This window comes from Luteimonas sp. RIT-PG2_3, from assembly GCF_054902115.1.
Window position 1 is genome coordinate 115,136 of the sequence record NZ_JBUBPF010000007.1, and the last position, 57,671, is coordinate 172,806.

Here is a 57,671-nt window from a genome sequence, read left to right on the forward strand (position 1 = left end):
ACGCTGCTGGTGCGCTTCATTCCCGGCACCGACGGCAAGCGCCCGATGCCGCCAGGTCGCGGCTCCAGCCATGTGTACATGCTGCGCGCCGGCGACGAGATTGCGTACAGCGGCCCGTTCGGCGACTTCGCGCTGGCGGCCGATGCCAGCGAACACGTGTTCATCGGTGGTGGCGCCGGCATGGGGCCGCTGCGCGCGATGATCCACGCCCAGTTGGCATCCGGCGACCGCACACCGGTGCGCTACTGGTACGGCGCGCGCAGTCTGGAGGACACGCCCTATCTCGACGAGCTGCAGGCGCTGGCACGACAGCACGCGCACTTCAGCTGGACGCTGGTGCTGTCGGAGCAGGCGCATTCCGCGCATCTGCACGGCTGGGTCCACGACGCCTTCAAGGCCGCGATGCTGGACCGGCCCGGGGAAAGGAGTGGCACCCGCTTCTATGTCTGCGGGCCACCGGCCATGCTCGCCGCGACCCGTCGCAGCCTCCGCGAAGCCGGCATCCCCGACACCCAGGTGGCGTTCGACGACTTCAAGATCTGAGGTGAGCAGTCCCTGAGGTGTACAGGCCTGACGTGGGCAGACCTGAAGCAGATCCCGGCGGTCATGCCCGCTCCGTCACAGGCGCGGGCATGCCCCCTCCTAGGTACCGCTGGCCTGCTCGCAGAACTTCTTGCGGTACTCCAGCGCCTTGGGCATCAGCGACTGCAGGTTCTGGATACGGGTACCGGGATTGGGATGCGTCGACGAGAACTCTGGCGGCGCCTGGCCGCCGCTGGCAGCGCTCATGCGTTCCCACAGCGGCACCGATTCCTCGGGATTGAAACAGGCGGCGGCGGCCAGCATCAGCCCGACCACGTCGGCCTCGGTCTCGTGCTTGCGCGCATATGGCAGCAGGTAGCCATAGCCCATCGCAGCCATGACCATCTGTTGCTGCTGCGGGTCCATGCCGCTCATCGCACCCGCCATCTGGCCGACCTGGGTCAACTTCTGCTGGGCCATGCGCTGGGCGCCGTGGCGCAGCAGCGCATGCGCGATCTCATGTCCCATGACCACCGCCATCGCGTCCTGGTTCTGCGCCACCGGCACCAGGCCGGTATAGACGGCCATCTTGCCGCCGGGCAGGCAGAACGCATTGGCCTGGTCGGACTGGATGACGTTGACGTCCCAGTCGAAGCTGCGCGAGAACCCCGAGGCCTGCAGGCCATGCTCGCGCGCGAGCTCGGCCTCGACCACATCGACCTTGGCGATCAGCCGCTCGGCGATCGCGCGCACCTGCCGGGCGATGTCGGAGTTGGGATCGATCGGCCGCTCCTGCGACAGGATCTCCTCGTAGGCCTGCAGGCCCAGCGCCTTCTCGTCCTCGACGGTCAGGCTGCGATCGATCAGTACCTTCTCGCCGGTCACCGGGTCGACGGTCTGGTTGGCGAAGTAGTAATACGCCCCGTATCCGGCGAACAGCAGCAGGATCACGAAACGCATGTTGAAGCCGCCGCGACGCTGCCCCTGCTGCCGCCGCCCGCCGAATGGATCCTGACGCATGCTGTGTCCCCTCCGTTGCCCCGCACCCCGGCGATCATCGCCGGCCACTCGTTCCGTGCGCGTCAAAGCACCCGCACGACCCTGAAACCGATCCTGGCGTTGGTGGTATCGACCGGAGCCAGCGCACGCCACGCCGACCGGGTCTGCGCGGGAGAACTGGCCCAGGAACCGCCGCGGATCACCTGGTTGCGGCAACCCGGGTTGAGCCATGCGGAGCCGTCCTTGGGCGCGCGCCGGTAATTATCATGCCAGCAATCGGCGACCCACTCGCTGACATTGCCGGCCAGGTCGTGCACACCCCAGGGATTGGGATCGAAGCGACCCACCGGTGACGGCCCCCAGTAGCCGTCGCCATGGCCGGCAAAGGCATTGGTCCAGTTGCGCCCGCCCGGGGAGCGATCCAGCGCGCCGGTGAAATTGCCCGCCCCCAACGGCGGCACGTCGCCCGGCCACGGGTAACGGGTGGTGGTACCGGCGCGCAACGCGTATTCAAATTCCGCCTCGCTGGGCAGGCGATAGACCGCGCCGGTCTGCGCGCTGAGCCAGTCGGCGTAGGCGGCGGCATCCTTGGCGCTGACATGCAGCACCGGCATGTCCTCGCCGGCACGCGCGCCGCGATAGTCGGACTGCCAGTCGACCTTGCTGCGGCGGATGAAGTTGCCGCTGCGCTCGTCGTAGGCCATCGAATAGCCGCGCCGCACCGCGCGCGTCTGGTGGCCAGTGGCCTCGATAAAACGCCGGAACTCGCCGACGCTGATCTCGTGGATCGCCATCGCCAGGCCACGGTCGAAACGGATCGGATGCTGCGGTTGTTCGTTCTGGTCGGCACCGGCCTCGCCCGCCGCCGACCCCATCCGGAAACCGCCATGCGGCAGTACGACCATCTGCGGCCCGCGACCGCCGAGCTTCATCGCCTCGGTGAACACCTGGCCAGGGCCGAACAGGCCGTAATGCACGGCAAGATTGATGCGCTCGCGCAGGTCGGCGGCCGCGAGGTCGCCGGGACGGGCGATCCGCAGCAGTTCGGCGAGGTGCTTGCGCGCCGTGTTGATGCCGTTGTACTCGCCCAGTACCGCGACGCCCTGGTCGCGCAGCCGCGAGATCCGCGTGGTCCGCTGGCGTTCGATACGGTCGCGCGCGTCCGGCACGGTGCTGCTGTCGGGACGCAAGGCCGCCGCATGGTCGAGCCAGCGCTTGGCATCGACGAACTCCTGGCGATCGGCGGCGATCTCGGCGCGACGGATCATCGCGCTCTCGACCGCGGCCACGCCCTGCGCGGCGCGTGCCTGCCGCGGTTGCAGCACCAGCGCATCCTTGAAGCGCGCCAGCGCGCCGCCACCGTTCTCGCCCAGCCGGCCGGCCAGCAGTTCGCGCTCGCCCTCGCGGTTGAGGTCCCACAGTCGCTCGGCGTGATCGACCCGCTGCAGCAGGTCCTCGACCTCGGCGGCCTCGGGCCGTAGCGTGCGCGCCACCGCAGCATGGCGACGCGCCAGCCGCAGCGACGCGACATCGTCCTCGGCATCTTCCAGCGCGGCATTGCCGGCCGCGATGACCTGGCGCAGTGCCCGCTGCAGTCCGGCCTCGGCGGCTTTGGCCTGCGCGGGATGGCCGCGCAGCGCGAGGTACAGCGGGATCGCCGCATCGGCATCGTCGTCGAGGCGTCCGTCCTGCAGCGCCGCATCGGCGCGTTCAAGCGCGTCGGGCGCGGCATCGGCGGCGATGAGCACCTGTGGCGCGTTCCAGGTCAGGCTGCCGGCGAGGCTGTCGTCGCCGCTGATGGTGACGTTGCCATCTCCGGGCGAGGCCTCGCTGCCCTGCGCAGCGGCATCGCCGGCATCCGGCGCGCGCGAACACGCCACGCCCAACAGAAGCACGCCCAGTAAAAGCAGGCTCGACCACGGCAGGCCTCTCGACAGCAGTTGCATCGACGGCGGGCGCATCGACGGCAACCTCATCGAAAGCAGGCCGGCAGTCTCCCGCCACGCACGACCGGGCAGACGCGGCCGCACCGCGGCAGGCCCGTCGGCCTGCCCCGCGGGCGATACCTGGTCCAAGCGTCGGCACGCAGCCGGAGTTCGATCCTGCATCCGGCAAGGGTAAGCCATCGCGGACGTCGCCGCGTCACCTCGCCTGAAACCCCGGTCAGCGTCGGGTTTCCCTCATCAGGGTCAAGCTCGAGCCGTCCGCAGGGAAACTCGACGACGCCCCCGCTTCTGCGCAGGCCGATCACGCCGGGATTGCCAGTGCCCAGCCCCGCCAGTAGGCTGCGACCCCATGCCCGATACCGCCGATTTCGACTGGATCACCGATCCGGATCAGCTTGCCGCCCGCCTTGCCGGCGTCCATACCCGCGTGGGACTGGATACCGAGTTCATCCGCGAACGCACCTACTGGCCGCAACTGGCGCTGGTGCAGATCGCCATCGAACGCCCCGGCCAGGCCCCCGACATTCTGCTGGTGGATACGCTGGCGCCCGGCATCTGTGCCGCGCTGCGCCCGTTGCTGGCGGATCCCTCGATCATCAAGGTCATGCACAGCGCCAGCGAAGACCTGGTCGCCTTCAAGCACGCCTGCGGCGTGGTCCCGGAACCGCTGTTCGACACCCAGATCGCCGCCGCGCTGACGGGTGTCGGCGCCGGCATGGGCTACCAGCGCCTGGTCGCCGACACGCTGGGGCGGGTGGTGGACAAGGGCGAGACGCGCTCGGACTGGACGCGGCGGCCATTGTCGGACTCGCAACTGCAATATGCCGCCTACGACGTGCTGCACCTGTTCGCGCTGCACGATGCACTGTCGGAGAAGCTGGCCACGCTGTCGCGCGAGGCCTGGTTGCTGGAGGACAGCGCGCGCCTGGTCGCCAACAACAAGGGCGACGAGCGCGAGCGCTGGCCGCACATGTCGATGCGCACCGCGCAGTTCCTCGATCGCGAGGGCCATGTGCGCCTGCTGCGCCTGCTGCGCTGGCGCGACACCTACGCGCGCGACCACGACCGTCCGCGCAGCTGGATCCTGGACAACGAGCTGGCCACGCTGCTGGCCCGCGATCCGCCGGCCGACGTCGACGAGCTGCAGCGCCGTCTGGACGCCCACCCCAAATCGCCGCGCAAGCTGACCGCACTGCTGTGGCAGGCGCTGACCACGGCCCTGCCGGACGAAGCCGAGATGCCCGAGCCGCGCAGCGAGGAGGTCGACAAACAGGCATTGAAGCGCCTGCAGCAGGCCGTCGCGCAGCGCAGTGCCGCCCTCGGCCTGCCCGACGGCGTGCTGGCATCGCGACGCTGGCTGGAAGCGATGCTCGAAGGCAGCCAATGGCCCGGCGCGATGGCCGGCTGGCGGCGTCGCGAACTCGAGGCCCAACTGTCGCCACTGCTGCCTGCGGCTGCTGCGTCGAACTGAGTCGCGTCAAATCTGCTGTTGGTACGGGTCTGCTGTTGGGCCTGACCCTGGAACGGGTCTGCTGAAGCAGGCCTGCCACTCTCGCATCCCGCCGGGCCGCGCCTGACGGCCACAGCGATCCGGTTGCGTTTGCAACCTTCCACTTCTCACCCGATCGCAGGGATGGCGGGCGCGATCGCGCGCAGCCGGGCATCGGGCATGCGGCGCCTTCGGTATATCATCAGCCGCCTTCGCCCCGCGCCAGCCGCAGCGCGCGGAGACTCCCCCACATGGCGACTCCACACATGTCAGACCAGCAGCAACCCACCGGCGCCGAAATCGTCGTGCGCGCACTCAAGGACCATGGCGTCCGCCACGTGTTCGGTTATCCCGGCGGTGCCGTGCTGCCGATCTACGATGCGATCTTCCAGCAGGACGCGGTCGAGCACATCCTGGTCAGGCACGAGCAGGGCGCGGCCCACGCGGCCGAAGGCTATGCCCGCTCCACCGGTGGTGTCGGCGTGCTGCTGGTGACCTCCGGCCCCGGCGCGACCAATGCGATCACCGGCCTTGCCGACGCGATGATGGATTCGATCCCGCTGGTCTGCATCACCGGACAGGTGCCGACGCACCTGATCGGCACCGACGCGTTCCAGGAATGCGACACCGTGGGCATCACCCGCGCCTGCACCAAGCACAATTACCTGGTGCGCAACGTCGACGAACTGGCGCGCGTGCTGCACGACGCCTTCCACGTCGCCACCAGCGGACGTCCCGGCCCGGTTGTCGTCGACATCCCCAAGGACGTGCAGTTCCGCCGCGGCACCTACACCGGTCCCGATGCCAGCCTTGTGCATCCGACCTACCAGCCGCGCACCGAAGGCGATCCGCAGCGCATTGCCCAGGCCGTCGAACTGATCCTGGCCGCCAAGCGCCCGGTGTTCTATACCGGCGGCGGCATCATCAACGCCGGTCCGCGCGCCTCGCAGCTGCTGCGCGAACTGGCCGCCGTCACCGGCTTCCCGGTGACCTCGACGCTGATGGGACTGGGCGCGTTCCCGGCCAGCGACCGCCAGTGGCTGGGCATGCTCGGCATGCACGGCACCTACGAGGCCAATCTGGCGATGAACCAGTGTGACGTCATGATCAACCTCGGCGCGCGCTTCGACGACCGTTGCACCGGCCGGCTGGATGCGTTCTCGCCCGGCTCGCGCAAGATCCACGTCGACATCGACCCGTCGTCGATCAACAAGGTGGTGCGCGTCGACGTGCCGATCATCGGTGATTGCGCGCAGGTCATCGAGGCGCTGCTCGCCGCGGTCGCGCCACGCGCAGCCGAGATCGACGCTACCGCACGCCTCGAATGGTGGGCGCAGATCGACACCTGGCGCGCACGCCGCTCGCTGTCTTACGTGCGGTCGGAGACCACGATCAAGCCGCAGTACGCGATCGAGCGCCTGCATGCGCTGACCCGCGACCGCAATGTCTACATCACCACCGAAGTCGGCCAGCACCAGATGTGGGCAGCGCAGCATTTCCATTTCGATGCACCCAACCACTGGATGACCTCCGGCGGACTCGGCACCATGGGCTACGGCATTCCCGCCGCGGTCGGCGTGCAGGTTGCCCATCCCGAGGCCCTGGTCATCGACATCGCCGGCGAGGCCAGCGCGCAGATGACGATGCAGGAACTGTCGACTGCCGTGCAGTACCGGTTACCGATCAAGATCTTCATCGTCAACAACGAGTACATGGGCATGGTCCGCCAGTGGCAGCAGTTGCTGCACGGCAGCCGTTACGCGCATTCGTATTCCGAGGCCCTGCCCGACTTCGTCAAGCTGGCCGAGGCCTACGGCGCCAAGGGCATCCGGGTGTCGTCGCCGGACGCGCTGGACGACGCCATCCGCGAGATGATCGACCACGATGGCCCGGTCATCGTCGACTGCCGTGTCGACAAGCTCGAGAACTGCCTGCCGATGATCCCGTCAGGCGCCGCCCACGACGAGATGATCCTGCCCGACGCGACCGACAACGCCGAAGTCAGCGAAGCCGGCCGCATGATGGTCTAGGCCTGCATCGACGTGAGCTCCGGCCTCGACACCCGCCTCGGCACCCGCACCGACACCGCGCCACACCGCCTCCAATCCATGCGCCGCCCACGCGGCGGCGCCGCAGAGACATCCGCATGAGCCAGCAGCCTGCTTCCGCCTATTTCCTCGTCGACGATGCCCAGCGCCAGGTGCGGGCAACGCTGTCGATCCTCGTCGACAACGAAGCCGGCGCGCTTGCGCGTGTGGTCGGCCTGTTCTCCGGCCGCGGCTACAACATCGAGTCGCTGACGGTCGGCGAGACCGACCACCAGAAGCACACCTCGCGGATCACCGTGGTGACCTCGGGCACGCCGCAGATCATCGAGCAGATCAAGTCCCAGCTCGGCCGCCTGATCCCGGTGCACCGCGTCGTCGACCTGTCGGTCGACAAGCCCGGCGTCGAGCGCGAACTGGCCCTGGTCAAGGTGGCCGGCAGCGGCGAGAAGCGCGCCGAAGCGCTGCGCCTGTCCAACGTGTTCCGCGCGCATGTCATCGACATCACGCATACCAGCTACACCTTCGAAGTCACCGGCTCGCCGCCCAAGATCGACGCCTTCGTCGAACTGATGATCCCGCTCGGCCTGGTGGAGATGAGCCGTACCGGCGTCGTCGCGATCAGCCGCGGCGAAGACGCGACCTGACAGGCGCTTCAAGCCGGGCCGCGCCACCGCGATGCCGTCGCGGGGCGCTGGCAACGCTGGCCGCAGCCTCTGCTGCCGTCACCAGCTGAAGCCGGCACCGGCCGACAGGCCCTTCTCGCCACCGCCGAATGCCGCACCCAGCGAGACGCTGGCACGGTTGCCGATGACGCGCTGGTAACCCACTGCCAGCGCCTGCTCGCCGCCCTGTGTGCCCACACCAACGCCGACCCGGTTTTTGCCGGCCAGGCCTGCGGTGTTCATCGCCATGCCGGCATAGGCACCACTCATCGCGGCCATGCGGTCGATGCGGCGATCCATGCCGTTGAAGCGGTCGTCCACCTCGCCCTTGTAGGCGGCAAAACTGTCCGACAGGCCGGTCAGTTCGGTGAAGCGCTGGTCGGTGTAGGCATTCGCGGCCGACAGCGTCCGCACGTCTCCAGCATCGGCATGCGCCTGCGCGCTGGCCAGCGTCTGCGCATCGCCGGCCTCGGCACGGTGATTGGCGGATGCCAGGGTCGCCGACGCCGTGCTGGCGGTGTAGCTGTTGGCAGAGGCCAGAGTGGCTGCTGCTGCGTTGTCGGTATAGCCGTGTGCGGATGCCAACGTCGTGGCTGCCGCGTTATCGGTGTAGCCATTGGCAGAAACCAGCGCAGCGGCCGTCGCCGTGTCGGTATAGCCGTGTGCGGATGCCAGCGTCGTGGCTGCCGCGCTATCGGTGTAGCTGTTGGCGGACGCCAGCGCAGCAGCCGATGCGTTGTCGGCATGCACGTTCGCGGCGGTCAGTGTCGCCGCGTCGCCGGCATCCGCATGGGCATTGGCCGCCGCCACGCTGCTGGCGGCAGCTGCGTCCAACTGCCCGACGTTGGCCGCGTCGGTGGCATTGCTGCCAGCAGCGACATTGATGATGCGACGCTGCGAGCCCGTCGACCCGACCGAGATCACGTTCGCGACGCCGCCATCGCTGCTGCCGGCACCCAGCGCGACAGAGCTCCCGCCCGTGGCGCTGGCGCCATTGCCGAGCGCGGTATTGCCGCTGGTCCCCGCACTGCCCGCTGCTCCGGCAAATCCGCAGCATTGGTCCTGTCCGTTGCCGCCGCGACCTGCGACGGCGTCGTTTCCCAGTGCGATGTTGTTGTCGCCGCCCGCACCGCCGGCACCTCCCGTGCCGCCGGCGGTCCCCTGGCCTGCAGTACCGCCTGCGCCGGAACTGCTGCCGATGCCGATGGCGAGATTTCCCGTACCGCCAGCGCCACCGACCCCCCCGGTGCCTCCGGCGGTGCCGTTACTGCCGTTGCCTCCACGCCCGGCCTGGCTGTTCTCGCCGATCGCGGTATTGGCGGTCCCGCCAGCACCACCTGGACTGCTGCTCCAGCCCAATATGGAGGGACCGGGAGAACCGTCAGTACTGGCCCCACTGCCATTGCCGCACGCGATGTCGCGAGTGCCTGCATTCTGGCTGCATGGATCGGTGCCGGTGCCGCCCGTGGCCTGGGCGAACACCGTCGGCGCCGGCAGCATCAGGGCGAGTGCGAGCAGCGGCGTGCAGGCCACCGCGCGCAACACGTGCGCAGACGCCGGACCGGCAGATACCCGGCGATGGGGCACCGCACACGGGGACGTCGCACGCACGAAGAAGGGGCGGACAGCAGGCATGGCGTTCTCCAGTTCAACAAGGTGCCTCTGCGGAGGAAGCGGCAAGCGCCCTCCGGGCAGCGCAAGCATGGGCATGCCCTGCTCGCCCGGGTATCCACGGAATCAGGTAGTCCGCTGCATCGTTGCTGCCTGGGCGCGGCTCAGGCGTGCAGCGGGAACTCCAGTTGCAGCACCGTTCCGCCCGTCCGAGCATCGCGCTGGTCCAGCTGCAGTTGTCCTCCCAGGCGATGCGCGCGGACACGCATGCTGGCCAGCCCTGCGCCGCCAGAAGAGCCATCGGTGACCTGTACCAATCCCTGGCCATCGTCTTCGACCCGCAGGTGCAGCCGATCCTGATCCCTCGCCAGCCGGATGCTCACCCGTCCCGCCCGGCTGTGCTTGAACACATTGGTCAACGCTTCCTGCAGCAGCCGCAACAGGTCGAGGCTGCGAACCGGCCCCAGCTCGACGCCTTCGATGCCGTCGACCTGCCAGTGCGCATCGATGCCGACCGCCTCCAGCCGTTGGCTGGTGCGATGGCGCAGGGGCGCCAGCAGTTGGGCCAGATCGGCTTGCTCGCGTGCAGTGCTGTCGATGACCAGGCGCAGGTCATCGCGCATCTCCTTCAGCACGTCGACCACGCCTGCACTGGGCATGTCGACCGGCGCCTGCTGCAGTTGCGCGATTGCGCCAACCAGGGTGCCGCCGAACCCATCGTGCAGGTCACGCACCAGTTGCAGGCGTTCGCCGGCGCGGCTGTGCGCGAGCTGCAATGCATGTTGCTGGTTCAGCGTGTCGGCCAAGGCCCGTGTGGCGGACTGCACTTCGCGCTGCAGCTCGGCATTGAAGCCTTCGACCCGACGCATCGCGGCGACGAACCGGTATGCCAGCACGAAGCCGACGCCGATCAGCGTCAGCACTGAGGTCAGGCTCAGCAGATAGGTATCGCCGCGCACCCAGCCGAAGAACAGCGCGAAGTCGTAGAACGACGCCAGCACAGGCACCAGCACACAGCTCGCCATCACCACGTCGTCGATCCGGCGTACGCGCCAGGCGCGCTGCAGGAACCAGCCGATGCTGAGGTAGAAGAACGCCGCACCGATCACAATCCACGACGTACGATGCGGCCCCATCCAGGCAGGCAGCAGCAGTGCCAGTGCCATCCCGAGCAGGCACAGCGCCCACATCGCGCGCTCCAGCCGCGGGAAGCTCCGCTCGCCGTAGCGCAGCAGGAACATCGCGTAACTCGCGCCTGCGGCCATGTAGATCGCGGCATTGAAGGCCTGCCAGGCATCGGTGCCGGGGAAGGGCCAGGTGCTGCCGGCAATGAAGTTGGCACCGTACAGCGCACTGCACAACTCGGTCAGCGCAAACCAGCCGTAGACGGTGTCCTGTCGGCGCAGCAGCCAGATCAGCAGGAACACGCCGCCCAGCACCACGCTCATCGCCAGATTGATCAGCTTGATGTCGTAGCGACGGAAATGGTCGCTGCGGTACTGCGCGTGCAGCACGCCGGGATCGCCGACGCTGACCGTGCCGAAGCCCGGCTGGTAGGCCGCAAGACCCGATACCCGTACCAGCAGCGTGTTCTCGCCAGCGCGCAACAGCGGCGCCGACAGCAGGTAGTACTGCGGCTTGTTCCAGGTGCGCGACAAAGGTTCGACCAGACCGGGATCGCGACCGATCAGGCTGCCATTGAGATACACCGCGCCGGTCATGCACATGTAGTGGACCAATAGTGCGGTTGGCTGACTTGCGTCGCCCTGCTGCCAGCGCAACCGATACCAGACCACACCATCATGTCCGGGCCAGCGCGCGTTCCAGTGGTCCATCAACGTGACCGGCGTCCAGCCGGTGTCCGGCGGCGTGGTCGCGTTCCAGTCCGAGCGCACGGCCTCGGCACGGTCGATCGTCAACGGCACAGGCGCTAGCGATGACGGAACGGTGGTCGCGGAGGCCACGGAGGTCACGACGGTCGCCAACGCCAGCCAGGCCGCCAGGCAGATCCGCCACGCCCAACCCTGCAGGCGACGTCTGATCGACGCAGGATCACGCAGGACCGCGACACCGCCCCACGCCTGCTCATCCCCCCAGGTCACGCGCCTGCTGACGCGCCTGCCCGCACGCCTGCTCAATTCAACAGTCCCATCGAGCGCGCCTCGAACACCGCCTCGGTGCGCGAACCGACCGCCAGCTTGCGATAGATGTTGCGGGTGTGGCTCTCGATGGTCAGCCGCGAGAGGGCCGTCGCCTCGGCGATCTCGCGATTGCTGAGTCCGCGCGCCACCAGTTGCAGCACCTCGCACTCGCGTGGCGTCAACCGGGTATCGGCCTCCTCGGCGACGGTCGGCGTCGCCGCGTGCGGCAGCAGGCCCAGGATGCGCCGGGCGATCACCGGATCGATCGCCGCACCGCCGCGTTGGAGAATGCGCAGGAACATCGCCAGTTCGACGTCCTCGCTGCTCTTGAGCAGGTAGCCGATCGCGCCGGCGCGGATCGCGGCCAGGATCGCCTCCTCTTCCGCCCAGGCCGATACGATCACCGCCTGCGTTGCCGGGCTGTGCCGTTTCATCCACGCGATCAGGTCGACGCCGTTGCCGTCGGGCAACTGCATGTCGACCAGGGCCAGCACGAACGTCGACGACGCGAGACGCGCGTGCGCCGATGCCAGGTCCGCGACCACCTCGATCACGGCGTCCTCGCCGGCGACGTCCGTCATCAGTCGCGTCAAGCGCTGCTGCGCGGACGCATCGTCTTCGACGATCAGGACCGGGACGAGCGCCAGCGATTGCGGTTCCATGGCTCCCCTGCGTGCGGAATGGGCGTGAGCACGGAGTTTAACCGGGCGACCTGGTGGCGACGGGACGCAGGCTGTGACGGATGCCGTGCATTGGCGGATCCGCGGGAGCGATCCGTATGGTTCTGCCGGCGACGGGACAGAGCCATGCCTGCGGGCCTAATGAAGACGGGCGCCGGGTCGAGACCCGACCTGCGCCGGCCGACCGATCGGGCGACGGATGCCGCTACAATCGTGCTTGGCCGGAGCGCTTGTTTCCGGCGTGTTTCTGATGGACGTCAATGACCTGGGAATGCCCGCCGGGCGGTGATCCGACCCGCGCAAGCGCATCGCCGCGAGGGCGGTGTCAGGCCCCGGCAGCGACTGTCCTGTTGTCCCGAATCTTGCACGCATGGATCCAATGACCACAGCACCCGGAAAGCAGGCCGAACACACGCCGTTGATGAAGCAGTTCTTCGCCGCCAAGGCGGATCATCCCGACGTGCTGCTGTTCTTCCGGATGGGCGATTTCTACGAGTTGTTTTACGACGATGCGCGCAAGGCCGCGCGCCTGCTCGACATCACGCTGACCCAGCGCGGTGCGTCGGCGGGCCAGCCGATCCCGATGGCCGGCGTGCCGCACCATGCCGCGGAAGGTTACCTGGCGCGTCTGGTCGCGCTGGGCGAGTCGGTGGCGATCTGCGAGCAGATCGGCGATCCGGCCCTGGCCAAGGGCCTGGTCGAACGCAAGGTGGTGCGCATCGTCACACCCGGCACGGTCACCGACGAGGCGCTGCTCAACGAGCGCCGCGACACCCTGCTGATGGCGCTGTCGCGCGGCAAGCATGGCTACGGGCTGGCCTGGGCGGATCTCGCCGGCGGCCGTTTCCTGGTCAACGAGGTTGCAGGCGAAGACGCGCTCGAAGCCGAGATCGCACGGCTCGACCCCGCCGAGTTGCTGGTCCCCGACGAGGATGGCTGGCCGGCGTTCCTCGCCGGCCGCACGGGCAGCCGCCGGCGTCCGCCGTGGCTGTTCGACAGCGACAGTGGCCGTCGCCAGCTGCTGCGCTTCTTCAACCTGCATGACCTGACCGGTTTCGGCATCGACGACCGCGCGCTGGCGATCGCCGCGGCCGGCGCCCTGCTGGGCTATGTCGAAGAGACCCAGAAGCAGCGCCTGCCGCACCTGACCTCGATCTCCATCGAGCACAGCGACGGCGCGATCGCGATGAACGCCGCGACCCGCCGCCATCTCGAACTCGACACCCGCGTCGATGGCGATACCCGGCATACCCTGCTCGGCGTGCTCGACACCACGGTGTCGCCGATGGGCGGACGCCTGCTGCGACGTTGGCTGCATCGCCCGCTGCGCGAACGCGATGTGCTGGTGCAACGGCATGCGGCGGTGGAGACCCTGATCGAACACCGCGTCGAGGACAGCATCCGCGAGCGCTTCCGTGCGCTCGGCGACCTCGAGCGCATCCTGTCGCGCATCGCGCTGCGTTCGGCGCGTCCGCGCGACCTGTCGACACTGCGCGACGGCCTGGCGATGCTGCCCGAACTGCGGGCGCTGCTGGCGCCGCTGGATTCGCCGCGGCTGCAGGCGCTGTCGTCGGCGCTCGGCGAGCACGCGGCCGAGGCCCACCTGCTGGCGACCTGCCTGGTCGAACAACCGCCGCTGCTGGCGCGCGATGGCGGCGTGTTCGCCGAAGGCCATGATGCCGAGCTCGACGAGCTGCGCATGCTCAGCAGCAATGCCGACCAGTTCCTGGTCGACCTGGAAACCCGCGAGCGTGCGTCCAGCGGCATCGCGACGCTGAAGGTCGGTTACAACCGCGTGCATGGTTACTACATCGAGATCAGCAAGGCCCAGTCTGAAAAGGCGCCGACGCACTACACCCGCCGCCAGACCCTGACCAATGCCGAGCGCTACATCACCGAGGAGCTCAAGCAGTTCGAGGACAAGGTGCTGTCGGCGCGCGAGCGCTCGCTGTCGCGCGAACGCCTGCTGTACGAACAACTGCTCGACGCGCTGAACACCCGGCTCGAACCACTGAAGCGTTGCGCCGGTGCGCTCAGCGAGCTCGACGTGCTGGCCGCCTTCGCCGAACGCGCGCAGGCACTGGACTGGGTCCGCCCCACGCTGTCACTGGAACCTGGCATCCGCATCGAGCGCGGTCGCCATCCGGTGGTCGAAGCGGTGCGCAGCGAACCCTTCGAACCCAATGACCTGGTGCTTGGCGACCACGACGACGACGGCGCCCGCCGCATGCTGGTCATTACCGGCCCCAACATGGGCGGCAAATCGACCTACATGCGCCAGAACGCGCTGATCGTGCTGCTGGCGCATATCGGCAGCTTCGTGCCGGCATCGCTGGCGCGGATCGGACCGATCGACCGCATCCTGACCCGTATCGGCGCCGGCGACGATCTCGCCAAGGGCCAGTCGACGTTCATGGTCGAGATGTCGGAAACCAGCTACATCCTGCACAACGCCACCAGCGACTCGCTGGTGCTGATGGACGAGATCGGTCGCGGGACCTCGACCTACGACGGGCTCGCGCTCGCCGATGCCTGCGCGCGCCACCTGGCCGCGGCCAACCGCAGCTATACGCTGTTCGCCACGCACTACTTCGAACTGACTACGCTGGCCACGCCCGGCAGCGGCATCGCCAACGTGCACCTGGATGCGGTCGAGCACGACGACACGCTGGTGTTCATGCATGCGGTCAAGGACGGCCCGGCCGATCGCAGCTTCGGCCTGCAGGTCGCAGCCCTCGCCGGCCTGCCGAAGGCGGTCGTGCGCGCCGCGCGAGGACGCCTCGCCGAACTCGAACAACGCGGTCGCGATACCCCGCCACCGCCGCCCTTGTCGGCGGCCACGCTGGACAACCCGCAGCAGTTCGGCCTGTTCATGCCCGCTTCCGCGGCACTCGAAGCGCTGGCCTCGATCGAGCCCGACGAATTGACACCCAAGCAGGCGCTGGAAGCCTTGTACCGCCTCAAGTCCCTGTAGCCCCGGCGACAGGCCGCCGGCCATCCGGCGGTCTCGAATGGCGTCCATCGAGAGCGGATGGACGGAAGGGTGGGATGGGGATGTGGCACATCGGGCAGCACATCGAGCGGCGGGTCGAGACCCGCCCTACGGCGATGGTGGGCACACCGGGCGCAGGTCAGGTCTCGACCCGCCGTCCGGAGTCTCTATCCGACACCCTGCATGTCCACCAACACCCGCCACCCCGCTCCGCCTGTCGGCATGCCTGCACGGCAACGGCTTCCGGTCGCGGCATCGCGCTACAGTAGCCATCCGCAAAACGTATCGATCGTCCACGAGGAAATCCCGATGAGCGACTCCCTGACCGACCAGCTTTTCGCGCAGTTGTCCGGCGCCCCCCTGCAGCAGATCTCGCAGCAACTGGGCGTGGGCCAGGCCCAGACCGCAGGCGCGGTCAGTGCGGCGCTACCGCTGCTGCTGGGCGCGCTCGGACGCAACGCGCAACAACCGCAGGGCGCGCAGGCGCTGCTCGGCGCGCTGCAGAAGGACCACGCCGGCGGCAGCGACCTCGGCAGCCTGCTCGGGGCCGTGCTGGGGGGCGGCGGCAGTCGCCAGACCGATGGCGCCGCGATCCTGGGCCATGTACTCGGTGGCAACCAACAGCGCGCCGAAACCGGACTGGGCCAGGCGACCGGCCTCGGCGGCGACAAGGCTGGCCAGTTGATGAAAATCCTCGCGCCGATCGTGCTTGCCTTCCTGGCCAAGCAGATGTTCCAGGGCAACCAGGGCAGTGCCGGCACACAAGCCAACCCGAGCGCCGAACTGCTGGGTTCGATCCTCGGCAAGGAGCAGCAGCAGGTCCGCCAGCAGGGCGGCCTCGGCGGCGGCCTGCTGGGTGCGGTGCTCGATCAGGACGGCGACGGCCAGCTCGGCCTCGGCGACCTGCTGAAGATCGGCGGCGGCCTGCTCGGCGGCAAGCGCTGATCGCAGCCGCCATTCACGTGGTTCCGGCACGGCGGGCTTGCCCGCCGTGTCCGTTATGGAGGTTTGCTGTTGGCTGTTGACGCATCCGCGCACGAAGCGCGTCCACGCGATCCCGGCGCGCTCGCGCCCGACTGGGATGTCATCGTCATCGGTGCCGGCGCGGCCGGCCTGATGTGCGCGATCACCGCCGCCGCGCGCGGACGCCGGGTGCTGGTGGTCGACCATGCCAACAAGGTCGGCAAGAAGATCCTGATGTCCGGTGGCGGACGCTGCAACTTCACCAATACCGGCACCACGCCGGCGCAGTACCTGTCGGCCAATCCGCATTTCTGCAAGTCCGCGCTCGCCCGCTACACGCCTGCCGATTTCATCGATCTGGTCGATCGCCACCGCATCGGCTGGCACGAGAAGGAACTGGGCCAGCTGTTCTGCAACGACTCGTCGAAACAGATCGTGCAACTGCTGCTCGACGAATGCGCGGCGGTCGACGCCAGCGTGCGCACGCATTGCAGCGTCAGCGCGGTCGAAGGCGACGGCAGCGACGGTTTCCTGCTGCGCACCTCGCTGGGTACACTGCGCTGCGCGTCGCTGGTCGTCGCCACCGGCGGCCTGTCGATTCCCAGCATGGGCGCGAGCGGTTTCGGTTACGAGCTCGCGCGCCAGTTCGGGCATGCCCTGCTGCCCACGCGCGCAGGACTGGTGCCACTGACCCTGACCGGCAAGCACCAGGAGCGCCTCAACGACCTGTCCGGCGTCGCCTTCGATGTCGAGGCGCGCTGCCATGGCGCCAGCTTCCGCAACCGCATGCTGATCACGCATCGTGGCATCAGCGGTCCGGCGATCCTGCAGATCTCGTCGTACTGGCAACCCGGCGACGACCTCCGGCTGGACCTGCTGCCCGGGCGCGACGTCGCGGCCTGGCTGCTGGCACAGCAGAAGGAGCGCGGCAGCGCCGAGCTCAAGACCGTGCTGTCGGAGATCCTGCCGCGCCGCTTCGCGCAGCGCCTGTGCGAGGTCTGGCTGCCCAACCGGCCGATGAAGCAGTACACGCCGTCGCAACTGCAGGACACCGCCGCGTTGCTGGCCGCGTGGCCGCTGGTCGCGAGCGGCACCGAGGGTTACCGCACCGCCGAAGTCACGCTTGGTGGCGTCGATACCCGCGAGGTCTCGTCGAGCACGATGATGTCGCGCAAGGTCCCGGGGCTGTTCTTCATCGGCGAAGTGCTCGACGTCACCGGCTGGCTCGGCGGCTACAACTTCCAGTGGGCCTGGGCCTCGGGGCATGCCGCAGGCGGAATCGCCTGACCTGGACGGCGCCCCCTGCAGGGCGGCCTTGCTCGGCAGCCCTGCACTTCCGACCTGCACGGCAGCACCTGGGCAATACGCCCTGATTTTCCGCCCGGCGATGCCAGGCGCCGCCCGCCACGAGGACGGCGGCGCGCGCATGACGGCAACAACCGCATGAGGCAGGCGCTCGGCGGATCTTCGTTCGATGGCGTCTTGCGGATCGCAGCGATTCGATAGTGCCACCCTATTCGTTCGTTACCTTAATTCGATTTCACCTATGGCGGGATCGCGGGTAAGGTGGCTGCAACGACATCCAACAGGGAGTGCCAGCGATGAGCAAGCCATCCGTCCGACCGTGGGATCCGTCGCCCCCTGAGCCCGTGCCAGTCCCCGTGCCGGGACGCAGCCCTCCGCGCTGACCCATCGCGTCACCGGCGCTCCCATCCGCGGCCCCTCGCCCGGCCTCGCAGCGGCAAGGCCCGGCAGGTGCCGCTCCGGACGTCCGCAGCACAGCTTCATCCGCTCCCATTCCCGCCGCCCATCCCATCGCCTGGTCGCGACCGGGCCAGGCGACCGCAGCCACATGCACGCACACGTGCACACACCGACACGCGCTCAGGAGGCAGACCCCATGTCCACCGAATCCAAATGCCCGATCCACCACACCGAAACGCACGCGACCGCCGGCGGCGGCACCAGCAACCGCGACTGGTGGCCCAAGCAACTGCGCCTGGACCTGCTGAACCAGCATTCGCACAAGTCCGATCCGCTCGATCGCTGCTTCAACTATGCCGAGGAATTCAAGAAGCTCGACTACCACGCGCTCAAGCGCGACCTGCGTGCACTGATGACAGAATCGCAGGACTGGTGGCCGGCCGACTTCGGCCACTACGGCCCGCAGTTCATCCGCATGGCCTGGCATGCTGCCGGCACCTATCGCATCGCCGACGGTCGTGGCGGTGCTGGCCGCGGCCAGCAACGCTTCGCCCCGCTCAACAGCTGGCCCGACAACGTCAACATCGACAAGTCGCGCCGGCTGCTGTGGCCGATCAAGCAGAAGTACGGCCAGCAGATCTCCTGGGCCGACCTGCTGATCCTGACCGGCAACGTCGCGCTGGAGACCATGGGCTTCCGCACGTTCGGCTTTGCCGGTGGCCGCGAGGACACCTGGGAACCCGACCAGGACGTGTACTGGGGCCGCGAGACCACCTGGCTGGGCGGCGACGTGCGGTACGCACATGGCTCGGAAGGCGTCGAGAAGCCGGGCGACGAGGCCGTGCTGGTCTCCGATGACGATGCCGATGGCGACGTGCATTCGCGCAAGCTGGAAAATCCGCTGGCCGCGGTGCAGATGGGCCTGATCTACGTCAACCCGGAAGGCCCCGACGGCAATCCGGATCCGCTGCTGGCCGCCAAGGATATCCGCGACACCTTCGCCCGCATGGCGATGGACGACGAGGAAACCGTCGCGCTGATCGCCGGCGGCCATACCTTCGGCAAGACCCATGGCGCCGGCCCGGCCGAGCACGTGGGCGCCGAACCGGAAGCCGCCGGACTCGAACAGCAGGGCTTGGGCTGGCACAGCAGTTTCGGTTCCGGCAAGGCCGGCGACGCGATCACCAGCGGCATCGAGGTGACCTGGACGACGACGCCCGCGCTGTGGAGCAACAATTTCTTCGAGAACCTGTTCAAGTTCGAATGGGAACTGGAGAAGTCGCCGGCCGGTGCGCACCAGTGGGTCGCCAAGGAGGCCGGCGACATCGTCCCCGATGCGCATGACGCATCGAAGAAGCACCGCCCGAAGATGCTGACGACCGACCTGTCGCTGCGCTTCGATCCGGTGTACGGACCGATCTCGCGGCGCTTCCTCGAAAACCCGCAGGCCTTCGCCGAAGCCTTCGCGCGTGCCTGGTTCAAGCTGACCCATCGCGACATGGGTCCGCGTTCGCGCTACCTCGGCCCGGAAGTGCCCAGGGAAGAACTGATCTGGCAGGACCCCGTGCCGGCGGTCGACCACGCCCTGATCGACGAGCGCGATGCCGCCACGCTGAAGGAAAAAGTGCTGGCGTCCGGGCTGACGGTGTCCGAACTGGTCGGTACGGCCTGGGCCTCGGCGTCGACGTTCCGTGGCGGCGACAAGCGCGGTGGCGCGAATGGTGCACGCCTGCGCCTGGCGCCACAGAAGGACTGGGCGGTCAACCAGCCCGAACAGCTGGCGCGCGTGCTGAAAGCGCTGTCGCGTATCCAGCTTGAATTCAATCTGGATGCGGACGACGGCAGGAAGATCTCGCTGGCCGACCTGATCGTGCTGGCCGGCAACGCCGGTGTCGAACAGGCGGCCAAGGCAGCGGGCGTCGAGGTCACGGTGCCATTCGCACCGGGCCGCAGCGATGCCAGCGCGGCGCAGACCGACGTCGCATCCATCGCCGTGCTCGAACCGGCTGCGGACGGCTTCCGCAACTACACGCGAGGACGTTTCTCGGTGCCGGCCGAACACCTGCTGATCGACAAGGCGCAGCTGCTGACACTGACCGCACCCGAGCTGACCGTGCTGGTCGGTGGCCTGCGCGCGATCAACATCAACGTCGATGGTGCCACGCATGGCGTGCTCACCGATCGCCCTGGCACCCTGAGCAACGACTTCTTCGTCAACCTGCTCGACATGGGTACGGTCTGGGCCCCGGCGGATGCACACGGGAACGTCTTCGAAGGTCGCGACCGCAACAGCGGTACGGTGAAATGGACCGGCACCCGCGTCGACCTGGTGTTCGGTTCCAACGCGGTGCTGCGTGCACTGGCCGAGGTCTATGCCAGCGCCGACGCCCGGCAGAAGTTCGTCCACGACTTCGTCGCGGCCTGGACCAAGGTCATGCACCTCGACCGTTTCGACCTGGCCTGATCGCAGGCCCGTGCGACCCTGGACGATCCGCAGACATGCGGATCGTCCTTGCAACCGGCCGCCAGGACACGGCTCACCTTGATGTCAAGATCGGGGCTTCGTTTGCCAGCAAAAAAGCCGTGAAACTGAATTGCCGACGCGGCGTCACGCCTGGGGTGTGCGGACAGCAGGCCACGGATGGCCTGCGGCGGCGAGTCAAGCATGGGTGAGCAGGGGCTGCTAGCGCGGCATTGCCGCGCAGCCCATGCGGACACCCGGCGTGCTTCGCCGGGCCGGACCGGGCCCGCACAGCGACACGGCCTGACCGAGCCGGGGAGCATGCCCCGGTCGGGACGCCGCCTGCGTCCGAAGTCTATGCATAGGGGGTCTTCACCAGCTTTCTGCCGCCGCTACCCGAAAACATCAGATTGGACCCACACTGATCCACGATGACCCCAGAAGGGGGCTAGCACATGGGCGCGCTACACCAGATGAGAGACGCAGGGACGCATCGCATGTGCACCGCGCTCAGAGCGCGTCGATATCGCCCAATGCGCGGATCAATCGACGGGCGCGCTTGTCCGGGCGATGCTCCGGCGCCTGGTAGCCGGCACGGGCCGCACGCAGTTCGGTCGCGCGCGCCTCGCGTGCGATCCGCGACGACTCGGATTCGGCGTACAGCGCCTGCGCCTTGGCCGCCGGGCCGCGCTTGGCGGACAAGGCCTGCACGCTGACCTCCAGCGCTTCCTCGCCACGCACGATGCGCAGTGCGTCACCGACGCGCACCGCACGCGCAGGCTTCGCACGCTGGCCGTCGACATCGACCTTGCCGGTCTCGATCGCCTGCTTGGCCAGGCTGCGGGTCTTGAAGAACCGCGCCGCCCACAACCACAGGTCGAGGCGCACGCTCGCGGTAGGCGTCGTTTCGGTCACGTCATGCTCCTGGTCACGCAGGCTTGGAAGGGCGTCGCGATGCCGCAAACGCAAACGGCCACCCGAAGGTGGCCGTCATCGCAGCGCTGATGCCGTGGATTACTCGGCGGCGGCGGCAGCGGCGGCGGCCTTCTGGGCCTTCGCCTTGGCAACCACGGACAGGTCTTCCTTGATGCGCGCCTTCTTGCCTTCCAGGCCACGCAGGTAGTACAGCTTGCCGGCGCGGACCTTGCCGTGACGCTTGACCTGCACCGACTCGATGGCCGCGCTGTAGGTCTGGAACACGCGCTCGACGCCGAAGCCGTGCGAGATCTTGCGGACGGTGAACGCGGAGTTCAGGCCGGCATTCTTCTTGGCGATGACCACGCCTTCATAGGCCTGCACGCGCTCGCGGTTGCCTTCCTTGACCTTGACGTTGACGATCACGGTGTCGCCGGGGCCGAATTCGGGAAACTCGCGCTGGACCTGTTCGGATTCGAAGGTCTGCAGCAGGGTGCTCAGGGAGGGCTTGCTCATGTCGGTATCTCTCGGCTTATGCCTGTTGGATTAGTTGTATGGCGTGGTGCACGTGGACGCACGCTCATGGCTCGGTGTCGCAGGGTGGAACGGCCGAAAGACGGCTAGCCGCGCATGATAAACCAAAAAACCGGGGCCGGCACCCCCTGCCCTGTCCCGCGCGGCCAGCGCGCGGGTCCGGCGTTACGAGCGCTCGGCCTTGAACGCATCCAGCAGCGCCCGGTCGGCCTTGGACAGTGCGGCCTCATCGAGCAGGTCCGGGCGCCGCAGCCAGGTCCGCCCCAGCGACTGCTGGCGCCGCCAGGCCTCGATACGGGCATGGTTGCCCGACAGCAGCACCTCGGGGACATCGCCCAGCGCGTGCTCCACCGGACGCGTGTAATGCGGGCAGTCGAGCAGGCCATCGCCCTCGAAGCTGTCCTGAACCGCCGATTCGGCATCGTTCAGCACGCCATCGCGCAGGCGCGCCACCGCATCGATGACGACCGCGGCCGCCAGCTCGCCGCCGGACAGCACGTAGTCGCCGATCGAGATCTCCTCGTCGACCTCGGCCGCCAGCAGGCGCTCGTCCACGCCTTCATAGCGGCCGCACAACAGGATGATCCGCTCGCGCGTCGCCAGTTCGCGCACCAGCGGCTGCGTCAGTTGCCGGCCCTGCGGGCTCAGGTAGACGACCCGCGCCGGGGCGGGATCAGCCGCGCGCGCGGCGGCGATCGCGGACCGCAACGGATCGATCAGCATCACCATGCCCGGCCCGCCGCCGAACGGACGATCGTCGACCCGGCGATAGTTGCCCTGGGCGTGGTCGCGCGGGTTCCAGCCATGGATCGACAGCAGCCCACGCTCCTGCGCGCGCCCGACCACGCCGAAGCCGGCGCACTGGGCGACGAATTCGGGGAACAGGCTGATCAGGTCGATGCGCATGGGGACGGCAGGCGGGAGCGGGAACAGTGGGAAAGGAAACCGGGGACGGTACAGCATGGCATCCGGCCGGAGCTGGACGGGACCAGAGCTGGACGGGGTCAGACCTCGGCGGGGCAAGACCTGGACACGACAAACAGGATCAAGCCGCAGCGTGCATCGAGCCCCGTCGCCCTATCCTGGACTCCGGGCGCTTTCCCGCCTCTTCAGAAGTCCGCGTCCCAGTCCACGGTCACCAGCCCCGCCTCGAAATCCACCGAGACCACGTAGTCGGGCACGACGAACGGCACCATGCGCTCGCGCTCGCCGACCGCGACCAGCACGTCATTGGCGCCGGTCGAGAACAGGTGCGACACGGTGCCGAAATCGACACCCTCGGTATTGCGGACGCGCAGGCCTTCGAGGTCGACCCAGTAGTACTCGCCGGGGCTCGGCGGCGGCAACGCCGAACGCGGCGCATAGACCTCGGTCCCGCGCATGGCTTCGGCGGTATCACGGTCCTCGACACCCGGCAGGGTCGCGACCGCCCCCTTGGGCGAGACGCGACCGCGCGCGTCGGAGACTTCGCGTTCCTGCCCCTTGGGGTCGCGCAGGATCCAGGGCTGGTAACGGAAGATCGCCTGCACCGGATCGGTGAAGGACTCGAGCTTAAGTTCACCACGCACGCCAAACGCGCCGTGGATCCTGCCCAACAGGATGCGGCGCGTCTGGTTGCTCATCGCGTGCGAAGCCTGGCCGCGCCGGAGCGCGGCCGGAAGGCTCAGGCAGCCGGAGCGGCGGCAGGTGCGGCCTTGCTCGCTTCCTTGTACAGGTTGCGGACCTTGTCAGTCAGCTGCGCGCCCTGCGTGACCCAATGGTCGACGCGCGCCAGGTCCAGCACGACGCGCTGCTCGGCGCCCTGCGCGACCGGGTTGTAGTAACCCACGCGCTCGATGTTGCGGCCGTCGCGCGCGCTGCGCACGTCGGTGACGATGATGTGGTAGAACGGACGCTTCTTGGCGCCACCGCGCGTCAGACGAATCTTGACCATTTGCTTTGCTTCCTGTGTTGCCCAGTCGCCAGGGTGGCGAGGTAAGCCGACCATTTTAGGGCATTGTCCGGCCGAACGGAAGCCAGGGCGCCCACGCGGCCTCCCGCAAGGCCCACCAACAGCTCGCCACAGGCCGCCAGCACGTGTCTGCCGGCCGCAGTCGCGCCATCCAGCCCCTCCCCCGGACCGGCCCAGCGCCGCCATCGGATCCGGACCGCATCGTTCAGCCAGCGGCGGCCGCTGCCGCCGGCAAGGGCTGCCAGGGCTGGGTATCGAGTGCCTCGTGCAGCCGCTCCAGCAGCTCCGGCTCGCCACGCAGGCCGAGATCGTCGATGCCGCGCACGCTCTGGATGCCGGCCGCATTGCAGGCGAAGGCCGCGCGGAAGCCAGCGACGTCGCGCAGCGCCAGCGGCTGCTGTCGCTGCGGGATGGCCAGCACGTCCAACCCGATCTGCAGCAGGCGTTCACAGGTGCCACGCAGGGCCGGCGCCTGCGGCCAGACCACCGAACGGCCATCCCAGAAGCCGATGTTCCAGGTCGCGCCCTCGCTGATCCAGCCACGGCCATCGAGCAGCAGTGCATCGTCGAAGCCCTCGCGACGGGCCTGGCGGCGCAACTGCAGCAGCGGGAACAGTCCGACGTGCTTGACCTGGGGCAGCATGCGTTCGAAGCGACAGCCCTTGACCCACAGCGCCATCGGCTCGGCCTGCTGCAGCGGTGCCAGCGAGACCAGCAGCGACAGTTCGCGCGCCAACTCCGGCTTGCCCATGTCGAAGTCGCGGGCGATCACGGTCACGCGCATGCGTGCATCGTCGAGACCGGAGGCGTCCAGCGCGGCGGCCATGTCGGCAAGGACACGCGCATCGTCCAGCGCAAGATCGAAGACGTCGCGGGTGCCCGCGCGCAGGCGGCGCAGGTGCAGGTCGAGGCCGCGGACCGCACGCCCGCGCACCTGCATCGAGGTGAAGTGGCCCTGGTTGGCCAAGGCCAGCGATTGCAGGTCGTCGGCCGACGCCGGTCGACCATCGCAATAGATCAGCATTGCCAGCCCCCCTGTCATTGCCCCGGCGATGATCGGGACATCCTGACCGGATCATCGTCGATCAGACCATCACCGACCGGATCACCCGATCACACCATCGCGCGTCGAACCATCGCCGATCAAATCGGCGCCCCTCAAACCATCGCGGACCGCACCCTCACCGACCTGCCTGGCTCAACCTGGCCTACCGACTCCGGACTCAGCGGAACGGCATGCCGCCGCCGCGCCCGCCCATCATGCCCTGCAGGCCGCGCATCATGCCCTTCATGCCGCCACGGGCCATCTTGCCCATCATCTTTTCCATCTGCATGTACTGCTTCATCAGCTTGTTGACATCGGCCGGCGTGGTGCCGGAGCCCGACGCGATGCGCGCGCGGCGCGAGCCGTTCAGCAGCGCCGGGTTGCGGCGCTCCTTCTTGGTCATCGAGCCGATGATCGCGATCATCCGCGGCACTTCCTTGTTGCCGGCGACCTGCTGCTTCAGGTGCTCGGGCACCTGGCCCAGGCCCGGCAACTTGTCCATCAGGCTGCCGATGCCGCCCATGTTCTGCATCTGCTCGAGCTGGTCGCGCATGTCGTTGAGGTCGAACTTCTTGCCCTTGGCGACCTTCTCGGCAAGCTTGTGCGCCTTGTCCTTGTCGACCTGCTGCTCGACCTGCTCGACCAGTGACAGCACGTCGCCCATGTCGAGGATGCGGCTGGCGATGCGATCGGGGTGGAACACGTCCAGGCCGTCGGTCTTCTCGCCGGTGCCGATGAACTTGATCGGCTTGCCGGTGATGTAGCGCACGCTCAGCGCGGCGCCGCCACGGGCATCGCCGTCGGTCTTGGTCAGCACCACGCCGGTCAAAGGCAGCGCTTCGGAGAACGCCTTGGCGGTGTTGGCCGCGTCCTGGCCGGTCATCGCATCGACGACGAACAGCGTTTCCACCGGGGTCACGGCCGCATGCAGGGCCTTGATCTCGGCCATCATCGCTTCGTCGATCGCCAAGCGGCCGGCGGTATCGACGATCAGCACGTCGGCGAACGAGCGGCGCGCATCGGCGATCGCAGCACGCACGATGTCCACCGGCTGCTGCGAGGCGTCGGACGCGAAGAACAGCACGTCCACCTGCTGCGCCAGCGTCTTCAACTGCTCGATCGCGGCCGGACGATAGACGTCGGCGCTGACCACCATGACCTTCTTCTTGCGCTTTTCCTTCAGGTGCTTGGCAAGCTTGCCGACCGTGGTGGTCTTGCCCGCGCCCTGCAGGCCGGCCATCAGGATCACCGCTGGCGCCGGCACATTGAGGTTCAGCTCGCTGCTGGCCGCGCCCATCACCATCGTCAGCTCGTCGCGGACGACCTTGATCAGCGCCTGGCCGGGGGTCAGCGACTTCAGCACTTCCTGGCCGACCGCGCGCACCTTGATGCGCTCGATCAGGGCCTGCACGACCGGCAGCGCGACGTCGGCTTCGAGCAGCGCGATGCGTACCTCGCGGGTGGCTTCGCGGATGTTCTCCTCGGTCAGGCGGCCACGGCCGCGCAGGCGCTCGATGGTGCCGGACAGGCGCTGGGTCAGGGATTCGAACATGGGTGTCGTACGGTCGCGGAACGGGCGCAAAGTATAGCCCGCGCGCCGCGCCGCCCTTGCCGGCCATGCACTGTCGGTCCCCAACTGCTGCTCCTGGACTGCCCGCACTGACGCGCTTCTGGAGGCGTGGGCGCTGCCGCCGCGTCCTCGTGCTGCTCCTCCATCCAGCGCGGCAGGGACCGCGTGGCGGCAGCAACCGCGCCGCTGCACCGAGATGTCCCGACACGCCCCGATGCGCACAGCGCGCGGCCCCGGCGGAGACGTGCCGCGGACACCCCCGTAGACTCCTCGCCACCGCGCGCTTGTGCGACACTGCTTCGATGACAATGGTTCTCATCGCGATCCTGCTGTACCTGGCCGCCGCCTGGATGGTCATGCGCCGCATCGCGCGCGATCGCGACGCCAAGGCCGGCTTCTGGCTGCTGACCGCGATCAGCGCGGTGGCCCTGCACCTGCTGCACCACATCCTGGTCTGGCGCCATGCCGGCGGTCCGGACCTCCATTTCTTTTCCGCGTTGTCGCTGGTGGGCCTGGGCATGGCCGCGCTGACGACGCTGTACGCCGCCTCGGGGCGGATGGGCGCGCTGGGCGCGGTGGTCTTCCCGGTCGCCGCCATCACCCTGCTCAGCCATGCCAGCGTCGGCAGCAGCGGTCGCCATGAACTGGGCTGGCAACTTGAGCTGCACGCCTGGCTCGCACTGCTGGCCTATGCGACGCTGGCGATCGCCGCCCTACTGGCGATCATGCTGTCGGCGCAGGAGCGCGCGTTGCGGCTGCGCGAGTTCCACGGCTGGCTGCGCGTGCTGCCGCCGATGACCGAACTGGAAACGCTGATGTTCCGCACGATCACCGTCGGCTTCGTGCTGCTGACGGCCACCCTGCTGACCGGCGCGGTGTTCGTGGAGGACTTCTTCGCCCAGCACCTGGTGCACAAGACCGTGCTCAGCATCCTGTCGTGGCTGGCGTTCGGCGCCCTGCTGCTGGGCCGCTGGCGCTACGGCTGGCGCGGCACCGTCGCGGTGCGCTGGACGCTGGCGGCGATGGCTCTGCTGGTGCTGGCGTTCTTCGGCAGCAAGTTCGTGCTCGAACTGGTGCTCGGCCGCGCCTGAATCACTTCACCCGGGACGCTCGCCCGTGCAGAGCCATACGTCGAGTGCCTGCCGACGCCGCAATCCTGACGCTTGCGGCAGTGGCGGGTCGGGCGGAGGCTGCGTCGAGCACGCCATGGATGGCGTGCGCCCGAGTCAGGGCAGGATGCCCTAATCGAGGGAAGAGCAGCCGCAACCCGACACGCTGCTGCAATCCCGGGTTCAATGAATCTGCTTCTCTGCTTTTGAGCTCTGTTTTCTCGGGGTTGAGGACAACGGCTTGGTGTCGTCGGCTTCGGAAGCCGCATCGCCCCGTGTCAGATGCACCACTTCACGCACGCCGCGCGACCAGCAGCGTCGCGATGCCGGCGACCAGGCCCCAGAACGCCGAGCCGATGCCGAACAGGCTCAGTCCAGACGCCGTGACCAGGAAGGTCACCAAGGCGGCCTCGCGGTCGTGCTCGTCGCGCATCGCCGCCGCCAGGCTGTTGCCGATCGTACCCAGCAGCGCGATGCCGGCGATCGCCATCACCAGTTCCTTCGGGAAGGCCGCGAACAACGACGCCACCGTCGCGCCGAAGACGCCGACCAGCACGTAGAACACGCCGGCCGCGATTGCCGCGACATAGCGCCGGTCACTGTCCTCGTGCGCCTCGCGGCCCATGCAGATCGCCGCGGTAATCGCCGCCAGGTTCAGGGCGAACGCACCGAACGGCGCCAGCACCGCGTTGACCGCACTGGTCCAGCCGATGACCGGCGAGATCGGTAGCGGATAACCGGCCGCGCGGATCACCGCGACGCCGGGCACGTTCTGCGAGGCCATCGTCACCACGAACAAGGGCAGCGCGATGCCGAACACCGCCGCCAGCGACAGCGACGGCGTCACCCAGACCGGCCGGGCCAGCGCCAGCTCGACCGTGCCCCAGCCCATCAGGCCGCTCGCGGCGGCGATCGCGACGCCGACCAGCAAGGTCGCGATGACCGCGTAGCGCGGCAGCAGCCGGCGCGTCAGCAGGTAGACCACGAACATCGCCAGCGCCATGCCGAGCTGGCTCTGCATCGCGACGAAGACGTCGAGGCCGAAGCGCAACAGCACGCCGGCCAGCATCGCCGAGGCCAGCGACACCGGGATGCGGCTGATGATGCGTTCGAACCAGCCCGAGAACCCGGCCACCATCATCAGCAGCGCCGACAGCACGAAGGCTCCGATCGCCTCGCGCAGGGGCAGGCCCGAGCCCGACGCGATCAGCATCGCCGCGCCAGGTGTCGACCACGCGGTCACCACCGGCATCCGGTAGCGCAGCGACAGGCCGATGCAGGTCACGCCCATGCCGAGGCCGAGCGCCCACATCCACGAGGCGATCTGCGCCGGCGACGCGCCCATCGTCTGCGCGGCCTGGAACACGATCACCGCCGAGCTGGCGAAGCCGACCAGCACGGTGACGAAGCCGGCGGCCACGGCCGACAGCGAGGCATCGCGCAACAGGCTGCGCGGAAGGGTTGGGTTCATGGCGGGCACGCTGGCGGCGGGCCCGCATTGTCGCCGCGCGGGCGATCCGCCGGAAGGCCGGATGCCCTGGCCGTGGATGACCCACCGGCCAACACCGCCGTTCCGCGACCGCACCCGCCCCTGCCCATGCCCAGCGCCGCCAGCGACCTGTCCACGGCGCCGAACGCCCGCAGCATTCCATTGCCGGAACAATAGTTGCCTTGACAACTATTGCATGGGCGAGCAATATGCCACGCCATGCAGACCCCCTCCTCCCCGAGCAACAACAGCGCCTCGTCGCTGGCGCTGCTGTTCCGCCAGGTCCGCGACAACATGTGGTCGCGGATGGCGCACGAACTGGCGCTGGCCGGCCATGAGCTGACCTTCAGCCAGTACATCACCCTGAAGCGGCTGGCCACCGGCACGGCCGGCGCCACCGACCTGGCGCGCACCGCCGAGCTCAATCCCGGCGCGATGACCCGCCTGGTCGACAAGCTGGTCGCGCGCGGGCTGGTGACGCGGGTCGTCGATCCCGAGGATCGGCGCGCGCTGCATATCGACCTGACCGACCACGGACGCACGATCTGGAGCGAGATCGACCAGTGTGGCCGCCGCGTACGCGAGCGCGCACTGGCCGGCATGTCCGATACCGAACAGCAACAGCTGACGCGCCTGCTCGAGCAGGTGCGCGACAACCTTTCCTTTCCGGGCGAATGACCATGTCCCGTCTCTTTCCAAGCGTCCCCTCGCGGGCGCCGGCCGTTGCATTGCTGAGCGCCGCGCTCGCTCTGGCCGGCTGCGCCAGCACCCACGGGCTGTCGCCGCAGGTCGCCGCCATCGACGCCGATGGCCTCGCCAGCACGCGCAGCCTGCAGGTTGCCGATCCACACGCGGGTGATCCGCACGCAGGTGACACGCTCAGCCAGGCCGCGTTTCCCGACCCGCGGTGGTGGACCGCGCTGGGCGATCCGCAACTCGACGCGTTGATCCACGAAGCCCTGCAGGACAGCCCCTCGCTGGCCGCCGCCGATGCCCGCCTGCGCAAGGCGCAGGCCCAGGCCGGACTTGCCGATGCGGCACGCCAGCCGACCCTGGGCGGCAGTGCGCAATACACCGGCGTGCAGTTGCCGGAAACGATCGCGCCGGCGCCGCTCGGCGGCGAGCTCAAGGCCAGCGCGGTACTGATGCTTGATTTCAAATGGGCACCCGACCTGTGGGGTGGCAAGCGCGCGCAGTACGAAGCCACCGTCGGCCAGGCGCGTGCCGCTGACATCGATGCGCAGGCCGCGCGGCTGACGCTGGCCTCGAACGTCGCCCGCAGTTACGTCGGTCTGGCACAGGCGCATGAGGCGCTGGCCGTCGCCGAACGCGAACAGGCGCGCGCGACGCGACTGTCGACGCTGAGCCGGCAACGCGTCGACGCCGGGCTCGACAACCAGCTGCAACTGCGACAGGCCGAAAGCACGATCGCGATCGCGCGCCAGCAGGCGCAATCCGCGCAGCAGCAGATCGACGCGCTGCGCAATGCCCTGGCCGCGTTGCTGGGCAAGGGCCCGGACCGTGGCCTCGACATCGCCGCACCGCAGCTGCTGCACGCGCCCTCGCCGTCCGTGCCCGCCGTGCTGCCCAGCGAACTGCTGGGACACCGCGCCGATGTCGTCGCCGCACGCTGGCGCGTCGAAGCCGCCAGCCGCGGCATCGATGCGGCCAAGGCCGCGTTCAAGCCCAGCGTCAACCTCAATGCGATCGTCGGCCTGGCCTCCGGCGGCCTGTCGGACCTGTTCGGCAGCGATGCGCTGCTGGGCTTCGGCGGCCCTGCGCTGAGCCTGCCGATCTTCGACGGCGGACGCCTGCGTCAATCGCTGGCCGGCAGCAACGCCGACTACGATCTTGCGGTCGCCGCCTACAACCAGAGCCTGGTCTCCGCGCTGCACGAGGTCACTGACGCGGTGCAGGCCGCGCGTTCGCTGGATGCGCAGATCGCCACCGTCGACGAGGCGCTGACCGCCGCCAACGCGGCGCTGTCGCTGGCCGACACGCGTTATCGCGCAGGACTGGGCACGCAGCTCGACGTGCTGTCGGCGCAGCGCCCGCTGTTCCAGCTCGAACAACAACAGGCAGGCCTGCGTGCGCAGCGCCTACTGGCGACGGTCGACCTCGACCGCGCGCTCGGCGGCGGGCTTGTACTGCCTGCCCCACCCTCTTCCCCATCCGACACCTTCGGGGCCGTATCGCCATGACCGCCAGCACTTCCTCCCCCACCGCCACCGGCGCCGACACCAACGTGGACGGCACAAATGCGCCCGCCCCCAACGGCAAGCGCCGCCGCGCGCTGCTGATCCTCGCGCTGGTCGCGCTCCTGATCGGCGCCGCCTGGCTGGCGTGGTACCTGCTGGTCGGGCGCTGGCACCAGGACACCGACGACGCCTACGTGCAGGGCAACGTCGTCAGCATCGTGCCGCAGGTCGCGGGCACGGTGATCAGCATCGACGCCGACGAAGGCATGAAGGTCGAAGCCGGACAGGCGCTGGTGCACCTGGATCCCAACGACGCGCAGGTCGCCTACGACCAGGCCGTCGCCAACCTCGCCGGCACCGTGCGCCAGGTCCGCGGCCTGTACAGCAGTGTCGATGCCGGACAGGCCGACCTCGCCGCCCGCCAGGTCGCGGTCTCGCAGGCGCGTGCCGACGTCAAGCGTCGCGAAGGCCTGGTCGCCAGCGGTGCGGTCTCGCGCGAGGAACTGGCGCATGCGCGCGACATGCTCGCCGCCGCCGAAGCCGCGCTGTCGGGCTCGCGCGGCACGCTGTCGCGCAGCCGCGCGCTGGTCGATGCGACCACGCTGGCCAGGCAGCCCCAGGTCGAAGCGGCGGCATCGCAATTGCGCCAGGCCTATCTGAACCGCCAGCGCGCAGCGATCGTCGCGCCGGTCTCGGGCCATATCGCCAAGCGACAGGTGCAGTTGGGCGAGCGCGTGCAGCCGGGCAATACGCTGATGACGATCGTGCCGCTGGAGCAGGTCTGGGTCGAAGCCAACTTCAAGGAAACCCAGCTGACCAGGATGCACATCGGCCAGCCGGTCAAGGTCCGCGCCGACCTCTATGGCGACGACGTCGTCTATGAAGGGCGCATCGCCAGCCTCGGCCTCGGCACCGGCAGCGCGTTCTCGCTGCTGCCGGCGCAGAACGCCAGCGGCAACTGGATCAAGATCGTGCAGCGCGTGCCGGTGCGCATCGATATCGACGACGCCCAGCTGGCCAAGCATCCACTGCGGCTGGGACTGAGCATGTCGGTCGACGTCGAAATCCGCGACCAGAGCGGACCGGTGCTTGCGGCCAGCGTGGCGCGCGGCGACAAGCCCCTGTTCGCGACCCAGGCCTATACCGACCAGCTCGCCGACGCCAATGCGCTGATCGCCGGCATCATCGAACAGAACCTGCCTGCCAACGCGCAGCGCTGAGCCACGACCATGTCCACGACCACCCAGGACGCGTTGCCGGCGGAGCCCGCTCCGGCCGCGGCGCCCACGGCGTTCCGGCCCCCGAACCTCGCGTTGACGACGATCGGCCTGGCGCTGGCGTCGTTCATGCAGGTGCTCGACATCACCATCGCCAATGTGTCGCTGCCGACCATCGCCGGCAACCTTGGCGCCAGCGCCAACCAGGCGACCTGGGTCATCACCTCGTTCGCGGTCAGCAACGCCATCGCCTTGCCGCTGACCGGCTTCATGACGCGCCGCTTCGGCGAGCGCAAGCTGTTCGTCTGGGCGACCACCGCCTTCGTGCTCGCCTCGCTGCTGTGCGGCATCGCCAACAGCATGGGCTTCCTGGTGCTGGCGCGTGCGCTGCAGGGGTTCGTCGCCGGTCCGATGTACCCGGTCACGCAGGCCCTGCTGATCTCGATCTATCCCCCGGCCAAACGCGGGCAGGCGATCGCGCTGCTGGCGATGGTCACCGTGGTCGCGCCGATCTGCGGACCGATCCTCGGCGGCTGGATCACCGACAACTACAGCTGGGAATGGATTTTCTTCATCAACGTGCCGATCGGCATCTTCGCCGCGCTGGTCGTCGGCAGCCAGCTGCGCGGCCGGCCGGAGAAACTCGAACGGCCCAAGATGGACTACATCGGCCTGGCCACGCTGATCATCGGCGTCGGCGCGCTGCAGGTGCTGCTCGACCTCGGCAATGACGAGGACTGGTTCAACTCGACCAAGATCGTGGTGCTGGCGATCGTCGCGGTGCTCGGGCTCGCGGTGTTCCTGATCTGGGAACTCACCGAGAAGGATCCGATCGTCAACCTGCGGCTGTTCCGCCACCGCAATTTCGCGTCCGGCACCATCGCGATGGTGATGGCGTATTCGGCGTTCTTCAGCGTCGGCCTGCTGGTCCCGCTGTGGTTGCAACGCAACCTCGGCTACACGCCGATCTGGGCCGGCTTCGCGACCGCGCCGATCGGCATCCTGCCGGTGCTGTTGACGCCGCTGGTCGGGCTGTACGCGGCGCGCTTCGACCTGCGCCTGATCGCCAGCTTCGCCTTCGTGGTCATGGCCTTCACCAGTTTCATCCGCTCCAGCTTCAACCTCGACGTCGACTTCAACCACGTCGCGATGGTGCAACTGTGGCAGGGCCTGGGCGTGGCGCTGTTCTTCATGCCGGTCCTGACGATCCTGCTGTCGGACCTGGAGCCGCACGAGATCGCTGCAGGCTCCGGCCTGGCGACGTTCGTGCGCACGCTGGGCGGCAGCTTCGCCGCATCATTGACGACCTGGGCCTGGAACCAGCGCAGCACGATCCATCATGCCCAGTTGACCGAGCACATCAGCGCGCACGACCCGGTGATCCAGCAGACCGTCGCCGCCCTGGGCCAGGGCGATCCACAACGCGGCGCGGTGGTGTTGAACCAGATGATCTCGCAGCAGGCGGTGCAGATCGGCTTCAACGAGATCTTCCACGTGCTCGGCATCCTGTTCCTGGTGGTCATCGTGTTCGTCTGGCTGGCCAAGCCGCCGTTCGCGGCCAAGGTCGGCGGCGCCGCGGCGGGCGGACACTGATCCGCCTTGCGGACAGAAGCCCGGCTTGCGGGCATGCGCCCTGCGCGCCGACATGAGCGCACTGACCTGAGGGCGCTGACGGGCACGTGACATGACCGCGCGTGACAGTCAGAGCAGCAGCAGGCCCAGTCCCGAGATCAGGCCCAGCGCGGTACCGCCGAGGACTTCCTCCCGGCTGTGCCGCGCCAGTCGCAGCCGCGACCATGCCAGCAGCGGCAACAGGGCCAACAGCACTACCGCCGCAGGCATCCACAACGACAGCAGCGCCACGCCCGCGAACGCCAGGCTAGCCATGTGCAACGACAGCTTGATCCAGCGATTGGCGACGCCAGCCACGCACAGCATCGCGACCGCGGCCAGCACGCCCTGCGAGGTCGCCGACGCCGTGCCGCCCATCCAGAACCAGTAGGCCCCGGCCAGCACCAGCGCCAGCAGATACAGCAGCGGGCGCTCCTGCCGCTGCGAGGCGTCCACCGTGCTCCAGCGCCCACTGCGATGCCGCTGCAGCACGAACGCCCAGACGATCGCGACGACCACGCCGATGCCCAGCATCGTGCGCGGCAGCGAGGCAGGGTCGAGCCGCGCGGCGGCGACCAGCGCCAGCGCCGTGAACACCACGAACGGATGCAGCACGATCGAGACGATGCGCGCGAACCGCGTCGCCGAAGGCGCAGGCATCACGCCGCCGGGCGCGCGCAGGCGGCAGCGTCAGACATGCTCCAGCGCCTCGGCCAGCCGCTCGACCGCGATCACCTCCATGCCCTTGAAGCTGCGCGTCTTCGGCGCGTTGGCCTTGGCCACGATCGCGCGCTTGAAGCCATGGGTCGCGGCCTCGTTGAGACGCTCCTCGCCATTGGGTACCGGGCGGATCTCGCCGGACAAGCCAACCTCGCCGAAGGCCACGGTCTTTTCCGGCAGAGGCTGGTCCCTGAGGGACGACAGGATCGACAGCAGCACCGGCAGGTCGGCCGCGGTTTCCTGCACGCGGATGCCGCCGACGACATTGACGAACACGTCCTGGTCGCCGGTCATGATGCCGCCATGGCGATGCAGTACCGCCAGCAACATCGCCAGCCGGTTCTGCTCCATGCCGACCGCGACCCGGCGCGGGTTGGACAAGGGCGAGGCATCCACCAGCGCCTGCACTTCGACCAGCAACGGCCGGGTGCCCTCGCGGGTCACCATCACGCAGCTGCCCGGCTGCGGCGTGCTGCCGCCCGACAGGAAGATCGCCGACGGGTTCGGGACTTCCTTGAGCCCCTTCTCGCCCATCGCGAACACGCCCAGTTCGTTGACCGCGCCAAAGCGGTTCTTGAACGCGCGCAGCACCCGGAACCGGCTGCCGCTGTCGCCTTCGAAATACAGCACCGCATCGACCATGTGCTCGAGCACGCGCGGACCGGCGATACCGCCTTCCTTGGTCACGTGGCCGACCAGGAACACCGCGGTGCCGGTCTCCTTGGCATAGCGCACCAGCCGCGCGGCCGATTCGCGGACCTGACTGACCGAGCCCGGCGCGGCGGTCAGCGATTCGGTCCACAGCGTCTGCACCGAGTCGGCGACGATGAGCTTGGGGCGCAACGCGATCGCATGCTCCAGGATGCCTTCGACGCCGGTCTCGGCCAGCGCGTTGACGCCATCCAGCGGCAGGTCCAGCCGCGCCGCGCGCCCGGCCACCTGCGCCAGCGATTCCTCGCCGGTGACATACAGGCCCGGCAGCGTCGCCGCCATCTTCGCGACCGCCTGCAGCAGCAGGGTCGATTTGCCGATGCCCGGGTCGCCACCGACCAGCACCACCGCGCCCTCGACCAGGCCGCCGCCGAGCACGCGGTCGAACTCGCCGATCCCGGTCGACACCCGGACATCCTCGCCCGAACGCACGTCCTTCAGCGCGGTGACCTTGGGCTTGTCGATCTTGCCGGCCCAGCCGCTACGGCGGGCGGCCGGCGACTTCGCGGCCGACGCCGACTCCAGCACGATCTCGCTCAGCGAGTCCCAGGTGCCGCAGGCCCCGCATTGCCCCTGCCATTTGTTGAAGTCCGCCCCGCACTGGCTGCACACATAGGCTGTCCGGGCCTTGGCCATGATCACGTCTTGCTTGAAAGAAGATGCACAGCCTACCGGACCGGCGTCGCAGCCCACGAGACATGCGGTGGTCTCGGCCTCCGCGTGCACGGCACCCTCATCGTGAACGTGCGCAGTTGCGCGCAGGTGGCCGCGCCGTCGGCCCGGGTCGCCTTGGCGGCCGCCGTCCCGGCAACGGCCAGCCGCTGTCGGCATGCGACGGCGCGAGCATGCGCCCCCCGCAGGACCCGACCGGAACGGCCACCGCTTCCCACAAGGAAACCCCGCAATGATCAACGACTTCCGCGACCGTGCCTGTCCGGACGTGCTGCATGCCGATGTCTGCATCGTCGGCGGTGGACCGGCCGGGATCTCGATCGCGATGGCCTTCGTCGGCACGCCCTACCAGGTCTGCCTGATCGAAAGCGGCGGCCTCGACAGCGAGCGCGACAGCCAGGCCCTGAACCAGGGCCAGTCGGTCGGGCCACAGGCGCTGGACCCGGCGATGAGCCGGCTGCGGACGTTCGGCGGCAGCACCCGCCTGTGGGGCGGCGGGCTGATCCCGCTGAGCGCGCACGACATGCTGGCGCGCTCTTGGATCCCCGACAGCGGCTGGCCGATCGACCGCGCGGCGCTGGACCCGTACTACCAGCGCGCGCATGGCATCTGCCGGGTCGCCGCCGACGACGGCATCGACGACGGCAGCTTCGCCTTGCCGCCGTCGCTGCAGGTCCCGCCACCGCATGCCACCCACGTCGACAACCGCACCGGCCGGCTGAGCCCGATCGATTTCGGCAGCACCTACCTGCCGTCGCTGCAGCGCGCTCACAACATCCAGGTACTGCTGCACGCCAACCTGATGGCGCTCGACACCACCGCCAACGCTGCCGCGGTCCGCCAGGCCAGCATCGGCAGCCTCGATGGCCGCCGCGGATCGGTGCATGCGCGCTACTACGTGCTGGCGTCCGGCGGCATCGAGAATGCACGCCTGCTGCTGTTGTCCAACCGCACCGCCACGCAGGGACTGGGCAATGACCACGACGTCGTCGGCCGCTATTTCATGGACCATCCGCGCAGCCGGCTCGGCGAGGTCCGGGGCGGCGGGTTCGACCGCTTCGCGCATCGCTACAGCACACCACGCGACCAGGCCCCATCGCCGGCCTATGTCCACCTCGGGCTGACCGACCAGGCGCAGCAGGCGCTCGGACTGCTCAATGCGCGCGCACGGCCGTTTGCGGTCGAGCAGCCGACACCGCCGGGCCTGCAGTCGCTGCGCGACCTGCGCGCGTCGTTCCGTGGCGAGACCGCAGCCCCAAACCCGGGCGACGAAGTCGAGCACGAGGTCCTGGACGCCCTGGCGCAGGGACTGCCCAACCAGACCCCGCGCACGCGCGGACACCGCCCCAGCCGCGCACGCATCGCCCTGCGCCTGGGCCGCCATTTCGGCGACGTGGTCGCGGCCGGGCGACGCAAGCTCGCGCATGCGCCCGCGGTCGCCACCGATCGCGTCGATATCGTCGGCTACTTCGAGCAGTCGCCCAACCGCGACAGCCGGATCGCGCTCGGAGACAGCATCGACGCGCTGGGGCAACGCCAGGTCAGCATCGACTGGCGGCTGACCGACTTCGACATCGACAGCTATCGCAAGGCGGCCGAGGTGATCGGCCAGGACATCACCGCCGGCTATGACTGCCAGTTCCAGCCCGAGCGCTGGATCCACGATGCCGCGGCGCCCACCGAGTTCCACGGCACCGCGCACCACATGGGCACGACGCGGATGTCGGACAACCCGCAGACCGGCGTCGTCGATGCCGACTGCAAGGTACATGGCGTCGACAACCTCTACATCGCGGGCAGTTCGGTGTTCCCGACCGGAAGCTGGGCCTTCCCGACCTTCACGATCGTCGCGCTGGGCCTGCGCGTGGCCGACACCCTGCGCGCGCGCCTGGGCGACCTGTCGATCTTCATGGTCTGATCGCCAACGATCCTGATGCCTTGAGTCGACGGGTCGCGTACCCCGCCCGGGCGCACAGCCGGCGCGCCCCGGCATACGGACACCTGCCCGCCGCACCTTCGTGCATCGTGATGCCGGCGCTGCGCAGGCCTGCGGCCGCATGCTCTACTAGGCACTCCCCACACACCCACCACCCCGCAGATGGAGTTGCAGATGTCGATGCCGTTGGCCTGGTTGCGCTGGCTGGTGACGATGCGTCGCCACCCGTCCGCATTCCTGCTGCTGGTGCAGTTGCTGGGCGTGCTGCTGTATCCGCTGATGGAAGACATGCCCGGCGGCCGCGCACTGTTCGGCGCCTTCGGCATCCTGGTGCTCGCGTTGTCGCTCTGGGTCGTCAACCGCAGCCCCTCGGTCAACTGGATCGCCTGGCTGCTGGCGCTGCCGGCCGTGGTGCTGTCGCTGGCCGCGGCCACGCTGGACCGGCCCGGCCTTGCGATCCCCGCGCACATGCTCGAAAGCGGGCTGTACTTCTACACCGCCGGCAGCCTGATCGCCTACATGCTGCAGGACCACAAGGTGACCCGCGACGAACTGTTCGCCGCCGGCGCCACCTTCACCCTGCTGGCCTGGGCGTTCGCGTTCGCGTTCTCGGTCTGCCAGCAGCTCTACCCCGGCAGCTTCACCGCGGCGATGAGCCCGGACTCGCCGCGCACCTGGATGGAGCTGCTGTTCATCAGCTTCAGCCTGCTGTCGGGCGTGGGCCTCAGCGACGTCATGCCGATCCTGCCGCAGGCACGCGCACTGGTGATGCTGGAGCAGTTTGCCGGCGTGATGTACATCGCCATCGTGGTCTCGCGGCTGATCGCACTGACCACGATGCGGCTGCCGCGCGCCTGAGGCAGGCCGTCGTTCAGCCCTCTGGCACCGCGTCGATGATCGACACGTTGCCGCCGCGGCCCTTGGCCCCGTACAGCGATACATCGGCACGCGAGAACCAGTCCTGCCAGTCCTTCTCGCCGCGCAGGATCGCGCCGCCAATCGACACCGTGACATTGCCGCCCGGCCCGAATGCACGCGTGGCCACGGCTTCGCGCACGCGGTCGGCGGCCGCATGCAGGGCGCGATCCGAGGTCAGCGGCAGCAGCATGACGAACTCCTCGCCGCCGAAGCGGTAGACGGTGTCGTGCTGGCGCAGCTCGGAGGTCAGGATCTCCGCCAGCGCCTTCAGCACGATGTCGCCGGCCGCATGCCCGTAGGTGTCGTTGACCGCCTTGAACTTGTCGATGTCGAGGATCAGCATCCCCCAGCGGCCGGGATCCTTGTCCGACACCACACGGCGCACGTCCGCCTCCAGCGCGCGCCGGTTCGACAGCCCGGTCAGGTCGTCGATGTTCGCCAGGTCCTGCAGCGCGCCACTGTGCTCCTGCACGCGCACCGAGAACAGCAGCGAGAAGAAGAACACCAGCAGCCAGGTCACCGTGGTGCTGACGCCCTGCACGTTGAAGTTCTGCTGCATGATCGTCACCGACGCCACCGAGATCAGCGCCAGGTTCGAATAGGTCGCGACCCGGACTGAGGCCAGGTAGAAATTGGCGATCAGGGCCAGATAGACCCAGCCCGTCGCCTGCTGCCCGATCAGGCTCACCGCGAAGGTGCAGAACACCGCGCTCATCACGCACATCGCGCTGCCGGCGAGCTCGGTCCTGCCCGGCTGCCAGGCCAGCCGCGTGATCAGCAGCAGCACCACCGAAATGGTCACGTCGAGCGCCGCCAGCCGTCCGTCGCCGCGAACGAAGCGCCAGGCCGAGAACCCCAGCAGGGCACCCGCCGTCATCACCCCGAGGAAGGTGATGATGGCCAGGCGATGTTCGTTCTTCAACCGGCTCCACATGGGCGAGGAATATCCGATCTCGTACCAACGACTGCAATCAAGCGCGGCAGCCAACCCTGGCGAATGTGACGGCTGTCTCGCATGACATGAGGTGACGACGGCAATCCGCTCTGTTCGTCTTCGAAAGCCCTGCAAATGCCGCCGCCGTCATTCCCCATCCACAGGCGGCGGGAGTAACGTGGCTCGCTCGCCGGCACCAAGGGTGAAGGATGGTCAGAAGCGTCGAACACGAAGCGGACAGGATCGCCCTGATCCGCAGTCTGGACCTGTTGGCGCTGGCCAACAATCCCGAGCTGGACCGGATCACCGGCCTGGCAGCGTTCGCGTTCGAGGTGCCTATCGCGATGATCTCGCTGGTCGACCAGTTCGAGCAGCACTTCATCTCCACCGTCGGCACCGACGTCACCAGCACCGGGCGCGAGGCCTCGGTCTGCGCGCATGCGATCGAGCAGGATGGTGTTTTCGAGGTCGAGGACCTGTCGCTCGATCCGCGCTTCAGCCACTACCCCATGGTCGCCGACAGCCACGGCATGCGCTTCTATGCCGGCGCCCCGTTGGTGCTGTCGTCGGGCTATGCCGTGGGCACGCTGTGCCTGATCGACCGCCGACCGCGCAGGCTCAGCGACGACGAACGCGAGAAACTGCTGTCGTTCGCCCACCTGACCGCCAGCCAGATCGCCCTGCTGCGTTCGATCGGCCGCCGCGACCCGGTCACCGGCCTGCCCAACCGCCAGCAGCTGACCTGGGACCTCAAGGAGCGCCGGCGCGTCGACCGCGAGGTCGACCTGTACTTCTGCATCGTCAACCTGCTCGACCCCGGCAGTGCCCACCGGCTCGGCCAGGCCGTCGGCATGACCCCGGTGGAATCGGTCATCCGGCAGTTGGGCTACCGCCTGGCCGACGAGTTGAACGGCATCAGCAAGCTCTACCACATCGACATGACCAGCTTTTCGTTCCTGGTCGAGAACACCTCGCGCGACGCGCTCGACCAGTTGCTGATCCGCCTGCGCAACGCGCTGGCCGAACCGGTCAGCACCAGCGTCCTCGCCCTGCAGGGGAGCTTCCATTGCGGCATCGTGCCGGTGCAGGCCAAGGACACCTCCGACGTGCTGCGCAAGGGCATCACCGCGATGCAGGCCGCGCAGGAATCCGAAGGCAGCTGGTGCTACTACGACGCTGCGCGCGATGCACGCATGCAGCGCCGCTACCGGCTGGCGGCCGAAGTGGAAGCCGGGCTGCAGCGCGACGAATTCCGCCTGGCCTACCAACCGCGCCTGTGCCTGCCGACCGGCAGGATCGCCTCCGCCGAAGCCCTGCTGCGCTGGACGCATCCCGAGCTCGGCGAGATCGGCCCGAACGAATTCATCCCAGTCATCGAAAGCACCCTGCTGATGCCGGTGGTCACGCAATGGGTCATGCGCCAGGTCATGACCCAGATGAAGGCCTGGGATCGCGACGGCATGAAGCTCGATGTCTCGGTCAACCTGGCCGCCGCCGACTTCAACAGCGGCGCACTGGTCGGCAGCCTGCAGGCGCTGCTGATCGAATTCGCACTCGACCCCGCGCGCATCGAACTGGAAGTCACCGAAAGCGAATGGCTGCGCGGAAAGTCCGGCGTCGTCGAACAGCTCGACGCCCTGCGCGCGCTCGGCTTCAGCATCGCCATCGACGACTTCGGCTCCGGCTACAGCAACTTCTCCTACCTCAACGAACTGCCGGTCACCACGATCAAGATCGACCGCTCGCTGGTCGTCGACATCGAGCACAGCGACCGCCGCGCCCGCCTCGTCCGCATGCTGGTGCTGCTGGCCAACGAACTGGGCTACCGCACCGTCGCCGAAGGCGTCGAAACCGAGGCACAGCTCGAACTGCTGAAGACCTGGGACTGTACCGAAGCGCAGGGCTACTTCATCGCACGACCGCAGCTACCGGCGGCGCTGGAGGAGATGCTGGAGGCGTGTCGGGTTTGATGTGCCGTTTGATGTCGGGATGGACCCGCGTGCGGGGAAGATTTTGGAACGCTCCCTGGCATGTCCTGCATCAGGACCGATGGACCTGATGTCGATCGCCTGCAAGAGGCTGCGAGATCCGCGGCTTGCTTCCACAGCGCACACTGCGGATCCACGGCGGTGAGGCACCTCCATCCCCAATGGTGGACATCGGCGCCCGAAAAACAAAAAGGCCGCCTTTTCGGGGCGGCCTTCTGCTGCATCTGGTGCCGGAAATAGGAATCGAACCTACGACCTACGCATTACGAATGCGCCGCTCTACCAACTGAGCTATTCCGGCGATGTCTGGATTGCCGGAGCCTGCGCAATCGAGCCGCAGATTCTAGATTCCGGCGGGCGGCGGGTCAATCGACAAGTTGCAGGCGCAGTTCCTTGGGCAGGGCGAAGACCATGCTCTCGGGCTCGCCATGCAGTTCGCGGACGCCGCTGGCGCCGAGTTCGCGCAGGCGCTCCAGCACGCCCTGGACCAGCACGTCCGGGGCCGAGGCGCCGGCGGTGACGCCGATGTGGCGACGGCCCTCGACCCAGCGCGGGTCGATCTCGATGGCGCCGTCGATCAGGTAGGCCTCGACGCCGTCGCGCTCGGCCAGCTCGCGCAGGCGGTTGGAGTTGGAGCTGTTCGGCGAACCCACGACCAGCACCAGGTCGCACTGCTCGGCCAGCTCGCGCACGGCGTCCTGGCGGTTCTGGGTGGCATAGCAGATGTCGTCGTGGCGCGGCCCCTGGATCAACGGGAAACGCTCGCGCAGGGCCGCGATGATGCCGCGGGTATCGTCGACCGACAGCGTGGTCTGGGTCGTATAGGCCAGGTTATCGGGCTGGCCCGGCGCCAGGCTGGCGACCTGTTCGATGTCCTCGACCAGGTAGATCTGGCCGATGCCGGCCTCGGCCAGCCATTGCCCCATCGTCCCCTCGACTTCGGGATGCCCGGCATGGCCGATCAGCACGACGTCGCGGCCGGCCCGGCAATGCCGCGCGACCTCGAAATGCACCTTGGTCACCAGCGGACAGGTCGCGTCGAAGACTTTGAGCCCGCGCGAGGCGGCCTCGTCGCGGACGGCCTTGGCGACGCCGTGGGCGCTGAAGATCACCGTGGCGCCGTCGGGCACCTCATCGAGTTCCTCGACGAACACCGCGCCGCGGTGCTTGAGATCCTCGACGACGAAGCGGTTGTGGACGACCTCGTGGCGCACGTAGATCGGCGCCCCCAGCAGTTCGAGTGCGCGCTTGACGATCTCGATCGCACGGTCGACGCCGGCGCAGAAACCACGGGGATTGGCGAGAACGATATCCATAGGTCCGCAAGTTTACCGGAGCCGGCCGCAACGCAGCGGCAACGGCCGCGACAGAGCGTCTGCTGGATGGCACAAGGCCGTACCGGTGGCGCACGGGAGCGGAGATGGCGCGGTGGGGCGATCCGAGGGGAGCCATCGGAGGGGAGCCAGTCGCGCGGGGCCCATCTGAACAGGGATCGGGTGCGACCCTGCGACCGCCAGACCGGCGCCGGGGGGCATCACACCCCGGCACCCGGCAACGGCCCTGCCCTGCGATGCGGACCCGGGACGCTCAGCGCGCGGCGCTGTTGCCCGCGTCCTTGCCCTGGAACAAGCCGAACAGCACGATGCCGATGGCACCGCCGACGATCGCCGAGTCGGCCAGATTGAACGCCGGCCAGGACTTGCCCGGCCAGTAGTACCACTGGATGAAGTCGATGACGTGGCCGTGCAGCTGGCGGTCGATGATGTTGCCCAGCGCGCCGCCGATGACCAGCGCGAACGGGAGCGCGGTGCGCCAGTCGCCGCGCGGCGTCTTCGCCAGCCACCACGACAACAGGGCGCTGATGCCGATGCCGAGCACGGTGAAGAACCACTTCTGCCAACCGCCGGCGCCGGCCAGGAAGCTGAAGGCCGCGCCGGTGTTGTAGGTGCGGTACCAGTTCCAGAAGCCTTCGATGACCGGGATCGGGGTGTACTCGGGCAGGCTGGTCAGCACCCACCACTTGGTCAGCTGGTCGAGGGCGATGACGATGACCGACAGCACCAGCCAGACCAGTGCATTGGGACGCGGGTTGGCCATCAGAACCATCTCCTGTCTTCGCCGGGACCTTCGATGTTGCTGACGCAGCGGCCGCACAGTTCCGGATGCGCGGCGACGCTGCCGACGTCGTTGCGGTGGTGCCAGCAGCGCACGCACTTGGGCTTGGTGGTCGGCGTGGCGAGCACGCGCAGGTCGCTGGCGTCACCGGCGGCCACCATCGTGACGTCGCCACTGATCAGCAGGAAGCGCAGCTCGTCGATCAGCGGCGCAACCCGGACCTGGTCGGCGACGCCGACGCGCAGCTCGATCTCCGCCTCCAGCGCGGCGCCGATCTGGCCGCTGGCGCGCATCGGCTCGAGCACCTTGGCCACGTGCTCGCGCAGGGCCAGCAGGCGCTCGAAATCGTTGTCGGTCAGTGCGGCCTCGTCGCCCAGCGGCGACAACCCGGTGTACCAGGTCGCGAACAGCACGTTGGCCTCGCGCTCGCCGGATACCGGCGTCGGCAGGTAGGCCCACATCTCGTCGGCGGTGAAGCTCAGGATCGGCATGATCCAGCGCACGAAGGCTTCGCTGATGTGGTACATCGCGGTCTGCGCGCTGCGACGGCCGCGCGAATCCTCGCCCATCGTGTACAGGCGGTCCTTGGTGACGTCCAGGTATAGCGAGCCCAGGTCGACGCTGCAGAAGTTCAGCAGTGCCTGCACGATCTCGGCGAAATCGTAGCGGGCATAGGCCTCGCTGATGCGGACCTGCAACTGGTGGGCGCGACCGACGATCCAGCGGTCGAGCGCGACCATGTCGGCATCGGCGACCAGGTGCTGCGCCGGCACGAAGCCGTGCAGGTTGCCGAGCAGGAAGCGCGCGGTGTTGCGCAGGCGGCGGTAGGCATCCGCGTTGCGCTTGAGGATCTCCTGCGACAGCGACATCTCGTTGCTGTAGTCGGCCGAGGCGATCCACAGGCGCAGGATGTCGGCACCCAGCGTCTTCATGATGTCCTGGGGCTCGATGCCGTTGCCCAGTGACTTGGACATCTTGCGGCCATGCTCGTCGACGGTGAAGCCGTGTGTCAGGCACTGCTTGTACGGCGCGGCCTTGTCGATGGCGACGCCGGTCAGCAGCGAGGACTGGAACCAGCCGCGATGCTGGTCGGAGCCTTCCAGGTACAGGTCGGCGGGCTTGCCCAGCCCGCGCGCCAGCAGCACGCCCTCATGGGTCACGCCGGAGTCGAACCAGACATCGAGGATGTCGGTGATCCTGTCGTAGTCGCCGGCCTCGTCGCCCAGCAGTTCGGCGGGGTCCAGTGCGTACCACGCGTCCACCCCGCCCTGCTCGACGTATTCGGCGACCTTGCGCATCAGTTCGGTGCTGCGCGGATGCGGCTCGCCGGTCTCGCGATGCACGAACAGCGCGATCGGCACGCCCCAGGTGCGCTGGCGCGAGATCGTCCAGTCGGGACGTCCCTCGACCATGCCGGCGATGCGCGCCTTGCCCCATTCGGGATACCACTTGACGGTCTCGATCGCAGCCAGCGCATCGCGGCGCAGGCTGGCCTGCTCCATCGAGATGAACCATTGCGGCGTCGCCCGGAACGCGACCGGGGTTTTGTGCCGCCAGCAATGCGGATAGCTGTGCTCGAGCCTGGCGAACGCCAGCAGCGCGCCGCTGTCGCGCAGCACCTCGACGATGATGTCGTTGGCCTTCCAGATGTGCTGGCCCGCCAGCACGACGTCGCCGGCCGGCGGCGTCGATGGCAGGTAGACGCCGCGACCATCGACCGGATTGATCTGCGCGGCGGTGTACTGATCGACCAGTCCGTACTGCTTGCTGACCGCGTAGTCCTCCTGACCATGGCCGGGCGCGGTATGCACCGCACCGGTGCCGTCCTCGTCGGACACGTGGTCGCCCAGGATCACCGGGATGTCGCGGTTGTCGTAGAAGGGATGCGCCAGCACGATGTGCTCCAGCACCTCGCCCCTGGCACGGCCGAGGATCCTGACCTCGTCGACGCCATAGCGCGCGAGCGCCTTGGCCGCCAGCGCTTCGGCCAGCACCAGCCAGCGCGCGCGACCATCGCGCGCGGGGCCTTCGACCAGCACGTAGTCGATCTCCGCGCCCAGCGACACCGCCAGCGACGCCGGCAGGGTCCACGGGGTCGTCGTCCAGATCGGGATCGCGACGTCGACGTCCTCGCCGACTTCGACGCCGAACTTGCGCGTCACCGCCAGCGGACTGCGCGCCAGGTAGGCGACGTCGATGGCCGGCGACACCTTGTCGTGGTATTCGATCTCGGCCTCGGCCAGCGCCGAGCCGCAATCGAAGCACCAGTACACCGGCTTGACGCCGCGCGTCAGGTGGCCGTTGTCGATGACCTTGGCCAGTGCGCGGATCTCGTCGGCCTCGAAGCGGAAGTCCAGCGTCTTGTACGGGTTGTCCCAGTCGCCGATGACGCCCAGGCGCTTGAAATCCTTGCGCTGGATGTCGATCTGCGCCTGCGCGTATTCGCGACACTTCTGCCGGAACTCCACCGCATCGAGCTTGGTGCCGACCTTGCCGTACTTCTTCTCGATCGCGATCTCGATCGGCAGGCCATGGCAGTCCCAGCCTGGGATGTAGGGTGCATCGAAGCCATCGACGGTGCGCGAGCGCACGATGATGTCCTTCAGGATCTTGTTGACCGCGTGACCGAGGTGGATCGTGCCGTTCGCATAGGGCGGACCATCATGCAGCACGAACTGCGGGCGCCCCTTGGCATGGTCGCGCAACTGCGCGTAGAGACCGTCCTGCTCCCAGCGCTCCAGGATGCCCGGCTCGCGCTTGGGCAGGTCGCCGCGCATCGGGAACTCGGTCGACGGCAACAGGATCGTGGATTTGTAGCGGTTGGTGTCGGAACTCACGCGCAGGCCTGTATGGGTTGTTGCTGCAGGAGATGACGCGCACGCGCGGCATCGAGGTCCATCTGCGCGACCAGGGTCGACAGATCCGGGAATTTCTCTTCATCGCGCAACCGCGCGACGAATTCGACGCTGATCCGGCGGCCGTAGAGGTCGCCTTCGAAATCGAACAGGTGCGCTTCCAGCAGCGGCTCGACGCCACCGACGGTCGGCCGTGTGCCGAAGCTCGACACCGAGGCCAACGGCTGCGCCGCGATGCCATGCACGCGCGTGGCGTAGATGCCGCGCAGCGCCGGCACCTTGCCGCCGAAACGCAGGTTGGCGGTCGGGTAGCCCAGGGTGCGGCCGAGCTGCTGCCCGTGCACGACCCGTCCCGAGATTGCATAGGGCTGGCCGAGCAGGCGCGTCGCGGTGGCGAAGTCGCCATCGACCAGGGCCTTGCGGATGCGCGTACTCGACACGCGCTCGCCGTCGAGCAGTTGCGGCTCGATCTGGCCGGCCACGAAGCCATGCACAGCGCCGGCGGCCTGCAGCGTCGCCAGGTCGCCGCCACGGCGGTGGCCGAAACGGAACTCGGGGCCGACCCAGACTTCGCGGGCCGACAGCCGCTGCACCAGCACCGCGTCGATGAACGCCTGCGCGTCCATGGCCGCCATGCGCGCGTCGAAACGCAGCAGGCCGACGACATCGGCGCCCAGCCCGGCCAGCCCTTCGAACTTGGCGCGCGGCAACTGCAGGCGCGGCGGTGGCGCCGCGGTGGCGAAGAACTCGCGCGGTAGCGGCTCGAAGCTCAGCGCGACCGCTGCCACGCCGAGCGCGCGAGCGCGTGCCTGCGCGTGCCGCACCAGCGCTCGATGCCCCAGGTGCAGGCCGTCGAATGCGCCGATGCAGACCACACTGCCGTCGGGGCACAAAGGCCCGCCTTGGACGTCGCGGAAAAGCCTGCTCATAAGAACCGGCAAGTATAACGACCCGTTCGCCGGAGATGCCCGCCGCGTGCATGCGCGCCGCAACCCTGGGCCACCGAGCCGCCAGACGCGACGCCGCGGAGATCAGTCATCGCGATGTCGAGCGGTGCCGCCCCGCGCGCCACTCTGCCCGCTGCCCTGCCCACCGGCCCGCTCAATGGCGCAGGTGCCTCGGGCGCAGGCCGGTCGCCAGGATCGTCGCCGCATAGGCCAGCCCGCCGGCGCCGATCACCAGCACCAGCCAGCCGATGCGGTGGGTGGCGCCATGGATGTCGGTCCATTCGCCGATCCAGGCGTGCAGCCCCAGCACCACCGCGCTCATCGCCAAGCAGCCGGCCAGCAAGCGCAACAGGAAGGCCGCCCAGCCGGCCTGCGGCTGGTAGATGCCCGCGCGACGCAGGTAGCGCCACAGCAACCAGGCATTGAAGATGCCGGCCAGCGCGGTCGCCAGCGCGATGCCGCCATGCGCGCCGGGGGTGTCGTTGAGCCACAGCGGCGTGGTCAGGCCGATCGTCAGCACGATGTTGGCGACCACGGTCAGGATCGCCGCGCGCATCGGCGTACGCGTGTCCTGGCGCGAATAGAACGCAGGCGACAGCACCTTGCTGAGCATGAAGGCCGGCACGCCGATGCTCATCGCCGACAGGCTGACCGCGGCCATGCGGGTGTCGAGCGCGGTGAACTTGCCGTAGTTGTAGACCGTCGCGGTGATCGGCTCGGCCAGCAGCAGCAGGCCGAGTCCGGCCGGCACGCCCGCCAGCAGCGACATCCGCAGGCCCCAGTCCAGCGACTGGCTGTAGCCGTCGCTGTCCTTGGCCGCGAACCGCCGCGACAGGTGCGGCAGGATCACCGTGCCCAGCGCGACGCCGAACAGGCCCAGCGGGAACTCGATCAGGCGGTCGGAGTAGTACAGCCAGTCCTGGCTGCCATCGGCCAGCAACGAGGCGAAGGCGGTGCCGACCAGCAGGTTGACCTGGGCGACCGACGACGAGAACAGCGTGGGCAGCATCAGCTTGCCGACGCGCCGGACCTCGGCATTGCCCAGCCCGAGCCGCAGGCGCGGACGCAGGCCGTAACGCCCCAGCACCGGCCACAGCAGCAGCAACTGCAGCGCACCGGCGGCCAGGACGCCCCAGGCCAGGCCCACCGGCGGGATCTCGAAGCGTGGCGCCAGCCACAGCATCGCCGCGATCAGGGTCAGGTTGTGCAGCACCGGAGTGAAGGCCGGCAGCGCGAACCGCCCGAGGCTGTTCAGGATCGACGCCGCCAGCGACATCATCGAGATGAACAGCAGGTACGGGAATGTGATCCGCAGCATCTGCGAGGTCAGCGCGTACTTCTCCGGGTCGTCGACGACGGCACCGGGCATGAACAGCGCCGCGATCGCCGGGGCCAGCAGCACGCCGGCACCGCAGACCAGCAGCACCACCGCGCACAGGGTGCCGGCCATGTGGTCGACGAAGGCTTTCAGCGCGGCCTTGTCGCCGCGCTCCTTGATCTCGTTGAGCACCGGCACGAAGGCCATCGACATCGAGCCCTCGGCGAACACCCGGCGCAGGAAGTTGGGGATCCGGTAGGCGACGATGAACGCGCTCATCGCCCCGCCGGTGCCGAACAGGGTGGCCTGCAGCATGTCGCGGGCGAAGCCGGCGATCCGCGACAGCAGCGTCATCGCGCTGAAGATCGCGCTCGAGCGCAGCAGCCCCGGGCGCTTGGGCGGCGGCGGCGGCGGGACCGGCGAGTCGCCGCCATTGGCGGCCGGATCGACGGCCGCAGCGGGCGGTCCGGGCTGTCCGGACGGGTCCTGGGGCGGGCGAACCGTCACTGGGAGGCCTCCGAACGGGGTTTGTTGACGCAAGCTATTGAATCGGCCATAATTTCCCGCTTGATTTCCCCAGATCGACGCATCTGCCGGATCAACACCTTTCCACCTACCCCAGTTTCCAGGATTCCATCGTGGCCAACATCAAGTCCGCAAAGAAGCGCGCCAAGCAGACCGTCGTGCGCAACCAGCGCAACAACAGTCAGCGTTCGATGCTGCGCACTGCCGTCAAGAAAGTCATCAAGGCACTCGATGCCAACGATGCTGGCGCCGCGCAGGAAGCATTCAACTCCGCACAGCCGATCCTCGATCGCCTGAGCGCGCGTGGCCTGATCCACCGCAACAAGGCCGCTCGCCACAAGAGCCGCCTGACCGCGCGCATCAAGGCGCTGAAGGTCGCGGCCTGATTTTACGAACGGGCCTGACACCGTCAGGCCTGCTCGCAGGCAGCACGCTTCACGCAGAAACCCGGCTCCGGCCGGGTTTTTTGTTGCCTGCGCGTTGTCGTCGGCGACGGCGTTGAACGCAGGCGCGGCAGCGCGGCCTGCATGCACGCCATTGGCAGGTGACCGTGACAGACCCCGACGTGCTTGCGGCGCGTGCATGCGCGCGCGCCGACGCCGCACATATGCTGGGACGCTCATCGTCGTACGCACTGCCGGGACGGACTCAGGCCGCGCCACCGCCGGCACCCGTACCGGTCCCCGCCTCGTAGGCGGCTTCCTCGGCGGCTTCGCGGGCATCGCGCGCCATCGCATCCAGATGCGCCTGCACCTTCAGCATGACGTCGCGGGTGCCGTCGTGGGCCAGGCCTGAAATGATGAACCACGGCGCTTCCCAGCCCAGCCGTTCGATGATGTCGTCGGCCAGCGCGCGGGCATCGTCGACCGGCAGCAGGTCGGCCTTGTTCAACAGCAGCCAGCGCGGCTTCTCGAGCAGGCCTGCGTCGAACTTGCCGAGCTCGCGCTCGATGGTGCGGATCTGCTCGACCGCGTCGCTGCCATCCAGCGGCTCGATCTCGACCAGGTGCAGCAGCAGGCTGGTGCGCTGGATATGGCGCAGGAACAACGCGCCCAGGCCGATGCCATCGGCCGCGCCCTCGATCAGGCCCGGGATGTCGGCGATGACGAAGCTGCGATGCGGCTCCGCGCTGACCACGCCGAGGTTGGGATACAGGGTCGTGAACGGATAGTCGGCGACCTTCGGCGTCGCCGCCGACACCGCGCGGATCAGCGTGCTCTTGCCGGCGTTCGGGAAGCCCAGCAGGCCGACGTCGGCCAGCAGCTTGAGCTCCAGCTTCAGCGTGCGCTGCTCGCCATCGGTGCCGGTGGTGAACTGGCGCGGCGTGCGGTTGGTCGAGCTCTTGAAATGCATGTTGCCCAGACCGCCCTTGCCGCCCTGCGCAACCAGCAGGCGCTGGCCGTGGTCGGTCAGGTCGCCGATGACCTCATCGGTGTCGACGTTGTGGATCACCGTGCCGACCGGCACCGTGATGACGACATCGGTACCGCCCTTGCCGTAGGCCTGGCGGCCCATGCCGTTCTCGCCACGCTGGGCACGGAACATCTTGTCGTGGCGGAAATCCACCAGCGTGTTGAGGTTCTCGTCGGCCTGCAGCCAGACGTTGCCGCCATCGCCGCCGTCGCCGCCGTCGGGACCACCGAGCGGGATGAACTTCTCGCGACGGAAGCCCACGCAGCCATTGCCGCCGTTGCCAGCGATCACGGTGATTTCTGCTTCGTCGACGAGTTTCATGGGGATGCCGGAATTGAGGAATGGAAAGAGTGGATCAGGGCCGCGGGACCATCCGGGAGGATCAGTCTAGCGACGTCCTGCCGGGCTGCACGCATGCTGGGCGCTCACGCGTGCCATGTCGGCAAAGTGCGGCCGCTTCAGCGGCCTTGAAACGAAAAGCCCCGCACATGGCGGGGCCCTTCGCTGCAACGCGGCGGGAGGCTCAGGCCTCGGCCACCACGCTGACGGTACGACGCTTCTTCGGACCCTTGACGCCGAACTCGACCTTGCCGTCGACCAGCGCGAACAGCGTGTGGTCGCGACCCAGGCCAACGCCCGGACCCGGATGGAACTGGGTGCCGCGCTGGCGGACGATGATGTTGCCGGCATCGATCGCCTGGCCACCAAAGATCTTCACGCCGAGGTACTTCGGGTTGGAATCGCGGCCGTTGCGCGAGGAACCTACGCCCTTTTTATGTGCCATGACTGCGTCTCCTTACTTCTTGTCGCCACCGGCGATGCCGGTGATCTCGATTTCGGTGTAGTGCTGGCGATGTCCCTGCCGCTTCATGTGGTGCTTGCGGCGGCGGAACTTGATGATGCGCACCTTGTCGGCGCGACCATGGGCCACGACCTTCGCGGTGACCGAAGCGCCGTTGAGCGCGTCGCCAACCTTGATGCCATCGCTGTCACCAAGCAACAGGATGTTGTCGAACTTGATCTCGTTGCCGGCTTCGACTTCGAGCTTTTCGACGCGGAGCGTTTCGCCCTGCGCCACGCGGTATTGCTTACCGCCGGTGACTACGACTGCGTACATTGACCAGACTTCCTCTGTAGTTATTGTGGTCGCCTGACTGCCATCGAGGGCAGACAGGAGCGGAATTGTAGGGGATTCAGCGGCTTAGGGTCAAATCCCCCCTGCCCACGGACGACCCGGGCCTGCCGGCGCGGGAGGCACGTTCAGTTTCGGGGTCCCGATCGCCCTGGCGGGCATCCGCTGCCGGCCCGGCTGGGCGTTGAGCCGTGCGCCCGGACCGGCGTGAACCGGCGGGAATCCTCACTGCCAGCGATGCCCAAGCCCTCCTTTCGGCCCGGCCCCGGCGTGCTCCTGGGACGGCGCCGGCGTGGCCTCGGCCGCCAGTCTCATTTGCTGAGATCGGTACTGGCCAGACTGGCAATTCGGGTATTTGCCCCCAAATCCCGCGCTCGGTAGTCTGATCGATTGCCAGACCGCCTCCCCCACTCCCCCAGAATACGGACCTTGCCACGATGGCGATGGACACCATCCGCATCCGCGGTGCCCGCACGCACAACCTCAAGAACGTCGACCTCGACCTGCCGCGCGACAAGCTGATCGTCATCACCGGGCTGTCGGGCTCGGGCAAGTCGTCGCTGGCGTTCGACACCATCTACGCCGAGGGCCAGCGCCGCTACGTCGAGTCGCTGTCGGCGTATGCGCGGCAGTTCCTCAGCGTCATGGAAAAGCCCGACGTCGACCATATCGAGGGCCTGAGCCCGGCGATCTCGATCGAACAGAAATCGACGTCGCACAACCCGCGCTCGACCGTTGGCACGATCACCGAGATCTACGACTACCTGCGCCTGCTGTATGCCCGCGTCGGCAGCCCGCGCTGCCCGGACCACGGCTATCCGCTGGAGGCCCAGACCGTCAGCCAGATGGTCGACCAGGTGCTGGCGCTGGGCGACACCGACGAGGGCCGCGAGCAGCGCTGGATGCTGCTGGCGCCGGTCGTGCGCGACCGCAAGGGCGAGCATGCGCAGGTCTTCGAGCAACTGCGCGCGCAGGGTTACGTGCGCGTGCGCGTCGACGGCGTGCTGCACGAGATCGATGCGGTGCCGCCGCTGGCGCTGCGCCAGAAACACACCATCGAGGCGGTGATCGACCGCTTCAAGGTCCGCGAGGACCTGAAGCAGCGCCTGGCCGAGTCGTTCGAGACCGCGCTGAAGCTCGGCGACGGCATGGCCTCGGTGCAGGCCATCGACAACGATGCGATCGCGCCGCAGCTGTTCTCGTCCAAATACAGCTGCCCGGTCTGCGACTACGCGCTGCCGGAACTGGAACCGCGCCTGTTCTCGTTCAACTCGCCGGTCGGCGCCTGTCCCACTTGCGACGGCCTCGGCGTCAGCCAGTTCTTCGATCCCGGTCGCGTCGTCGTGCATCCGGAACTGTCGCTGTCGGCCGGTGCGGTGCGCGGCTGGGACCGCCGCAACGCCTATTACTTCCAGTTGATCCAGTCGCTGGCCAAACACTACGGCTTCAACGTCGACAGCCACTGGCAGGACCTGCCGGAAGCGTCGCGCCAGGCCGTGCTGTACGGCAGCGGCAACGAACTGATCAACTTCACCTACATCACCGACGCCGGCGGCCGCACGCAGCGCAAGCACAAGTTCGAAGGCATCGTGCCCAACCTGGAGCGTCGCTACCGCGAGACCGAATCCTCGGCGGTGCGCGAGGAGTTGAGCAAGTACATCAGCGAGCAGCCCTGCCCCGACTGCGGCGGTGCGCGCCTGAACAGGTCTGCGCGCAACGTCTTCGTCGCCGAGCGTGCGCTGTCGTCGATCGTCGTGCTGCCGATCGACGAGGCGCTGTCGTTCTTCGGCAAGATGGAGCTGCCGGGCTGGCGCGGCGAAGTGGCCAGCAAGATCGTCAAGGAAATCCGCGAACGGCTGAACTTCCTCGTCGACGTCGGCCTCGATTACCTGACGCTGGAACGCAAGGCCGATTCGCTGTCGGGCGGCGAGGCCCAGCGCATCCGCCTGGCCTCGCAGATCGGCGCCGGCCTGGTCGGCGTGATGTACGTGCTCGACGAACCCTCGATCGGCCTGCACCAGCGCGACAACGAGCGTCTGCTCGGCACACTGACCCGGCTGCGCGACCTCGGCAATACCGTCATCGTCGTCGAGCACGACGAGGACGCGATCCGGCTGGCCGACCATATCGTCGACATCGGTCCCGGCGCAGGCGTGCATGGCGGCGAAGTCGTCGGCGAAGGCGATTACGCGGCGATCCTCGCGTCGCCGCGCTCGGTGACCGGCCAGTTCCTCAGCGGCAAGCGCGCCATCGAGGTCCCCGCCCGCCGCCACAAGCCCAATCCGAAGCTGCAGCTGAAATTGCGCGGCGCTTCGGGCAACAACCTGAAGAACGTCGACCTGACGATCTCCACCGGCCTGCTGACCGCGATCACCGGCGTGTCAGGCTCGGGCAAGTCGACGCTGATCAACGACACCCTGCATGCACTGGCCGCCAACGAGATCAACGGCGCCTCGCACAAGCCGGCTGCCTATCGCGAAGTGACCGGCCTGGACCTGTTCGACAAGGTCGTCGACATCGACCAGTCGCCGATCGGCCGCACACCGCGCAGCAATCCGGCGACCTATACCGGCCTGTTCACGCCGTTGCGCGAACTGTTCGCCCAGGTGCCGGAGGCGCGCGCGCGCGGCTACTCGCCGGGCCGCTTCAGCTTCAACGTGCGCGGCGGCCGTTGCGAGGCCTGCCAGGGCGACGGCCTGATCAAGGTCGAGATGCACTTCCTGCCCGACGTCTACGTGCCCTGCGACGTCTGCCACGGTAAGCGCTACAACCGCGAGACGCTGGAGATCCTCTACAAGGGCTATAGCATCCACGACGTGCTGGAGATGACGGTCGAGGACGCGCTGCCGCTGTTCGAACCGCTGCCAGCGATCGCGCGCAAGCTCGAGACCCTGGTCGACGTCGGCCTGAGCTACATCAAGCTCGGGCAGCCGGCGACCACGCTGTCGGGCGGCGAGGCGCAGCGCGTCAAGCTGTCCAAGGAACTGTCGCGCCGCGATACCGGGCGCACGCTGTACATCCTCGACGAGCCCACCACCGGCCTGCACTTCCACGACATCGAGCACCTGCTCAGCGTGCTGCACAAGCTGCGCGACGATGGCAATACCGTGGTCGTCATCGAGCACAACCTCGACGTCATCAAGACCGCCGACTGGGTCATCGACCTTGGGCCGGAGGGTGGCCATCGCGGCGGCCAGATCATCGCCGAGGGCACGCCCGAGGACGTCGCGGCGATGCCGCAATCGCATACCGGCCAGTTCCTGGCGCGGATGCTCGGGACCAGCGCCGGCAAGACCGATCCGGCGACCACCATCGCAAGCAAGGCGCAGCCGGCGCCGAAGCCCTTCGTGTCCGCGAGCCGGGCCGCCGCGAAACCTGCTGCCAAAACGGCTGCAAAACCTGCTGCAAAGCCAGCTGCCAAACCCGTCGCCAAGGCGGCAACGAAGACCACGGCCAAGCCCGCCGCCAAGAAGACCACCCGCAGGAAGGCCTCCGCATGAGCCTGGACAATTTCAAGACGCTGTTCCGCATGCCGATCGAACTGCGCTGGCGCGACCTGGATGCGTTCAACCACGTCAACAACTCCAACTTCATGACCTACCTGGAGGAGGCGCGGATCCGCTGGTTCGATTCGCTGGGCGAGGCCTGGGTCACCGACGACTACGCGCCGCTGCTGGCGGCGGTGCAGATGAACTACCGGGTGCCGATTCCGTATCCGTCCAGCATCGTCGTCGAGCTGTACTCCGAGCGCGTCGGCAACAGCAGCGTGACCGTCGGCCATCGCATCGTCAGCGACGACGGCCGCATCGTGCATGCCGACGGCCATGTCGTGATGGTCTGGATCGACCGCGCCAACGGACGGCCGACGCCGCTGCCGGACTCGGTGCGCAACGCCGCCACGGTCTGATCCACCCGGCACCTGATCTACGCGGCTCCTGATCGCCTGCGGGCAACCGCCGACGCGTGTCAGTCCGCAGGTTCGCCGCCGCGCACCAGGCTCAGGTGGCGGGCAGACGGCACCGGTTTGCCGTTGTGCAGGCCATGGCGAAGCATCAGCCGATACAACGTGACCCGCGAGATGCCGAGCTCCTCCGCCGTCGCGGCCAGCTGGTGATTGTTGCGCAGCAGGGCGTGTTCGATCGCCGCGATCTCGCCCTCGCGCCGCGCCAGGTCCAGCGTGCGCGTTTCCGTCGGCAGCTGCTCGTCCAGGCGCAGGTCCTGGGCAGTGATGTAGTGACTGTCGGCCATGATCATCGCCTCGCGCACGCGGTTGATCAGCTCGCGCACATTGCCGGGCCAGTCGTACTGGTGCAGCGCGCGCAACGCGCACGGCGAGAACCCCTTGAAGCGGAACCGCCCCTCGCGCGCATGCCGCTCCAGCGCATGCCGCGCGATCAGCACGATGTCGCCGCCACGCTCGCGCAGCGCCGGCAGGTGCAGTTCGATGACGCGCAGGCGGTGGTAGAGATCGACACGGAAGCGGCCTTCGGCGACCGCCTGCTTCAACTCGACATGGGTCGCCGAGATGATCCGCGCATCCACCGGGATCGGCGTCTGTCCGCCGAGACGTTCGATGGTGCCCTGCTCCAGGAACCGCAACAGCGAGGCCTGCGAGTCCATCGGCAGGTCGGCGATCTCGTCGAGGAACAGCGTGCCGCGATGCGCAAGCTCGACCCGCCCCAGCTTGCGCTGCACTGCGCCGGTGAACGCGCCGCGCTCGTAGCCGAACAGTTCGGACTGCATCAGGCTGTGCGGGATCGCGCCGCAGTTGATCGCCACGAACGGCATCGCGCTGCGTGTCGAGCGTCGATGGATCGCCGCGGCGGCCAGTTCCTTGCCGGTGCCGGTTTCGCCCGACAGGAACACCGGCGCATCGCAGGACGCCGCCTTGCACAGGCGATTGCCGAGCAAGCGCATCGCCGGGCTCTGGCCGACCACGCCTTCGATCGGCAGCCCCTCGCCGGTCTGCGACGCCGCCGCGGGCGACAGCGACAGCATGCCCAGCGCATGCCCCAGGACGTTGCCCAGCAGCACGCTGCCGCAGGGAAAGGTCACGTAGTCGTGGCAGTAGTCATGGACCAGGCTGCGCATCCATTCGGACTCCAGTTGCTCGGGGCGGATGCCGGCCACCCAGGCGATCCGACGCGATCCCAGCAGTTCGCCCAGGGCCTGCGTCGGCGACGTCGCGTGCGGTGCATGCGCATCCGTCGAGACCAGGTCGAGCAGTCCGGTGAACAGGCCCGGCTCGTGCGCCAGCCATGCGGAGACCTCGGCCACCGTGTGGAAATGATGGATCCGCCACCCCGCCATCGCGAGTTCGCCATCGAGTGGCGCCATTCCCTCGCGTCCCGTGAGCGTGAGATGGATCACCTCTCGCGATCCAAGACATGCCGGCATACAAGTTCTCCTTGTACCCGCCCCCTCAGGCCACATGCGTTCGTCGATACAGACTCTACTCAACGCGACAGGGCGTGGCCAGCGGACACTCGGACGGCGATACCAGGGCACGGCGATGCGCTCCGGAAGATGAATAGGCAAGGGCGTCGAAGAGCGCCGTAGGCGTGGCGCCCGCCCCGTCGCAGCGGCACGCTTGTTCGCTTGGCCGCCGGGCCGTGTGCGGTCCACGGCAA

44 protein-coding genes and 1 tRNA gene (1 of these 45 cut by a window edge) are annotated in these 57,671 nt (G+C 68.3%); 19 read left to right on the forward strand and 26 right to left on the reverse strand.

Annotated elements, in window-relative coordinates:
- Positions 1 to 543: the 3' portion of a PepSY domain-containing protein gene (locus ACYX7E_RS12715; protein ID WP_462080954.1), read on the forward strand. It extends 1,284 nt beyond the left edge of the window; the window shows 543 of its 1,827 coding nt (coding positions 1,285–1,827); the start codon falls outside the window, past its left edge; its stop codon occupies positions 541 to 543.
- Between the two features lie 99 nt (positions 544 to 642).
- On the opposite strand, the gene ACYX7E_RS12720 is transcribed toward ACYX7E_RS12715, so the two are convergent.
- Together ACYX7E_RS12720 and ACYX7E_RS12725 are read right to left on the reverse strand one after the other, a co-directional pair.
- Positions 643 to 1,542, reverse strand: coding sequence for a M48 family metallopeptidase (locus tag ACYX7E_RS12720; protein WP_462080955.1), 900 nt, complete (start codon positions 1,540 to 1,542; stop codon positions 643 to 645).
- 62 nt (positions 1,543 to 1,604) lie between these two features.
- Complete coding sequence (locus ACYX7E_RS12725; protein WP_462080956.1) at positions 1,605 to 3,482, reverse strand: formylglycine-generating enzyme family protein; 1,878 nt, start codon at positions 3,480 to 3,482, stop codon at positions 1,605 to 1,607.
- A 334-nt stretch (positions 3,483 to 3,816) separates the two neighbouring features.
- Between ACYX7E_RS12725 and rnd the strand changes: the two genes are divergently transcribed.
- From rnd to ilvN, 3 genes are all read left to right on the forward strand, one after another.
- Complete coding sequence (gene rnd, locus ACYX7E_RS12730; RefSeq protein WP_462080957.1) at positions 3,817 to 4,938, forward strand: ribonuclease D; 1,122 nt, start codon at positions 3,817 to 3,819, stop codon at positions 4,936 to 4,938.
- A gap of 269 nt (positions 4,939 to 5,207) precedes the next feature.
- Complete coding sequence (locus ACYX7E_RS12735) at positions 5,208 to 6,986, forward strand: acetolactate synthase 3 large subunit (protein ID WP_462080958.1); 1,779 nt, start codon at positions 5,208 to 5,210, stop codon at positions 6,984 to 6,986.
- A 116-nt stretch (positions 6,987 to 7,102) separates the two neighbouring features.
- Positions 7,103 to 7,648 carry an acetolactate synthase small subunit gene (ilvN, locus tag ACYX7E_RS12740; RefSeq protein ID WP_462080959.1) on the forward strand — a complete coding sequence of 182 codons (546 nt, stop codon included), beginning with the start codon at positions 7,103 to 7,105 and terminating at the stop codon, positions 7,646 to 7,648.
- A 78-nt stretch (positions 7,649 to 7,726) separates the two neighbouring features.
- On the opposite strand, the gene ACYX7E_RS12745 is transcribed toward ilvN, so the two are convergent.
- The 3 genes from ACYX7E_RS12745 to ACYX7E_RS12755 form a co-directional block, all read right to left on the reverse strand.
- Entirely contained in the window at positions 7,727 to 9,301 is a 1,575-nt protein-coding gene (locus ACYX7E_RS12745; RefSeq protein WP_462080960.1) for a YadA-like family protein, read from the reverse strand.
- Between the two features lie 140 nt (positions 9,302 to 9,441).
- The gene (locus ACYX7E_RS12750) at positions 9,442 to 11,379 is read right to left on the reverse strand and encodes a sensor histidine kinase (RefSeq protein WP_462080961.1); all 1,938 of its coding nucleotides are present in this window, start codon (positions 11,377 to 11,379) and stop codon (positions 9,442 to 9,444) included.
- A gap of 32 nt (positions 11,380 to 11,411) precedes the next feature.
- Positions 11,412 to 12,080 (reverse strand): response regulator, encoded by a 669-nt coding sequence (locus ACYX7E_RS12755; RefSeq protein ID WP_462080962.1) that lies wholly within the window; start codon positions 12,078 to 12,080, stop codon positions 11,412 to 11,414.
- A 388-nt stretch (positions 12,081 to 12,468) separates the two neighbouring features.
- On the opposite strand from ACYX7E_RS12755, the gene mutS reads away from it, so the two are divergent.
- The 4 genes from mutS (at position 12,469) to katG (ending at position 20,221) form a co-directional block, all read left to right on the forward strand.
- Positions 12,469 to 15,072: a DNA mismatch repair protein MutS gene (gene mutS / locus ACYX7E_RS12760; protein ID WP_462080963.1), complete on the forward strand. Its 2,604-nt coding sequence runs from the start codon at positions 12,469 to 12,471 to the stop codon at positions 15,070 to 15,072.
- A gap of 321 nt (positions 15,073 to 15,393) precedes the next feature.
- Complete coding sequence (locus ACYX7E_RS12765) at positions 15,394 to 16,035, forward strand: DUF937 domain-containing protein (protein WP_462081022.1); 642 nt, start codon at positions 15,394 to 15,396, stop codon at positions 16,033 to 16,035.
- 141 nt (positions 16,036 to 16,176) lie between these two features.
- Entirely contained in the window at positions 16,177 to 17,340 is a 1,164-nt protein-coding gene (locus tag ACYX7E_RS12770; RefSeq protein WP_462081023.1) for a BaiN/RdsA family NAD(P)/FAD-dependent oxidoreductase, read from the forward strand.
- A 613-nt stretch (positions 17,341 to 17,953) separates the two neighbouring features.
- Positions 17,954 to 20,221: a catalase/peroxidase HPI gene (gene katG / locus ACYX7E_RS12775; protein WP_462080964.1), complete on the forward strand. Its 2,268-nt coding sequence runs from the start codon at positions 17,954 to 17,956 to the stop codon at positions 20,219 to 20,221.
- A gap of 507 nt (positions 20,222 to 20,728) precedes the next feature.
- Here katG and ACYX7E_RS12780 read toward each other — a convergent pair.
- The 7 genes from ACYX7E_RS12780 to ffh all read right to left on the reverse strand — a co-directional run bounded on the left by ACYX7E_RS12780 (position 20,729) and on the right by ffh (position 26,215).
- Entirely contained in the window at positions 20,729 to 21,133 is a 405-nt protein-coding gene (locus ACYX7E_RS12780) for an RNA-binding S4 domain-containing protein (RefSeq protein WP_462080965.1), read from the reverse strand.
- A gap of 99 nt (positions 21,134 to 21,232) precedes the next feature.
- On the reverse strand, positions 21,233 to 21,649 hold the full coding sequence (gene rplS / locus ACYX7E_RS12785; RefSeq protein WP_462080966.1) for a 50S ribosomal protein L19: 417 nt from the start codon (positions 21,647 to 21,649) through the stop codon (positions 21,233 to 21,235).
- 183 nt (positions 21,650 to 21,832) lie between these two features.
- Positions 21,833 to 22,573 (reverse strand): tRNA (guanosine(37)-N1)-methyltransferase TrmD, encoded by a 741-nt coding sequence (trmD, locus tag ACYX7E_RS12790; protein WP_462080967.1) that lies wholly within the window; start codon positions 22,571 to 22,573, stop codon positions 21,833 to 21,835.
- Between the two features lie 203 nt (positions 22,574 to 22,776).
- On the reverse strand, positions 22,777 to 23,289 hold the full coding sequence (gene rimM, locus ACYX7E_RS12795; protein WP_462080968.1) for a ribosome maturation factor RimM: 513 nt from the start codon (positions 23,287 to 23,289) through the stop codon (positions 22,777 to 22,779).
- 41 nt (positions 23,290 to 23,330) lie between these two features.
- Entirely contained in the window at positions 23,331 to 23,600 is a 270-nt protein-coding gene (gene rpsP / locus ACYX7E_RS12800) for a 30S ribosomal protein S16 (protein WP_462080969.1), read from the reverse strand.
- Positions 23,601 to 23,823: 223 nt separating this feature from the next.
- A complete protein-coding gene (locus tag ACYX7E_RS12805; protein WP_462080970.1) occupies positions 23,824 to 24,642 on the reverse strand; it encodes an aminotransferase class IV family protein in 819 nt (272 codons plus the stop codon).
- A gap of 199 nt (positions 24,643 to 24,841) precedes the next feature.
- On the reverse strand, positions 24,842 to 26,215 hold the full coding sequence (ffh, locus tag ACYX7E_RS12810; protein ID WP_462080971.1) for a signal recognition particle protein: 1,374 nt from the start codon (positions 26,213 to 26,215) through the stop codon (positions 24,842 to 24,844).
- A gap of 320 nt (positions 26,216 to 26,535) precedes the next feature.
- Between ffh and ACYX7E_RS12815 the strand changes: the two genes are divergently transcribed.
- The gene (locus ACYX7E_RS12815) at positions 26,536 to 27,324 is read left to right on the forward strand and encodes a cytochrome C assembly family protein (RefSeq protein ID WP_462080972.1); all 789 of its coding nucleotides are present in this window, start codon (positions 26,536 to 26,538) and stop codon (positions 27,322 to 27,324) included.
- 310 nt (positions 27,325 to 27,634) lie between these two features.
- Here ACYX7E_RS12815 and ACYX7E_RS12820 read toward each other — a convergent pair whose 3' ends face one another.
- Complete coding sequence (locus tag ACYX7E_RS12820; protein ID WP_462080973.1) at positions 27,635 to 28,813, reverse strand: benzoate/H(+) symporter BenE family transporter; 1,179 nt, start codon at positions 28,811 to 28,813, stop codon at positions 27,635 to 27,637.
- A gap of 237 nt (positions 28,814 to 29,050) precedes the next feature.
- Here ACYX7E_RS12820 and ACYX7E_RS12825 point away from each other — a divergent pair, with 237 nt between their 5' ends.
- The 4 genes from ACYX7E_RS12825 to ACYX7E_RS12840 are packed head-to-tail and all read left to right on the forward strand — an operon-like array spanning position 29,051 to position 33,839.
- Complete coding sequence (locus ACYX7E_RS12825; RefSeq protein ID WP_462080974.1) at positions 29,051 to 29,509, forward strand: MarR family winged helix-turn-helix transcriptional regulator; 459 nt, start codon at positions 29,051 to 29,053, stop codon at positions 29,507 to 29,509.
- On the forward strand, positions 29,506 to 31,032 hold the full coding sequence (locus tag ACYX7E_RS12830; protein WP_462080975.1) for an efflux transporter outer membrane subunit: 1,527 nt from the start codon (positions 29,506 to 29,508) through the stop codon (positions 31,030 to 31,032). The genes ACYX7E_RS12825 and ACYX7E_RS12830 overlap by 4 nt, the downstream gene beginning before the upstream one ends.
- Positions 31,029 to 32,249: an HlyD family secretion protein gene (locus ACYX7E_RS12835; RefSeq protein WP_462080976.1), complete on the forward strand. Its 1,221-nt coding sequence runs from the start codon at positions 31,029 to 31,031 to the stop codon at positions 32,247 to 32,249. The genes ACYX7E_RS12830 and ACYX7E_RS12835 overlap by 4 nt, the downstream gene beginning before the upstream one ends.
- 9 nt (positions 32,250 to 32,258) lie before the next feature.
- On the forward strand, positions 32,259 to 33,839 hold the full coding sequence (locus ACYX7E_RS12840; protein ID WP_462080977.1) for a DHA2 family efflux MFS transporter permease subunit: 1,581 nt from the start codon (positions 32,259 to 32,261) through the stop codon (positions 33,837 to 33,839).
- A 108-nt stretch (positions 33,840 to 33,947) separates the two neighbouring features.
- Here the strand turns inward: ACYX7E_RS12840 and ACYX7E_RS12845 are convergent, their stop codons facing one another.
- Together ACYX7E_RS12845 and radA are read right to left on the reverse strand one after the other, a co-directional pair.
- Positions 33,948 to 34,517: a hypothetical protein gene (locus ACYX7E_RS12845; RefSeq protein ID WP_462080978.1), complete on the reverse strand. Its 570-nt coding sequence runs from the start codon at positions 34,515 to 34,517 to the stop codon at positions 33,948 to 33,950.
- Between the two features lie 30 nt (positions 34,518 to 34,547).
- Positions 34,548 to 35,924: a DNA repair protein RadA gene (gene radA, locus ACYX7E_RS12850; RefSeq protein WP_462080979.1), complete on the reverse strand. Its 1,377-nt coding sequence runs from the start codon at positions 35,922 to 35,924 to the stop codon at positions 34,548 to 34,550.
- A 268-nt stretch (positions 35,925 to 36,192) separates the two neighbouring features.
- On the opposite strand from radA, the gene ACYX7E_RS12855 reads away from it, so the two are divergent.
- Together ACYX7E_RS12855 and ACYX7E_RS12860 are read left to right on the forward strand one after the other, a co-directional pair.
- On the forward strand, positions 36,193 to 37,878 hold the full coding sequence (locus tag ACYX7E_RS12855) for a GMC oxidoreductase (protein WP_462080980.1): 1,686 nt from the start codon (positions 36,193 to 36,195) through the stop codon (positions 37,876 to 37,878).
- Between the two features lie 198 nt (positions 37,879 to 38,076).
- A complete protein-coding gene (locus tag ACYX7E_RS12860; RefSeq protein ID WP_462081024.1) occupies positions 38,077 to 38,754 on the forward strand; it encodes an ion channel in 678 nt (225 codons plus the stop codon).
- Between the two features lie 13 nt (positions 38,755 to 38,767).
- Here ACYX7E_RS12860 and ACYX7E_RS12865 read toward each other — a convergent pair whose 3' ends face one another.
- A complete protein-coding gene (locus ACYX7E_RS12865) occupies positions 38,768 to 39,748 on the reverse strand; it encodes a GGDEF domain-containing protein (RefSeq protein WP_462080981.1) in 981 nt (326 codons plus the stop codon).
- Between the two features lie 209 nt (positions 39,749 to 39,957).
- Here ACYX7E_RS12865 and ACYX7E_RS12870 point away from each other — a divergent pair, with 209 nt between their 5' ends.
- Positions 39,958 to 41,718: a putative bifunctional diguanylate cyclase/phosphodiesterase gene (locus ACYX7E_RS12870; RefSeq protein WP_462080982.1), complete on the forward strand. Its 1,761-nt coding sequence runs from the start codon at positions 39,958 to 39,960 to the stop codon at positions 41,716 to 41,718.
- A 243-nt stretch (positions 41,719 to 41,961) separates the two neighbouring features.
- Here the strand turns inward: ACYX7E_RS12870 and ACYX7E_RS12875 are convergent.
- The 6 genes from ACYX7E_RS12875 to murJ form a co-directional block, all read right to left on the reverse strand.
- Positions 41,962 to 42,037: transfer RNA gene (locus tag ACYX7E_RS12875), tRNA-Thr, on the reverse strand.
- Between the two features lie 64 nt (positions 42,038 to 42,101).
- On the reverse strand, positions 42,102 to 43,052 hold the full coding sequence (gene ispH / locus ACYX7E_RS12880) for a 4-hydroxy-3-methylbut-2-enyl diphosphate reductase (RefSeq protein WP_462080983.1): 951 nt from the start codon (positions 43,050 to 43,052) through the stop codon (positions 42,102 to 42,104).
- Positions 43,053 to 43,323: 271 nt separating this feature from the next.
- Positions 43,324 to 43,833 carry a signal peptidase II gene (lspA, locus tag ACYX7E_RS12885; protein ID WP_462080984.1) on the reverse strand — a complete coding sequence of 170 codons (510 nt, stop codon included), beginning with the start codon at positions 43,831 to 43,833 and terminating at the stop codon, positions 43,324 to 43,326.
- Positions 43,833 to 46,628: an isoleucine--tRNA ligase gene (gene ileS, locus ACYX7E_RS12890; protein WP_462081025.1), complete on the reverse strand. Its 2,796-nt coding sequence runs from the start codon at positions 46,626 to 46,628 to the stop codon at positions 43,833 to 43,835. The genes lspA and ileS overlap by 1 nt, the downstream gene beginning before the upstream one ends.
- A 56-nt stretch (positions 46,629 to 46,684) precedes the next feature.
- Positions 46,685 to 47,635 (reverse strand): bifunctional riboflavin kinase/FAD synthetase, encoded by a 951-nt coding sequence (locus ACYX7E_RS12895; protein ID WP_462080985.1) that lies wholly within the window; start codon positions 47,633 to 47,635, stop codon positions 46,685 to 46,687.
- Between the two features lie 172 nt (positions 47,636 to 47,807).
- Positions 47,808 to 49,355, reverse strand: a complete 1,548-nt coding sequence (gene murJ / locus ACYX7E_RS12900; RefSeq protein ID WP_462081026.1) for a murein biosynthesis integral membrane protein MurJ — start codon at positions 49,353 to 49,355, stop codon at positions 47,808 to 47,810.
- Positions 49,356 to 49,609: 254 nt separating this feature from the next.
- Here murJ and rpsT point away from each other — a divergent pair, with 254 nt between their 5' ends.
- Positions 49,610 to 49,882 (forward strand): 30S ribosomal protein S20, encoded by a 273-nt coding sequence (gene rpsT / locus ACYX7E_RS12905; protein ID WP_462080986.1) that lies wholly within the window; start codon positions 49,610 to 49,612, stop codon positions 49,880 to 49,882.
- Positions 49,883 to 50,144: 262 nt separating this feature from the next.
- Here rpsT and cgtA read toward each other — a convergent pair whose 3' ends face one another.
- The 3 genes from cgtA to rplU form a co-directional block, all read right to left on the reverse strand.
- Positions 50,145 to 51,230, reverse strand: a complete 1,086-nt coding sequence (gene cgtA, locus ACYX7E_RS12910) for an Obg family GTPase CgtA (protein ID WP_462080987.1) — start codon at positions 51,228 to 51,230, stop codon at positions 50,145 to 50,147.
- 202 nt (positions 51,231 to 51,432) lie between these two features.
- Positions 51,433 to 51,693: a 50S ribosomal protein L27 gene (gene rpmA / locus ACYX7E_RS12915; protein WP_462080988.1), complete on the reverse strand. Its 261-nt coding sequence runs from the start codon at positions 51,691 to 51,693 to the stop codon at positions 51,433 to 51,435.
- Positions 51,694 to 51,705: 12 nt separating this feature from the next.
- Positions 51,706 to 52,026 carry a 50S ribosomal protein L21 gene (gene rplU, locus ACYX7E_RS12920; RefSeq protein WP_462080989.1) on the reverse strand — a complete coding sequence of 107 codons (321 nt, stop codon included), beginning with the start codon at positions 52,024 to 52,026 and terminating at the stop codon, positions 51,706 to 51,708.
- A 452-nt stretch (positions 52,027 to 52,478) separates the two neighbouring features.
- On the opposite strand from rplU, the gene uvrA reads away from it, so the two are divergent.
- Positions 52,479 to 55,541: an excinuclease ABC subunit UvrA gene (uvrA, locus tag ACYX7E_RS12925; RefSeq protein ID WP_462080990.1), complete on the forward strand. Its 3,063-nt coding sequence runs from the start codon at positions 52,479 to 52,481 to the stop codon at positions 55,539 to 55,541.
- Positions 55,538 to 55,948 carry an acyl-CoA thioesterase gene (locus ACYX7E_RS12930; protein WP_462080991.1) on the forward strand — a complete coding sequence of 137 codons (411 nt, stop codon included), beginning with the start codon at positions 55,538 to 55,540 and terminating at the stop codon, positions 55,946 to 55,948. The genes uvrA and ACYX7E_RS12930 overlap by 4 nt, the downstream gene beginning before the upstream one ends.
- 59 nt (positions 55,949 to 56,007) lie before the next feature.
- On the opposite strand, the gene ACYX7E_RS12935 is transcribed toward ACYX7E_RS12930, so the two are convergent.
- Positions 56,008 to 57,378, reverse strand: coding sequence for a sigma-54 dependent transcriptional regulator (locus ACYX7E_RS12935; RefSeq protein WP_462080992.1), 1,371 nt, complete (start codon positions 57,376 to 57,378; stop codon positions 56,008 to 56,010).
- Between the last annotated feature and the right edge of the window lie 293 nt (positions 57,379 to 57,671).

Coding starts and splice junctions, on each gene's coding strand:
- ilvN (WP_462080959.1), top strand. CDS start 7,103: ATGAGCCAGCAGCCTGCTTCCGCCTATTTCCTCGTCGACGATGCCCAG.
- ACYX7E_RS12935 (WP_462080992.1), bottom strand. CDS start 57,378: ATGGCGCCACTCGATGGCGAACTCGCGATGGCGGGGTGGCGGATCCAT.
- ACYX7E_RS12725 (WP_462080956.1), bottom strand. CDS start 3,482: ATGCGCCCGCCGTCGATGCAACTGCTGTCGAGAGGCCTGCCGTGGTCG.
- katG (WP_462080964.1), top strand. CDS start 17,954: ATGTCCACCGAATCCAAATGCCCGATCCACCACACCGAAACGCACGCG.
- ACYX7E_RS12745 (WP_462080960.1), bottom strand. CDS start 9,301: ATGCCTGCTGTCCGCCCCTTCTTCGTGCGTGCGACGTCCCCGTGTGCG.
- radA (WP_462080979.1), bottom strand. CDS start 35,924: ATGGCCAAGGCCCGGACAGCCTATGTGTGCAGCCAGTGCGGGGCGGAC.
- ffh (WP_462080971.1), bottom strand. CDS start 26,215: ATGTTCGAATCCCTGACCCAGCGCCTGTCCGGCACCATCGAGCGCCTG.
- rplU (WP_462080989.1), bottom strand. CDS start 52,026: ATGTACGCAGTCGTAGTCACCGGCGGTAAGCAATACCGCGTGGCGCAG.
- ACYX7E_RS12820 (WP_462080973.1), bottom strand. CDS start 28,813: ATGAACCCAACCCTTCCGCGCAGCCTGTTGCGCGATGCCTCGCTGTCG.
- ACYX7E_RS12860 (WP_462081024.1), top strand. CDS start 38,077: ATGCCGTTGGCCTGGTTGCGCTGGCTGGTGACGATGCGTCGCCACCCG.
- uvrA (WP_462080990.1), top strand. CDS start 52,479: ATGGCGATGGACACCATCCGCATCCGCGGTGCCCGCACGCACAACCTC.
- cgtA (WP_462080987.1), bottom strand. CDS start 51,230: ATGAAACTCGTCGACGAAGCAGAAATCACCGTGATCGCTGGCAACGGC.
- ACYX7E_RS12830 (WP_462080975.1), top strand. CDS start 29,506: ATGACCATGTCCCGTCTCTTTCCAAGCGTCCCCTCGCGGGCGCCGGCC.
- ACYX7E_RS12855 (WP_462080980.1), top strand. CDS start 36,193: ATGATCAACGACTTCCGCGACCGTGCCTGTCCGGACGTGCTGCATGCC.
- ACYX7E_RS12930 (WP_462080991.1), top strand. CDS start 55,538: ATGAGCCTGGACAATTTCAAGACGCTGTTCCGCATGCCGATCGAACTG.
- ACYX7E_RS12720 (WP_462080955.1), bottom strand. CDS start 1,542: ATGCGTCAGGATCCATTCGGCGGGCGGCGGCAGCAGGGGCAGCGTCGC.
- ACYX7E_RS12840 (WP_462080977.1), top strand. CDS start 32,259: ATGTCCACGACCACCCAGGACGCGTTGCCGGCGGAGCCCGCTCCGGCC.
- rpsP (WP_462080969.1), bottom strand. CDS start 23,600: ATGGTCAAGATTCGTCTGACGCGCGGTGGCGCCAAGAAGCGTCCGTTC.
- ACYX7E_RS12805 (WP_462080970.1), bottom strand. CDS start 24,642: ATGCTGATCTATTGCGATGGTCGACCGGCGTCGGCCGACGACCTGCAA.
- lspA (WP_462080984.1), bottom strand. CDS start 43,833: ATGGCCAACCCGCGTCCCAATGCACTGGTCTGGCTGGTGCTGTCGGTC.
- trmD (WP_462080967.1), bottom strand. CDS start 22,573: ATGCGCATCGACCTGATCAGCCTGTTCCCCGAATTCGTCGCCCAGTGC.
- ACYX7E_RS12825 (WP_462080974.1), top strand. CDS start 29,051: ATGCAGACCCCCTCCTCCCCGAGCAACAACAGCGCCTCGTCGCTGGCG.
- ACYX7E_RS12870 (WP_462080982.1), top strand. CDS start 39,958: ATGGTCAGAAGCGTCGAACACGAAGCGGACAGGATCGCCCTGATCCGC.
- ispH (WP_462080983.1), bottom strand. CDS start 43,052: ATGGATATCGTTCTCGCCAATCCCCGTGGTTTCTGCGCCGGCGTCGAC.
- rimM (WP_462080968.1), bottom strand. CDS start 23,289: ATGAGCAACCAGACGCGCCGCATCCTGTTGGGCAGGATCCACGGCGCG.
- ACYX7E_RS12755 (WP_462080962.1), bottom strand. CDS start 12,080: ATGGAACCGCAATCGCTGGCGCTCGTCCCGGTCCTGATCGTCGAAGAC.
- ACYX7E_RS12835 (WP_462080976.1), top strand. CDS start 31,029: ATGACCGCCAGCACTTCCTCCCCCACCGCCACCGGCGCCGACACCAAC.
- rpmA (WP_462080988.1), bottom strand. CDS start 51,693: ATGGCACATAAAAAGGGCGTAGGTTCCTCGCGCAACGGCCGCGATTCC.
- ileS (WP_462081025.1), bottom strand. CDS start 46,628: ATGCGCGGCGACCTGCCCAAGCGCGAGCCGGGCATCCTGGAGCGCTGG.
- ACYX7E_RS12895 (WP_462080985.1), bottom strand. CDS start 47,635: ATGAGCAGGCTTTTCCGCGACGTCCAAGGCGGGCCTTTGTGCCCCGAC.
- mutS (WP_462080963.1), top strand. CDS start 12,469: ATGGATCCAATGACCACAGCACCCGGAAAGCAGGCCGAACACACGCCG.
- rplS (WP_462080966.1), bottom strand. CDS start 21,649: ATGAGCAAGCCCTCCCTGAGCACCCTGCTGCAGACCTTCGAATCCGAA.
- ACYX7E_RS12815 (WP_462080972.1), top strand. CDS start 26,536: ATGACAATGGTTCTCATCGCGATCCTGCTGTACCTGGCCGCCGCCTGG.
- ACYX7E_RS12865 (WP_462080981.1), bottom strand. CDS start 39,748: ATGTGGAGCCGGTTGAAGAACGAACATCGCCTGGCCATCATCACCTTC.
- rnd (WP_462080957.1), top strand. CDS start 3,817: ATGCCCGATACCGCCGATTTCGACTGGATCACCGATCCGGATCAGCTT.
- ACYX7E_RS12845 (WP_462080978.1), bottom strand. CDS start 34,517: ATGCCTGCGCCTTCGGCGACGCGGTTCGCGCGCATCGTCTCGATCGTG.
- ACYX7E_RS12735 (WP_462080958.1), top strand. CDS start 5,208: ATGGCGACTCCACACATGTCAGACCAGCAGCAACCCACCGGCGCCGAA.